This is a genomic window from Friedmanniella luteola, from assembly GCF_900105065.1.
Classification (GTDB): Bacteria; Actinomycetota; Actinomycetes; order Propionibacteriales; family Propionibacteriaceae; genus Microlunatus; species Microlunatus luteolus.
This window is the reverse complement of the sequence record NZ_LT629749.1, coordinates 4,419,785-4,477,455: the sequence shown is the minus strand read 5'-3', so window position 1 is coordinate 4,477,455 and position 57,671 is coordinate 4,419,785. Positions and strand designations below refer to the sequence as shown.

The window sequence follows — 57,671 nt, the reverse complement described above, 5'->3', positions numbered from 1 at the left end:
TCGCGGCGCGCGCCTGGGGCGAGGGTGCGGCCTGGGTGCTGGACCAGCTGCCGCGGCTGGTCGGCGAGGAGGACGACGTCGACGGCTTCGTCCCGGTGCACCCCGTCCTCGTCGAGGCGGTGCGGCGGTACGGGCACTACCGCGTCGGCCGCACGGACGCGGTCTACGAGGCCATGGCGCCTGCCTGCCTGGAGCAGGTCGTCACCGGCAAGGAGGCCTTCCGGGCCTGGCACCTGCTGGTCACCGAGTTCGGCGAGCCCGGCCCGGGGCCGGCCACCGACCCGGCGTCGGCGGCGTACGGGATGCGGATCCCGCCGACGCCGGCGGTGTGGGCCCGGGTGCCCAGCTGGACCTTCCTGGCCGCCGGGGTGGAGGAGCGGCGCAGCCGGACCCTGGTGCGGACCGCCGGTCGGGCCGCCGCCCTGGAGCGGACGCTGGCGCTGGGCGGGGCGGAGGCCGACCGGGCGCTCCGCAGCCTGCCCGGGGTGGGGCCGTGGACCTCGGCCGAGGTGCGGCAGCGGGCCCACGGCGACGCCGACGCGTGGAGCATCGGGGACTACCACGTGGGCAAGAACATCACCTACGCCCTGACCGGGGAGGCGCTCGACGACGCCGCGGCCACCGAGCTGCTGGAGCCCTACCGCGGCCACCGCTTCCGCGTCCAGGCGCTGCTGGGCCTGATGGGGGGCGTCGCCCGCCGGCCGCGCCGCGCCCCGCGGATGACGCTGCCGACCCACACCCCGTACGCGACCCGCGGCCGCTCCTGAGGTGCCTCCCTCGACTAGTCAAACCCCGTTGACCCCGGGGTCAACTCAGGTCTGACCACTGGGTGCGGGGTGACCACGGACCCCACCTCAGGCCAGGACGAGCAGGACCACCAGCAGGGCGTTGAGGGCGACGATGGCCGCGACGACGGCCCAGGTGAGGACGATCGTCGCGCCCCGGGTGGGGACCAGGGCCATCAGCCGGCGGTCACGGGCGATCCGGACCAGCGGGACCAGGGCGAAGGGGATGCCGAAGGACAGCACCACCTGGGACAGGATCAGCAGCTGGGTGGGGTCGGCGCCGAGGGCGAGCAGCACCAGGGCCGGGATGGCGGTGGCGAGGCGGCGCCAGAGCAGCGGGATCCGGCGGTGCAGCAGGCCGTCCATGATCACCGCACCGGCGTAGCCGCCGACTGAGGTGGAGGCCAGTCCGGACGCCAGCAGCGCGAGGGCGAACAGGACCGCCACCAGCGGGCCGAGCCCGGCCCCGATCGCCGCGTGCACCTCGCTCAGCCCGTCCAGCTGCAGGCCGAACAGCGCGCTGCCGGACAGCAGCAGCATCCCGATGTTCACGCTGCCGGCGACGACCATGGCCAGCACCACGTCGGCCTTGACCGCGCCGAGCACCGGGCGGGCGTTGGTCGCGTCGGCCCGGCCGTGCCGGTCACGGACCAGCGCCGAGTGCAGGTAGACCGCGTGCGGCATCACGGTGGCGCCCAGCATGCCGACGGCCAGCAGGGCGCTGTCGACGCCGGCGAGGCGGGGCACGAGCCCGCGGGCGGCCTCGCCCGCCGCCGGCGGGTCGACGACCAGCCCGGCGAGGAAGCCGACGGTGACCACGGCCAGCAGGGCGGTGATGACCTTCTCGAAGGTGGGCTGGCCGTGCCGCTGGACGTAGAGCAGGGCGGTGGAGACGGTCGTGGTGACCAGAGCGCCGGCCACCAGCGGCAGGTCGAAGAGCAGCTGCAGGGCCAGGGCGCCGCCGACGATCTCGGCGATGTCGGTGGCGACGGCGACCAGCTCGGCCTGCACCCAGTAGGCGAGCCGCACCGGACGGCGGGTGCGGGCGCCGACGAGGGCGGGCAGCGACTCCCCGGTCAGCCAGCCGACCTTGGCCGACAGGTACTGGATGAGCCCGGCCATCAAGGTGGCGCCGACCAGGACCCAGAGCAGCAGGTACTGGTAGGTGGCCCCGGCGGTGGTGTTGGTCGCGACGTTGCCCGGGTCGACGTAGGCGACGGCCGCCACGAAGGCCGGGCCGAGCAGGCGGGTGCGGCCCAGCAGAGCCGTTCGGGAAGTCGGCGCAGTCAGTGTCTGCAGCACCATCGTCGGCCCTCCTCGGGGTCGGTCTCATCGTGCCACCCCCGTCGAGCGGGGCGGCGGGGAACAGGACGACCGGCGCCCACCTCGCGGGAGGGGGGCGCCGGCCGTCGGTCAGTCCGTCCGTCAGGCGTTGTCCGCGCTGACCTTGACCTCGCCGTTCAGACCGGCCGGGAAGAACCCGCCGCGGTCGACCGACTTCGGGTTGAGGTAGACGATGTTCAGCACCTGGCCCGGGCTGCGGGAGTAGGCGATGCTGTTGCCGTTGGTCGGCACCAGGTTGCCGCGCTTCTTGCCGCCGATGCCCTGGTCGAGGTTCGACTTGCCGTCCAGGCTGTCCCGGGCGTCGGAGATCTTCTGCACCGCCGCCTGGAGGCCCTTCGCGTAGAGCGAGGTGCGGACGATGCCCGCGTGGTAGGCCTCGACGGCGAGGATGCCGGCCGCCGCCTCGAGGTAGGTCTTGTTGTCGATGAGCGGGGCGGCGCCCTTGTAGGCGGTGACGCCGACGTCTTCGAAGATGAAGGCGCCGAGCAGGAAGTTGTTCTCGTTGGCGAACGGGTCGAAGGTCTGCTTGGAGGTGATCAGGCCCGCGGCCCGGGCGGCCGCGGTGAAGCTGGCCTTCAGGTCGATCTTCGGACGCGCGACCGCGCTGGAGCCGAGGGCGCCGCGCAGGAACGTGACGTGGTTGAGCTCGTCCTCGGCGATCTCGCGGGCGTACTCCGCGATGGCCTTGCTCTTGAACGGGACCTTGTGGCCGCCGGTCACGCTGCCGCGGGTGCCCTTGCCGCCCGTCAGGGAGGAGCTGACGCCCCAGCCGTAGTACGCGTGCAGGTAGAACTCCGCCTCGAGGTACTCCAGGTTGAGGGCGAAGTTGAGCACGGCGCTGTCGCTGGGCGCGCCGGCGGCCTTGGTGGTGGGGGCGGCGGAGGCGGTGAGCCCGCCCGCGCCGGAGAGGGCGGCCGCGCCGACGACGCCCAGGCCGGTCAGGCCGGCGGTGCGGAGGAAGTTGCGGCGGTCCGCCTCGTTCTCGGCACTGCGGTTGATCATGTCGACGACGACATCTTTTCCGAACATGCTGGCTCCTCGATGAGGGGTGGTGCTCCGCAGGAGCGTGGCCGCGGCGCCCTCGGTGCGCGGAGCACACAAGGAGGGCAGGAGAGCGAGCCGGACGACCTCGAGACGGCGCCGGCCCGAACCGCGGGGCACGTGGAGCTGCTGCGGGGTGTGGAACTGCCGGCCGGCTTCCCCGGAGCACTTGTCGCTCTGCTGCCTGTTCGGCGCGGTCGTGGGATCGGATGGGTCGCGTCCCGGCGACCTCCCGGCCGGGGCTCAGGGCCGGCGGGCCGGCGACGCTCCGGACCCGCTGGGGCGCACCTCGGACAGCGCCTCGAACGTCGTCGCGCCGGGCAGCTGCACGGTGAACTCGGCCCCGCCCTGCGCCGAGCGGCTGGCCCGCACCCACCCGCCGTGCCGGTCGACGGCCTGGGCGACGATCGACAGGCCGAGGCCGGTGCCCGGGGTGTTGCGGGCCGCCTCGGCGCGGAAGAACCGGTCGAACACGAAGGGCAGGTCGGCCTCGTCGATGCCGGGGCCCTGGTCGGCGACGCGGAACCGGCCACCCTCCAGCTGCACCCGGACGGTGCCACCGGCCGGGCTCCACTTCACCGCGTTGTCGAGCAGGTTCGTGAACGCCCGCTCCAGGGTCTCGGCCTCGCCGATGACGTAGTAGGGGTTGAGCTCGACGTCGAAGTCCACCCCGTGGGCCCGCCGGCGGACCCGCTCCAGGGCCGAGCGGATGACGTCGCGCAGGTCGATCGGCTCCGGCGAGGCCGCCACCCCGTCCTCGCGGGCCAGCTGGACGAGGTCGCCGATCAGGCTGGTGAACTCCGCGAGCTGGGCGTTGACGTCGGCCAGGATCGCCGTCCGGTCGGCCGGCTTGAGCATGCCGGTGCTGGCGTCGGCGGTCAGCAGCTCGATGTTCGTGCGCAGGCTGGTCAGCGGGGTCCGCAGCTCGTGGCCCGCGTCGGCGATCAGCTGGCGCTGCCGCTCCCGGGAGGAGGCCAGCGAGGTGAGCATCCGGTTGAAGGTGTCGGCCAGCAGGGCCAGGTCACCGCTCGCGGCGATGCTGATCGGCTCGAGGTCGTCGGTCGCGGTGACGTGCTCGACGGCGACCGACAGCTGGCGGACCGGTCGCAGCCCGGACCGGGCGACGGTGGCGCCGACCACCGCGGCCAGCCCCACCCCGAGCGCCCCGAAGACGACGAGGACGACCGACACCGAGCGGAGCGTGTTGTTGGTGGGCTCCAGCGGCCGGCCGAGGACCAGCGCGTAGTTGCCGAGCTGGGTGATGGGGACGGCGACGATCCGGTACTGCTCGCCGTCGGTCGCGACGCCGGTGCGGGCCGAGGCCCCGCGCTGCAGCCGGGCGACCGCCAGCTCGTCGTGGGTGAGCACCAGGTGCTCCCGCTCGTCGGGGACGAAGAACGGCGTGCCGTCGGCGCGGTAGGCGGCGACGCTGACGTCACCGGCCCGCAGCGCGCTCTCGGTCAGCCCGCCCAGCCGGGTGATGTCCTGCGCCACCGGGACGGCCAGCGTGCTGGCCACCTCGATCAGCTCGTCGTCGAGGGCGTTGTAGAGCGAGACGCGGAGGGTGACGAAGGCGGCCAGGCCGGTGGCGGCCACCGCGACCGCCACCGCGAGGGTGGTCAGCAGGAAGACGCGGCGCTCCAGCGGGAAACCGCGCAGCCACGACCTCAGCCGGCGGGGCAACCCCGGACCCCTCCGACGGCGGGACGTCCGTCCACCGCGGCGGGGCGGGTGGGGCTCACGGCGGGGTCTCGCGCAGCACGTAGCCGACGCCGCGCACGGTGTGGATCAGCCGCGGCTCCTCGCCCACCTCGGTCTTGCGGCGCAGGTAGCCGATGTAGACCTCGAGGGAGTTGGCGGTGGTCGGGAAGTCGAAGCCCCACACCTCGTTGAGCAGCCAGCTGCGCTCCAGCACCCGCCGGGGGTGCCGCAGGAACGCCTCGAGGAGGGCGAACTCGGTCCGGGTCAGGCTGATCGAGCGGGAGCCCCGCAGCACCTCGCGGGTCTGGGTGTTCAGCACCAGGTCGGCGAAGGCCAGGCTGGAGGTCGAGGGGTCGGTGGAGTCGGCGACGGTGCCGGCGCGCCGGACCAGCGCACGCAGCCGGGCCAGCAGCTCGTCGAGGGCGAAGGGCTTGGCCATGTAGTCGTCGGCGCCGGCGTCGAGGCCGTCCACCCGGTCGCCGACGGCGTCCCGGGCCGTCAGCACGAGGATCGGCACGTCGTTGCCCGCCGCCCGCAGCATCCGGGTGGTCTCCAGCCCGTCGAGCCGGGGCATCATCACGTCCATCACGACGGCGTCGGGCCGGACCGCCGCCAGCCGGGCCAACGCCTGCACCCCGTCCTCCGCGGCGCTCACCTCGTAGCCGTTGTACTCCAGCGACCGCTTCAGGGAGTCCCGGACGGCTTGGTCGTCGTCGACGACAAGGATGTGCATGGGTCCAGCCTAGGGTCAGCGCCCGGCGCGGCCCGGCGGTGCGGTCAGGCCGAGCGGGTCGCGGGTCCGCCGCCCATCCCTGCGCCAGCCCGGCCGTCCGGGCGGGGTCGGGTGATGGCCAGCACGACGGCCTGCATGGCCGTGGTGTCGACGCCCTCGTCGAACAGCGCCTGGTTCTGCACCCGGGCGTGAGTGGCCAGCAGCATCTCCACGGCGAGGTCGACGGGCAGGGTGAACTCCAGGCCGACCCGCTCCAGCGCGTCCGCGAGGAGGGTCCGCAGCTGCGCGCTGCTGGTGGCGAGGAAGTCGCGGTAGGGGCCGTGCAGCGCCGGCACCCGGGCCGCGTGCAGCAGCAGCTCGCGCTGGGCGAGCACGCCCTCGCGGGTGGTCGCGCCGAAGGCGTCGAACCGCTCGAGGGTGGAGGCGACGACGGTGGCGACGGTGCTGGTGCCCAGGGCGCACTCGGCCTCCTCCAGCGCCGACGCGGCGGCCGCATACTGGGCGGCGACGTCGGCCTGGATGAGGGCCAGCACCAGCTCGTCCTTGTCGGCGAAGTTGGAGTAGAACGCGCCGCGGGTGAAGCCGGCGGTCTCGCAGACCTCCTCGACGCTGGCGCCGTTGACGCCGCGCTCGGCGAAGACGGTGGTGGCGGCGGCCATCAGGCGCTCGCGGGTCTGGGCGCGGCGCGCGCTGACGGGGGCGGCCGTCCGCGACGGGGTGGCGGTGCTGCTCACGCGCGGCCTCCTCGGGGTCGGGGTGCGGTGGCGGAGCCTACGGTAACGGATGGGATGCAGACCCGTATCGAATACAGGGATGGATCGGATACAGTTCTGCATCGAACTGCCTCCGGTACGGCGCTGCACCGGAACCACCACCGACGACCCGTCGCACCACCTGGGGGAGACCCGTGTCCTCGTTCCTGTACGGCCTCGGCCGGACGGCGTTCCGACGCCGGATGCGGGTGCTGCTGGCCTGGCTGGCCGCCCTCCTCGTGGTCGGCGGTCTCGCCCTGGCCATCAGCGACGAGTTCGACGAGTCGTTCACCCTGCCGGGCACCGAGTCGCAGGTCGCCCTGGACGCGCTGGACCGGACCTTCCCGCAGGCCGGCGGCACCACCGCCGACCTGGTCGTCGTCCCCCGGGACGGTCAGAGCGTCCGCTCGGCGGCGGCTGAGGACGCGATCGAGGCCGCGGTCGACCGGCTGGAGGACCTCCCGCAGGTCGACGGCGTCACCTCGCCGTTCGACCAGTACGCCGAGGGCGTCATCGCCGAGGACGACAGCGCTGCGATCATCTCCGTCCGGTTCGACGTCGCCGCCACCGCCATCACCCCCGCCACCCTGCAGGGCCTGCAGGACGAGGCCGCCGCGCTGCAGGCGTCGCTGCCCGGCTCCGAGGCGTCGGTGGGCGGCCAGGCCTTCGGCGGCTCGACGCCCGGGGTCAGCCTGTCGGAGGGGATCGGCGTGCTGGTGGCGCTGGTCGTGCTGTTCTTCACCCTCGGCTCGCTGCGGGCGGCCGGGATGCCGCTGCTCACCGCCCTGCTCGGCGTCGCGCTCACCATGGCGTTGATCTTCGGGGCCACCGGCGTCGCCACCATCTCCTCCACCACCCCGCTGCTGGCCCTGATGCTGGGCCTCGCCGTGGGCATCGACTACGCCCTCTTCATCACCTCGCGGCACCGCGACCAGCTGCGCGACGGCATGGACCCCGAGGAGTCCGTCGCCCGCGCCGTCGCCACCTCCGGCTCGGCCGTCGTCTTCGCCGGCATGACGGTGATGATCGCCCTGTGCGGCCTGGCCGTCGCCGGCATCCCCTTCCTCACCACCATGGGCGTGGCCGCCGCGGTCGGCGTGGCCATCGCCGTCCTCATCGCCCTCACCCTGCTGCCCGCCCTGCTCGGGTTCGCCGGGGAGCGGCTGCGGCCGAAGGTCCGGGGGGCGGGGGCGCGGGCGGCCCGGGCCTCGACCGCCGAGCCGGCGACGACCCCGCCGGCCCGCCCGACGGCGCCGCGGGCGAGGACCGGCCTCGGCCGGGGCTGGGTCCGGCTGGTCACCCGGGTGCCGGTGCTCACCGTGCTGGTGGTCGTCGCCGGGCTGGGCGTGGTCAGCTACCCGGCCCTCGACCTGCGGCTGGCGCTGCCCAGCAACGGCACCGCCGCCCCCGGAACCCCGGCGCGCACCACCTACGACCTGATCGCCGAGCACTACGGGCCGGGCTACAACGGCCCGCTCGTCGTCTCGGCCACCATCGTCGGCTCCGACGACCCGCTGGGCCTGATGGACGACCTCGCCGACGACCTGCGCGCCATCCCCGGCGTCGCGAGCGTGCCGCTGGCCACCCCCAACGCCGACGCCTCGGCGGGCATCGTCCAGGTGATCCCCGAGGGCGCCCCGGACAGCACCGAGACCAAGGACCTGGTCCGGGCGATCCGGGACGCTGCCCCCGCGCTGGAGGCCAAGTACGACGTCCCCCTCGCCGTCACCGGCTTCACCGCCGTCGGCATCGACGTCTCCGACCGGCTCGGCGGTGCGCTGCTGCCGTTCGGCGTCCTCGTCGTCGGCCTGTCGCTGGTCCTGCTGGCCATGGTGTTCCGCTCGGTCGCGGTGCCGCTCAAGGCGACCATCGGCTTCCTGCTCAGCGTCGGCGCCGCGTTCGGCGCCACCGCCGCCGTCTTCGAGTGGGGGTGGTTCGGGTCGCTGCTCAACGTCGACCAGACCGCGCCCGTGATCAGCTTCCTGCCCATCTTGTTGATGGGCATCCTCTTCGGGCTGGCGATGGACTACGAGGTGTTCCTCGTCTCCCGGATCCGGGAGGAGTTCGTGCACCGGAGCCGCCGCTCCGGCACCGCCACCCGCGCCGACGCCTCCGCGGCCATCGAGGAGGGCTTCGTCTCCTCCTCCCGCGTGGTCGTCGCGGCCGCGGTCATCATGTTCGCCGTCTTCGCGGCCTTCGTGCCCGAGGGTGAGGGGCCGATCAAGACGATCGCCTTCGGCCTGGCCGTCGGCGTCTTCGTCGACGCGTTCCTCGTCCGGATGACCCTGGTGCCGGCGGTGCTGGCGCTGCTGGGCCGCTCGGCGTGGTGGCTGCCGCGCTGGCTGGACCGGCTGCTGCCCTCCTTCGACGTCGAGGGCGAGGGCCTGGAGCACCAGACCTCGCTCGCCGACTGGCCGGGCCCCGACGACCCCCACGTCGTCTACGCCGGGCTGGAGGTCGCCGGCCAGGCGGTGGCGCTGTCGGCGATGCCCCGGGAGGTCGTCGTCGTCGACGGCCCGCCGCACAGCGGCAAGACGGCCCTGCTGCTCACCCTGGGCGGCCGCATGCGGCTGACCGCGGGGCAGGTCAAGGTGGCCGGCCGGGTGCTGCCCGAGCAGGCCGGCGCCGTCCGCGCGGTCGTCGGCTACGTCGACTGCGACCAGACGCCGGACCTCCGCCGCGAGCTGGCGGCGGTGCTCGCCCGCCGACCCGCCCTGGTGCTGGTCGACCACGCCGACCTGCTCACCGCCCACGACGACCGGGCGGCGCTGGCCAGCCTGCTGGACGACCTCGCCGTCGGCAGCCGCGAGGTCGCCGTCCTGCTGGCCGTCCGGGACCGCGACGCCGTCGCGGACCTGCTGCCCGCGCACGCCTCCGCCCTCACCCTGGGCCGGCCCACCGAGCTCGTCCCCGCCCCGAACGCCTGAACCCGGAACGCCCGACCCGCCTTGGAGATCCCACCGATGTACCCGCTCGAACGTGCCACCAGCAGCCGCCGCGTCGGACTCTGGTCCCTGGTCGGCCTGGTCCTCGTCCCCCTCGTGGTGGCGGCCGGCTTCCTCTGGGCCACCTGGGACTCCACCGACCGGCTGGACCGGGTGCAGGCCGCCGTGGTCAACCTCGACGAGCCGGTCGAGCTGGACGGCCAGACCGTCCCGCTGGGCCGTCAGCTCGCGGGCGGGCTGGTCACCGGGGGCTCCGGTGAGGAGAAGGTCGACACCAACTTCGACTGGGTGCTGACCGACCAGGCCGACGCGACGGCCGGGCTGGCGTCCGGGGACTACGCCGCCGTGGTGACGATCCCGAAGACGTTCTCCGCCCGCGCCACCTCGTTCTCGAAGACCGACCCCGACAAGATCCGGCCGGCGACGATCGACGTCCGCACCTCGGAGTCCAGCGGCATCGCCGACCCGGTCGTCGGCCAGGCCATCACCGCGGCCGCGACGTCGGCGCTCAACACGACGCTCACGCAGCAGTACCTCGACGGCATCTACGTCGGCTTCAACGACCTCGGGAAGCAGTTCAAGACCGTGGCCGACGCCTCGGACAAGCTCGCCGACGGCACCGACGAGCTCGCCACCGGCATCGACGGGGTCTCGACCGGCACCAGCGGTCTGGCCGAGGGCCTGCAGCAGCTCGACGACGGCGCCCAGCAGCTGGCCACGGGCAGTGCCGGGCTGACCACCGGCACCGCGGGCCTGGCCGCCGGCCTGCAGAAGCTCAGCGACGGCGCCTCGGCGCTGCCGGCCGGCGCGCGGACCCTGGCCACGGGCACCGCCGCCTCCGCGGACGGGGCCGGTGAGCTGGCCGACGGCGCGAAGCAGCTCTCGGGCGGGGCGTCCCAGCTGTCCACCGGGGCCACGCAGCTCGCCACCGGCACCAAGGGCATCTCCCAGGGACTGTCGACCTACCAGCAGGAGCTCCGCAGGCAGGCCGCCCAGACGGCCGCTTCGGTCAAGGCGCCGAGCCCGCCGTCCGGCGGCCAGCCTCAGCTGCCCTGCCCGACCACCGAGCCCGCGCTCACGGAGGCTCAGTGCGCGGTGGTCCAGGCGACGCTCGACGCCACCGTCGAGCAGGTGGCTGAGCAAGCGACCGCCCAGGTCAGGACGGCAGCGGCTTACGCCGGTGCTCAGGGCGCGGCGCAGGCTCTTCGAGGCGCCGCGGACGGCATCAGCACGAAGGACCCGAAGACGGGCCAGAGCCTGCTCAGCGGCGCGACCCAGGTGGCCAACGGGGCCGGCGGCGTGGCCACCGGGGCCAAGAGCCTGTCGACCGGCACCTCCGGCCTGGCCGGCGGGGCGTCGGAGCTGGCCGACGGGCTCGACCAGCTCGCCGACGGCACCGACCAGTTCGCGCAGGGCCTGGTACCGCTGACCCAGGGCATCGCGTCCAGCGCGGACGGCGCCGACCAGCTGGCCACCGGCGTCCGCGAGTTCGGCACCGGCGTCACCGGGCTGGCGTCCGGCACCGCGCAGTCGGCCACCGGCGCCGACGAGCTGGCCAAGGGCACGGTCAAGCTGGCCGACGCCGGCGAGCAGCTCGCCGACGGCAGCCGCGAGCTCTCCGACGGTCTCGCCAAGGGCGCGGACGCCGTGCCGACCTACGACGCGCAGACGCGGGAGAAGCTGTCCGACGTCGCGTCGCGGCCGGTGCAGACCGAGGCGCCGACCTCGGCCTTCTCCGACGTCACGACCACCACCTTCCTCGCGGTGCTCGCCCTCTGGGTGGGCGCGCTGGCCAGCTTCTTGGTGCTGCGGCCCTTCACCGCACGGGTGCTCGCGTCGATGAAGCCGTCCTGGCGGCTGGCGCTCGAGGGCCTGCTGCCGGCGCTGGTGGTCGGCCTCGTGCAGGCCGTCGCGCTCGGTGTCGTGCTCGAGCTGCTGCTGGACCTGCCGGTCGGCCGGACGCTGCAGATGGGTGCCTTCCTCGGCTTGACCGCGGCCGCCTTCGTCGCCCTCAACCACGCCCTGGTCGCCTGGTTCGGCGGGGTGGGCCGCTTCGTCTCCGTGGTCGTGCTCGTGGCCGGCGCCGCCGGCGCGGTGACCGCGGCGGTGCCGGCCAGCTTCGACGTGCTCCGGCCGTTCCTGCCGCTGACCCCGGCCCTCGACGGGCTGCGGGCCCTCGTGACCGACGGCTCCGGGGCGGGTGCGGGCGGCAGCCTCCTGCTGGCCTGGCTGCTGGTCGGCCTGGTCGCCGGGGTGCTGGCCGTCGCCCGGCGCCGGGTGGTCGCCCCGCTGGTGGTCGCCCCGGCGGTCTGACCGGCGCCGGCTGTCACAGATCCGGTGGCTCCGTTGTCTTCTGGGTGACGGACGTCATCGGAGGGGGACCAGGTGCGCAGGGTTGTGGTGGTCGGCGGGGGCTACGCGGGGTTCTACACGGCCTGGCACCTGGGGAGGCGGCTGCGGCCGGGTGAGGCGGAGGTCGTCGTCGTCGACCCGCGGCCCTACATGACCTACCAGCCGTTCCTGCCCGAGGTGGCGGCCGGCTCGGTCGAGGCCCGGCACGCCGCCGTCTCGCTGCGCCGGCACCTCCGCCACGCGACGCTCGTCGCCGGCACGGTCACCCGCATCGACCACGCGGACCGGCAGGTCACCGTCGCCCTGCCCGACGGGACCACGCAGGCGCTGGGCTACGACGTCCTCGTGGTGACGGCCGGGGCCGTGACCCGACGGATGCCGGTCCCGGGGATCGCCGAGCAGGCTATCGGGCTGAAGCACGTGGAGGAGGCGGTCGCCGTCCGCGACCGGCTGCTCGTGGCCTTCGACCAGGCCTCGGTGCTCCCGCCGGGACCCGCGCGGGCACGGCTGCTGACGGTCGTGTTCGTCGGCGGCGGGTTCACCGGCGTCGAGGGCTTCGGCGAGCTGCTGTCGCTGGCCACGGCGCTGCTGCCCTCCTACCCCGAGCTGAGCGCCGCCGACCTGCACTTCCACCTCGTCGAGGCGAGCGACCGGATCCTGCCCGAGGTGTCGGACCGCCCCGGCGCCTGGGTGGTCCGCTCCCTGGAGCGGCGCGGTGCGCACGTGCACCTCCGCACCCTCGTCGAGTCGGCCGAGGACGGTCACGTCGTGCTGTCCGACGGCGAGGACGTCGAGGCCGGGCTGATCGTCTGGACCGCCGGCAACGGGGCCAACCCGGTGGTGGCGAAGCACACCGACCTGCCGGTGGACGAGCGCGGTCGCGTGCTGGTCCGGGCGGACCTGCGGGTGGGCACGGCCGCGGACCCGGTGCCCGACGCGTGGGCCGCCGGCGACGACGCCGCCGTCCCCGACCTCGCGGCCCGCACCCCCGGAGCGCTGACCGTCCCCAACGCGCAGCACGCCGTCCGCCAGGGCCGGCTGCTGGCCCGCAACATCGTGGCCACGCTGCGCGGCCGGGAGCCCGCGGACTACGTGCACCACAACCTCGGCGTTGTCGCCACCCTCGGCCTGGGCCGGGGGATCTTCGAGTCGGGGCCGGTGGTGGTCCGGGGGTTCCCGGCGTGGCTGATGCACCGCGGCTACCACGTGCTGGCCGTCCCCACCTGGGAGCGCAAGGTCCGGGTCCTCGCGGTCTGGCTGCCCGCCCTGCTCTTCGGTCGGGACATCGTCTCGTTGCTGTCGGTGCAGCACCCCCGGGACGCCTTCGTCGACGGTGGGGTCCCGCGTGCCCACCGCTAGCGGCAGCCGCGCCCGCGGGGCGTCCGACGAGGAGCCGCTCCGGCCGGCGTTCGACGGACCCCTGGCCCGCCGGCCGGCCGCGCTGGTCGCGCGGCTGCGGCAGCGGGCCGTGCCGAGCCACTGGTCGTCGTGGTCCGGGGTGGTCTCCTTCGGCTGCCTGCTGGTGCTGGTCGTCACGGGCCTGCTGCTGGCGCTCCTCTACGACCCGTCGGGCGCGCTGGTCCGCTACGGCGGCAGCTACTCCCTGCTGCGCGGCGTCGAGATGTCCCGGGCCTTCGCGTCGACCCTGCACCTCTCCTTCGACGTCAGCGGGGGGCTGCTGCTCCGCCAGGCGCACCACTGGGCGGCGCTCGTGCTGCCCGCCTCCCTGATCCTGCAGCTGGCGACCACCTTCTTCACCGGCGCCTTCCGCCGACCGCGGCAGTGGAGCTGGGTGCTGCTCGTCGGGGTGCTCGGGCTGGCCCTGGTCAGCGGCTGGAGCGGCTACGCGCTGCCCGACGACACCCTCTCGGGCACCGGGCTGCGGATCGTGCAGGGCGTCACCCTCGGCCTCCCGCTGGTCGGCACCGGGCTGAGCTGGCTGCTCTTCGGCGGCGAGCTCCCGGGCACGGTCATCCCCCGGCTCTACGTCCTGCACCTGGCGGCGCCCGTCCTCCTCGTGCTGCTGGTGGTGGCCCGGGCCCGGTCGGCGCTCCGGCACGGCCCGGTCCAGTTCCCCGGACCCGGGCGCACCGAGGACGACGTGGTGGGGTTCCCGGCGTGGCCGACGGCGGCGGTGCGGGCCGCCGGGCTGCTCGTCAGCACCGTCGGGCTGCTGGTGCTGATGGGGGCGACGCTCGTGGTCAGCCCCGTCTGGCGGTACGGACCCTCGTCGCCGGGCCACGCCTTCGCCGGCAGCCAACCCGACTGGTACACCGCCTTCCTCGACGGTGCGCTCCGGCTGGTGCCGCCCGGTTGGGAGGTCGTCTGGCTCGGCCGGACCTGGACCCTGGCCGTGCTCGTCCCGCTGGCGGTCATCGGGACCTCATCCCTCGTGCTGGCGAGCTACCCCTTCCTGGAGAGCCGGGTCACGGGGGACCGGCGCGACCACCGGCTGCTGGACCGTCCCCGCGACGTGCCGACCCGCACCGCCCTCGGCGTCGCCGGCGTCACCGTCTACGTCGTCCTGTGGGCCGCCGGCAGCGCTGACCTGGTCGCGACGCAGTTCCGGGTCTCCTTCGAGGGGGTGATCTGGACCCTGCGGGCCGCCCTGCTGGTCGGGCCGCTGGTCGCCGGCCTGGTCACCCGCCAGGTCTGCGCCACGCTCCGGGCGGCGGACCGCGACCGGGTGGACCACGGGGTGGAGTCGGGCAGGATCCTGCGGTCGCCCGACGGTGGCTACGAGGAGCCGCGCGACGCGCTCGGGGCCGCGCAGCGCTGGACCCTGACCCGGGCGGCCGCCCCCGCGGCACGACCGTCCCCACCCGGGAGCGGCGCCGACGCCCGCCGGGGGTGACGGCCGCGAGGACGACGCCGACCCCCTGGGGCGGAGAGGTGGATGGCCCCCACCCCCTGGACGCCTGGCTGGCCGGGCAGCGGGTCCGCCGGGCCGCCTAGCGGGAGGCCTGCAGCTCGCGCACCCGGTCGAGCACGCCCGGGATGGCGGCCTCGACCGTGCCGAGGGTGCCGTAGAAGCCCTCGGCCGAGCCGTACCAGGGGTCCGGCACGCCGCTGCCCGGGGTGGCGGCCGGGTCGAAGTCGCTGAGCAGGCTGAGCTCGGCGTCCGGGGCGATCCTGCGCATCCGGTCGACGTGCAGGTCCTCCATCGCGATGACCAGGTCGGCGCCGGTGATCTCGGCGGCGTCGACCTGGTGGGCGACGTGGCCGTCGGCGTCGTAGCCGCGGTCGCGCAGCACGGCCGCGGCCCGGGGGTCCATCGGCGACCCGAGCTCCTCGGTGCTGGTGGCCGCGCTGGTGAACTCGACGCCGGTCAGGCCGGCCTCGTCGGCCTGGCGCCGGGCGACCCGCTCGGCGATGGGGGAGCGGCAGATGTTGCCCCAGCAGACGAAGACGACCTTGACCGGGTCCGCGGCCCCGCGGTCAGCCACGACGGCGGTCCGAGCGGCGGTCGGGGACGAAGGCGTTGAGGAAGAAGCTGACCACCGACACGATGAGCGCGCCCAGCACGGCCGTGCCGAAGCCCTCGACCGACCAGCCGAGGTCGACGCGGGTCGACACCCAGGACGTGAGCAGCAGCATGAGCGCGTTGATGACCACCAGGAACAGACCCAGGGTGAGCAGCAGCAGCGGCACCGTGACGAGGGTGAAGATCGGCTTCACCACCGCGTTGAGCACCCCGAAGATCAGGGCGACGACCAGCAGCGTCACCACCTGGCCCTGGGTCGTGGGCGCGGTCAGGGTGATGCCGCTGAGCAGGAACGTGGCCACGGCCAGCGCCGCGGCGTTGGCCAGCAGCCGGAGGACAAGTCGCATGCGGCCAGCCTCCCAGACCTCCGGGAGCAGACCTAGCGCGGCGTCGGCCGGTCGGCCGGGTGCGCCGCACCCGGCCGCGCGCCGACCCGCTCAGCCGACGTGCGGCTGTCCGGTGGAGGCGGAGGTGCCGCCGTCGACCGCGAGCGTCGCCCCGGTGACGTAGCCGGCGTCCGGGCTGGCCAGGAACAGCACGGCGGGCGCGATGTCGTCCGGCTCGCCGGGCCGGCCGAGGGCGATCCGGTTGACGAAGGGCGCGAGGGTCTCCGGGTCGTCGCCCATCCCGGCGGTCACCTCCGTCCGGGTGAAGGCGGGCGCGACGCTGTTGACCCGCACACCGCGGGCCCCGTAGTCGAGGGCGAGGGACTGCACGAAGTTCATCACCGCCGCCTTGGTGGCGTTGTAGCCGGACTGCCCCCAGTCCCCCCGCTGCCCGGACACCGAGCCGACGGCGACCAGGTTCCCGCCGGTCTTCTCCAGCTCGGGCAGGGCGGCCTGGGCCAGCTGGACGAAGGCGTCGACGTTGGTGCGGCGCAGCTGCTCCCACTCCGCGCCGGTCATCTCCGCGAAGGGCTTGTTGAGGTAGGCCGCGGCGTTGTTGACGAAGACGTCCAGGCCGCCGAAGTGCGCGACGACGGCCGGCACGACGTCGGCCGCCTGGGCCGGGTCGGCGATGTCGGCGGCCACGGCCAGGACGCGGTCGGCCGGGTGCCCCGCGAGCGTCTCGTCCAGCCGGTCGCGCCGGCGACCGACGACCGCCACCCGGGCGCCGTTCTCGAGGAAGGCGCGTGCGATGGCCTGGCCGATGCCGCTCCCCCCGCCGGTGACCAGCACGACCTTGCCCTCGAACGCGTAGCGGTTGTGGGTGCTCATGCCGGGGACAACCGACGCCGGGGCCCGTCGATTCCGCCGGCCCGGGGTGGTCCTAGACCTGCAGCAGGGTGAGCCGGCGCCGCCCGCCGCGCGGCCCCGACCAGTGGTCGGGGCGGGTGAGCCGGGGCGGCAGCTCGGTGTCCTCGTCGCCGTCGGCGGAGTTCACCTGGAACTGGGTGAGGAACAGGGCGTCGGCCAGGTGGGCGCCGGAGAGGTCGGCGTCCCGGAGGTCGGCGGAGCGCAGGTCGGCCCCGCCGAGGTCGACCGCGCGCAGGTCGGCCCTGATCAGCAGCGCGCCGGACAGGTCGACGCCGCGCAGGTCCTGCTCGGCCAGGTCGGCCCCGAGCAGGCTGGCGTCCGGGATGGCCCGGCGGGCGGCACGCGAGGGGCGGCGGCGCCCGCGCGCCTGCGCCCGCACCAGCTCGCTCGCCCGGGCGATGACGTCGGCGGCCCGGCGGCGCTGGGCCTGCACGTCGGTGCCCAGCACGCCGTCGGCGTCCCGCAGGGTCATCGCCTCGGTCTCGGCGAAGAGGGCCTCCAGCTCGGCGTGCAGCGACCGGGTCTCGGGGCGGCCGAGGGCCTCGTCGAGCACCCAGAGCAGGTCGTGCAGGGGCCGCATCACCTGGAAGGTGATGAACATGAGCTCCCGGCCGGCGGGATCCATCTGCTGCCAGGACCGGCCGCCGAACGTCACCTGGGTGACCTTCTGACCGGTGCCCTGGCAGTCGAAGACGGTGCAGCCGGAGAACCCGCGCGGCCGCAGCTCGGCGTGGATGCCGCACCGGTGGTCGGGCTGCAGGTTGACGCAGGGGTCGCCGGCCTCCTTGTCGTAGCCGAAGCCGGACTCCGTGCCGAAGGCGAGCGCGACGCAGCACAGCCCCGCGCAGCTCGCGCAGTCCGCCCGCACCGACCGGGACCGGTCGCTCTCGTCCGTCGTCGCGTCCACCATCGGGGCTGTCCTCTCCTGCCCCGGCCGGCGGCGCGGGTGCGCGCCGCAGCAGTCGGAGACCTTCGAGCATGCCACCCCGGCGGGGGGTCCGCCGACCACCCCCGGCCGGAGCCCTACGAGCGGCGCACCCGCGGCTCCGGCAGCTCCGGCGGCACCTGCGCGGGCGTGCCGACGAGCCGCTGCAGGGCCTCGTCGACCGCCCGGTCCAGCTGCGGGTCGCCGCCCCCCGGGCGGTCCACCGCGTCCTGGTCGGCGGGGGTGTGCACCACCTCGACGTCGGGGTCGACGCCGTGGTTCTCCAGCCCCCAGCCGTAGCCGTGCATCCAGGTCGCGTAGCGCGGCTGGGTGACCGCGGTGCCGTCGACGAGGGAGAAGCGCCCGTCGATGCCGACCACCCCGCCCCAGGTGCGGACGCCGACCACGGGTCCGAGGCCCATGGCCTGGGCGCCGGCGTTGACGATGTCACCGTCGGAGCCCGAGAACTCGTTGGCCACGAAGACCACCGGCCCGCGCAGCGCGTTCGCCGGGTACGGCCGCGGCACCTCGGCGTGCCGGCTGGTCCCCCAGCCGACGACGCGGCGCGCGAGCTGCTCGAGGACGAGCTGGCTGGTGTGCCCGCCGCGGTTGTAGCGGACGTCCACCACCAGGCCCTCGGCCTCGGCGGCGACGTGCAGGTCGCGGTGCAGCTGCGCCCAGCCGGGGCTCATCATGTCGGGCACGTGCACGTAGCCCAGCCGGCCTCCCGAGCGCTCGGCCACGGCCCGGGCGCGGCCGCGCACCCAGTCCTGGTAGCGCAGCGGCTCCTCGCTGCCCACGGGGACCACGACGACCCGGCGGTCCCGGCCCTCGCGCCGCAGCGTCAGCTCGACGGGCTTGTCGGTGGTGCCGACCAGGGCGGCCGCCGGTCCGGCCGCCGGGTCGACGGGCCGGCCGTCCACCGCGACCACCACGTCACCCTCCTGGGCGCCGACGCCGGCGCCCCGCAGCGGCGAGCGCGCCTCCGGGTCGCTGCTCTCACCGGGCAGGATGCGGTCGACGCGCCAGCCGTCCGCGGTCGGGCTCAGGTCGGCGCCGAGCAGGCCCAGCCGGCGGTCCTGGTCCCCGGGCGGGGAGGCCGGGTTCACGTAGGCGTGCGAGGTGTTCAGCTCGCCCACGGTCTCCCACAGCAGGTCGACGAGGTCGTCGTGCCCCGCCAGCCGCGCGACCAGGGGCCGGTACCGGGCCAGCACGGCGTCCCAGTCGACGCCGTCGAGGTCCTCGCGCCAGTAGTGGCCGCGCATCAGCCGGCCGTTCTCGTCGAACATCTGCCGCCACTCCGCGACCGGGTCCAGCTCGAAGCGGAGCCGCTCCAGGTCGACGGTCACCAGGTCGGGGCTGTCCGGCTCGACCGCCTTGGCCACCGGCCGGACGGTGACGGCCTCGCCGGCCCGGACGACCACCCGCTCGCCGTCCCCGCTCACCCGGACGGCGTCTGCGCGGTCCACCAGCTCGACGACCTCGCGACCGGCGAAGGAGTAGAACTCGACGGCGTCGCCCGGGCGCTCGCCCTCGACCCCGGCCCGGTGCGCGCCCAGCGGGGTGTCCTCGCCCGACTCCCGGACCCACACGACGCCGTCGTGGGCGGCCTGCAGGTCGCGGTAGCTGCCCGAGGGGACCGGGAACGCGACCAGCCGCTCCTCGAAGCCGTCGACGTCGAGCTCGACCGCGGGCGGGTCGGTGGCGGGGGTGTCCTGGGGCGTCGAGGGCTTGCTGATCCGCCAGCCGTCGGCGCTGGGGCCGAAGGGGGCGGGCTCGGTGGCCCGCAGCGGCACCAGGTAGGGCCGGACGGCCGCCGAGAAGGCGAGGTCGAAGGCCTGGCTGTCGTAACGGGGGTCGAAGGTCCGGGCGGACAGGAAGGCCAGGTGCCGCCCGTCGCCGGTGAAGGCGGGGGAGGTGTCGTCGAACCGCCCGCTGGTCAGGGCCACGGGGTCGCGGCCGGGCGCGTCGAGGTCGGCGAGCACGAGGTGGTTCTGCTCCTCGTTGCGCCACGGTTCCGACCAGACGAGCCAGCGGCCGTCGGGGGAGAAGGTCGGGGAGGTCGCCTCGCCGTTCCGGGCGACGCCGACCGTGCGCACCGCGCCGTCGGCGATCTCCACGACGCGGACGGTGCCGTCGTGCGCGACCGCGACCACCCGGGCGCCGGTCGGGTCGCTCTCCAGGTGCAGGACGTGCCCGAGCGCGCCGGCGGCCAGCCGCCGGACCTCGCCGGCACCCCCGAGCGGGTGCACCTCGAGCGCGTCCTCACCGCCGGCGTCGCTGACCAGCACAGCCGCGCCGGTCCGGCCCAGCGGGCGGACGAGGCGGGCCCGGACGCCGGACGCCGCGGTGAGCGCCCGGGCCGGACCCTGGCGGTGGCTGAGCAGGAAGCCCTTGCCGCGCCACTCGACCAGGCTGGCGTCGCCGCCGTGGTCCGGGCGGAGCTCGACGAGCTGCTCCGTCGGCACCAGCCGCCGCGGCTGGCGGGCGGCCAGCCCGCCGGGCAGCCCCACGTCCAGCGGCCGGGGGTCGTCGCCGGGGCGCTCGAGCAGGTGCAGGGCGCCGTGCGCGTGGTAGACCACGCGCCGGCCGTCGGAGGTGGCGTCGCGGACGTAGCCGTCGGCGGCGGTGTGGCGGGTGAGCTGCTGCGGGGTGGCGTCGCGGTCGTCGACGTCGAGGGAGAAGAGGTTGGCCACCTCGTCGGCGTGGTCGGGGAAGGTGGCCAGCCGGTCGCTGACGAACAGCAGGCGCCCGTCCACCCACAGCGGGTCGACCAGCGACGCCGTCTCGGCCGGCAGCAGCCGCTCCCAGTGCCGGGCGTCCCCCGACCGGTCCAGCCAGAGCTGGGGCGCGGTGCCGCCGCGGTAGCGCTTCCACGCCGCCGGCGGGCGGCTGCCCACGGTGGCCAGCGCGGTGGCGCCGTCGTCGCGGACGGCGAGGCCCCAGGCGGGCCCGACGGACAGCCGCTCGACCGCCAGGTCGAGCCCGACGGCGTGCACGACCTGGCGGCGCAGGTTGGCCTCGCGGGCCGACGAGGCGACGAGCACCCGCCCGTCGGCGGTCCAGCCCAGGACGGCCGTGGTCGCGCTGCCCCACCAGGTGAGCCGGCGCGCGTCACCGCCCTCGACCGGGACGACGTAGACCTCGCTGTGCCCGTCGCGGGTGGAGGCCCAGGCCACGTGCGTGCCGTCGGGGGAGAAGCGGGGGTTGCGGACCGGTGACCGGTCGTCGGTCAGCCGCCAGGCGCGGCCCCCGGTGACGGGGGCGAGCCAGACGTCGTCGGCGGCCACGAAGGTGACCAGGTCGCCGTGCAGGTGCGGGAAACGGAGATAGTGCGGCACGCCACGGACCCTAGACCGCGGCGCCGACATCCGCGCCCCGCAACCCGGTCAGCCGCGCAGGATGCCGTCCCGCTCGTCGGCCAGCGTCGTGTCGTCGCCGTGCCCGGTCTTGACGATCGTGCGGGCGGGCAGCGCCAGCAGCCGCTCGGTGATGCTGCGCAGCAGCAGGTGGCGGTCGCTGAAGCTGCGACCGGTGGCGCCCGGCCCACCCTGGAACAGCGTGTCGCCGGTGAACACGACCCCCAGCTCGGGGGCGGAGAAGCAGACCGCGCCCGGAGCGTGCCCGGGGGTGTGCAGCACCTCCAGCGTGGTGCCGGCCACGGTGATCTCCTGGCCGTCGGCCAGGTCGCCGTCCGGCGGCACGGCGCCGTGCGTCAGCCGCCAGAGCGGGAGGTCCGCCGGGTGCAGCAGCACGGGGGCGCCGACGGCGCGGCCCAGCTCCGGCGCCACCCGCACGTGGTCGTCGTGCGCGTGGGTGCAGAGCACGGCGAGCACCGTCCGGCCCGCGACGAGCTCCAGGATGGGGGCGACGTCGTGGGGGGCGTCGATGACCACGCACTCGGTGTCGTCCCCGACCACCCAGACGTTGTTGTCGACGTCGAAGGTCTCACCGTCCAGGCTGAAGGTGCCGGAGACGACGGCGTGGTCGATCCGGGCGGTCATGCGCCCACCGCGGCCGGGGCGTCGGGGAAGACGACGACCGAGCGGAGCACGCCGCCGGCGCCCATCTTCTCGAACGCCGCCTCGATGTCACCGATCCCGATCTCCTCGCTGACGAACGCGTCCAGCGGCAGCCGGCCCTGCAGGTAGAGGTCGATCAGCATCGGGAAGTCGCGCTCGGGCAGGCAGTCGCCGTACCAGCTGGACTTCAGGGCGCCGCCGCGGCCGAACACGTCGAGCAGCGGCAGCTCCAGCGTCATCTCCGGCGTCGGGACGCCGACGAGCACCACCGTGCCGGCGAGGTCGCGGCCGTAGAAGGCCTGCGCGTAGGTCTCGGGCCGGCCGACGGCGTCGATGACCACGTCGGCGCCGAACCCGTTCGTCAGCCCCTGGATCCCCTCGACCGCGTCGGTGCTGCGGGAGTTGATCGTGTGGGTGGCGCCGAGCTCGCGGGCGGTGGCGAGCTTCCGGTCGTCGACGTCGACGGCGATGATCTTCGCCGCGCCGGCCAGCCGCGCCCCGGCGACGGCCGCCGCGCCCACCCCGCCGCAGCCGATCACCGCCACCGCGTCACCCCGGCCCACGTTCCCGGTGTTGATCGCCGCGCCGAGCCCGGCCATCACGCCGCAGCCCAGCAGGCCGGCCGCGGCGGGTCGGGCCGCCGGGTCGACCTTGGTGCACTGCCCGGCGGCGACCAGCGTCTTGTCGGCGAAGGAGCCGATGCCCAGCGCGGCCGACAGCTCGGTGCCGTCCTCCAGGGTCATCTTCTGGGTGGCGTTGTGGGTGTTGAAGCAGTACCAGGGCCGGCCCCGCCGGCAGGCGCGGCACGCGCCGCAGACCGCGCGCCAGTTGAGGATCACGTAGTCGCCGGGGGCGACGTCGGTCACGCCCTCGCCGACCGCCTCGACCACGCCGGCCGCCTCGTGGCCCAGCAGGTAGGGGTAGTCGTCGCCGATGCCGCCCTCGCGGTAGTGCAGGTCGGTGTGGCAGACGCCGCACGCCTGCACGGCGACGACGGCCTCGCCCGGGCCCGGGTCGGGCACCACCACGGTGACCAGCTCGACCGGGGCGCCCTTGCTGCGCGCGATGATCCCTTGCACCTGCTGCGGCATCCGCTGCTCCTCGTCGTCGACGTCGGGCCGATCCTAGGGGCAGCCCCGGAGGGCCCGACCGGGCGGACCGGCGGGCCTGCGGGAAAACGTTGTCCGAAGGGGCCGAATGCGGTTGACCCGGCCCCCGGGTGGGCATGCATAGTAGGACTAGGATCTAGAACGGTTCAGCCCGTGACCGCGGCGCCGCCCCTCCGGGCCCGCTGGCCCGGGCCGGACCCAGGTCCTGGCCGACGTCCCGGTGCCCTCGGCGACGCCACCCCACCCCGCCGTCCACCACGAGGATGTCCTCACCATGCCAGCCGATGTGACGGCGCACGCGTCCGCCCAGGTGTCCAGCGCTCCCACCCCGGCCACCGGCCGGGAGGCGACGTCGGGTCCGCTCACCGCCGAGGACCGGCCCGCCGCGATGGCGCCGCCCGCTCCGCCGCGGCGCGGGCGCGACGGCCAGCCGCGCAAGCGGCGGTCCAGCGCCAACCTGTGGCGGCTGCGCCAGTACATGGTGCCCTTCCGCACCCGCTTCGTCCTCACCGTCCTCTTCGCGGCCGTCGGCACCGGCGCGACGATCGTCGTCCCCCTGGTCACCAAGGCTGTCATCGACGGCCCCATCGCCGGCTCCGACCGGACGGGGCTCTACGCGCTCGGCCTGCTGGCGATGACCCTGGGCGTCGTCGAGGCGTCCCTGATGTTCCTCCGCCGGTGGGTGGTCTCCCGCGCCACCAACGGCGTCGAGTTCGCCGTCCGCACCGACCTGTACGCCAAGCTGCAGCGGCTGCCGATGGCCTTCCACGACCGCTGGCAGTCGGGCCAGCTGCTGTCGCGGATCATGAGCGACCTGGCGACCATCCGCCGCTTCCTCGGCTTCGGGCTGCTGTTCATCCTCACCAACATCGCGCAGATCCTCGTGACCACCGCGATCCTGCTCCACCTCTACTGGCCGCTGGGGCTGGTCGTGCTGGCCTCGACCGTGCCGATCACCGTGCTGTGCCTGAAGAACGAGCGCGCCTTCACCCGGCTCTCGCGCAAGGTGCAGGACCAGAACGGCGACGTCGCGTCGACGATCGAGGAGGGCGCCTACGGCCTCCGCGTCATCAAGTCGTTCGGGCGGGGGCGGCACGCGTTCGCCAAGTTCGACGCCCGCAGCGTGCAGCTGTACGACACCTCCGTCGAGCGCGTCCAGCTCAGCGCCCGGTTCTGGACGATGCTCGCGGTGATCCCCAACCTCACCCTCATCGTCGTGCTGGGGCTGGGCGCGGTCGCGGCCGGCCAGCAGCAGATCACCCTGGGCACCCTGGTCGCCTTCATCACCTTGATGCTGTCGCTGGTCTGGCCGGTCACCGCGCTCGGCTTCCTGCTGGCGCAGGCGCAGGAGTCGATGACCGCCGCCGACCGGATCGCGGAGATCTTCGACTCCGAGAACGAGATCGCCGACGGGCCCCGGACCCTGGAGCAGGTGCAGGGCCGGCTGCGCTTCGAGGGCGTCGGGTTCCGGTTCGCCGGCTCCGCGACCGACGTGCTGCACGACGTCGACCTCGAGGTGGCGCCGGGCGAGACCGTCGCCCTGGTCGGCGCGACCGGCTCGGGCAAGAGCACCCTCACCATGCTGGTGCCCCGGCTGTACGACGTCACCGCCGGCCGGATCACCATCGACGGCGTCGACCTCCGCGAGCTCCGGCTGGCCGAGCTGCGCCGGGTGGTGGCCATCGCCTTCGAGGACCCGACGCTGTTCTCGATGTCCGCGCGGGAGAACCTGACGCTGGGCCGCCCCGACGCCAGCGAGGCCGACGTCGAGGAGGCCATCGACGTCGCGCAGGCGCACTTCGTCCACGACCTGCCCTGGGGACTGGCGACCCGGATCGGCGAGCAGGGCATGAGCCTGTCCGGCGGGCAGCGGCAGCGGCTCGCGCTGGCCCGCGCGGTGCTGGCCAAGCCGTCCGTGCTGGTGCTGGACGACACCCTGTCCGCGCTGGACATCCACACCGAGGCCCTGGTCGAGGAGGCGCTCAAGCGGGTGCTGACCGGCGTCACCGGCATCGTCGTCGCCCACCGGGCCTCGACGGTGCTGCTGGCCGACCGGGTGGCGATGCTGTCCGGCGGCACCATCACCGCGGTGGGCACCCACACCGACCTGCTGGCCGAGGTCCCGGAGTACCGGGCGCTGCTGTCGGCCGAGTACGAGGACGAGCTCGACGAGCTGCTCCTGGAGGAGGCGCGATGACCGCGACCACGACCACCGCGACCACCCCCGAGGACCGCGAGCCCCGTCCCGTCGGCTCCGCACCCGAGATCGAGCAGTGGCGCGGGGTCTCAGCGGAGGGCAACGACGACCTCAGCACCCGCGGGACCGTGCTGCTGCGGCGCCGGAGCCGCGCGCTCCTCGGGGACCTGCTGCGGCCGTACCACCGCTGGATCTGGGTGCTCGTCGTCGCCGTCGTGCTGGAGAACGCAGCGCGGCTGAGCGTCCCCTGGATGGTCCGTCGCGGCATCGACCTCGGTGTCCCGCCGCTGCTGGAGGGGGGCAGCGCCCGGCTGCTCTACGAGACCGTCGGCCTGATGGCCGGCGCCGTGCTCGTCCAGGGACTGAGCCGGATGTTCTTCCTGCGCAACTCCGGCACCGTCGGGCAGAAGGTGCTGCTGGAGCTGCGCCGCCGGGTGTTCAAGCACTTCCAGGACCTCGACGTCCGCTTCCACGACCGCTACACGACCGGCCGGGTCGTGTCCCGGCTCACCAGCGACATCGACGCGATCATGGAGCTGCTGGCCAACGGCTTCGACAGCCTGGTCACCGCCGCCCTCACCATGGTGGGCGTCGGCGTGCTGCTGCTGGTGCTGGACTTCCGGCTGGGTGCGGTCTGCCTGCTCTGCTTCCCGGTGCTGATGCTGCTGGTGCGGTGGTTCTCGCGGGCCTCGTCGCGGACCTACCGCACGGTGCGGGAGACCTCGGCGCTGACCATCGTGCAGTTCATCGAGACGATGACCGGCATCAAGGCCGTCCAGGCCTACCGCCGCGAGCGTCGCAACTCCGAGATCTTCACCGACGTCGCGGGCCGCTACCGCGAGGCCAACATCGACTCGTTCAAGCTGGTCGCGATCTTCATGCCGAGCATCAAGCTGGTCGGCAACCTGACGATCGGCGTCGTGCTGCTCTACGGCGGCCACCGGGTGATCGAGGGCGACATGACGGTCGGGGTGCTGGCGGCGTTCCTGCTCTACCTGCGGATGTTCTTCGAGCCGATGCAGGACATCAGCCAGTTCTACAACACCTTCCAGTCGGCCTCGTCGGCGCTGGAGAAGCTGTCCGGGGTGCTCGAGGAGCAGCCCAGCGTCGTCCAGCCGGCGAGGCCGACGCCGCTGCCGAACCCGGCCGGCGACCTGCACCTCGACCACGTGCAGTTCGCGTACGCGCAGGACCGGCCGGTGCTGCCGGACCTGGAGCTCCACATCCCGGCCGGGCAGACGGTCGCCCTCGTCGGCACCACCGGTGCGGGCAAGACCACCATCGCCAAGCTGATGGCCCGGTTCTACGACCCCGACGGCGGCCGCGTCACCCTGGACGGCGTCGACCTGCACGACCTCGCCGACGCCGACCTGCGCCGGGCGGTGGTGATGGTGACCCAGGAGAACTTCATGTTCGACGGGACCATCGCCGACAACATCGCCTTCGGCAAGCCGACCGCGACGCGGCAGGAGATCGAGGACGCCGCGAAGGCTGTCGGCGTGCACGGCTTCATCGCCGGGCTCCCGCAGGGCTACGACACCGACGTCGCCAAGCGCGGCTCCCGGCTGTCGGCCGGCCAGCGGCAGCTGATCACCTTCGCCCGCGCCTTCCTGGCCGACCCGGCGGTGCTGATCCTCGACGAGGCGACGTCCAGCCTGGACGTGCCCAGCGAGCGGCTGGTGCAGCGCGCCCTGCAGACCATCCTGGCCGACCGGACGGCCGTGATCATCGCCCACCGGCTCAGCACGGTGGAGATCGCCGACCGGGTGCTCGTCCTCGAGCACGGCCGGATCATCGAGGACGGCTCCCCGCACGAGCTGATGGCCGACGCCGAGGGCCGCTACGCCGCCCTGCACCAGGCCTGGGAGTCCTCGCTCGCCTAAGGGCCGACGGCTCAGAGGCGAGGTCGGTCCCGGTCGATCTCCCGTCGGACCGCTCGGCGGGCCTCGGCCACCGTGGTGACGAGCGGGACCCCCGGCGGGGGAGCCGGCCGTTCCAGGACCACGACGGGGACGCCCAGCGCGCCCGCCGCGTCGAGCTTGGCCGCCGTCAGGGCGCCGCCGGAGTCCTTGGTCAGCAGGTGGTCGACGCGGTGCGCCGCCATCAGGGCCTGCTCGGCGTCGCGCTCGTAGGGTCCGCGGGCCAGCAGCAACGTCCAGGCGGGCGGCAGGGCGATCTCCGGCGGGTCGACGACGCGGGCCAGCACGGCCCGGTCGGACCAGGCCAGGAAGTCCGGCAGCGACTGGCGTCCCGTGGTCAGGAACGGCCGGCGGGCGCCGGCGGCCGCCTCCCGCGCCGCCGCGGCGTCGGCCACCCACGTCCACCGGTCGGCGTCGGGGTGCTCCCGCCAGCCCGGCCGCTGCAGCCGGACCAGCGGCACGACGGTCGCGGCGCAGGCCACGGCGGCGTTCGCCGAGATGCGGGCGGCGAAGGGGTGGGTGGCGTCGACCACGACGGCGACCCCGCGCTGCCGCAGGTAGCGCGCCAGGCCCTCGGGCCCCCCGAAGCCGCCCACCCGGACCTCGCCGTCCGGCAGCGCCGGCCGCGACACCCGGCCGGCCAGGGAGCTGACGACCGGCACCCCGTCGGCGTGCAGGCCGGCGGCCAGCCGCCGGGCCTCGCCCGTGCCGCCCAGGACCAGGACGGTGCTCACCGCTCCCGCCCGGCGACGGCCCGCAGCCCGGTGGCCAGCAGGGCCGACGCGACGCCGACCAGCAGGCTCAGCCGGGCGGCGGGTGCGATGTCGGCGACGGCCACGGTCCGGCCGCGACCGAGCACCCCGCGGTCCTCGACCACGCCGCCGTAGACGTTGCGGCCGCCCAGCCGGACGCCCAGCGCTCCCGCCGCCGTCGCCTCGACCACGCCGGCGTTGGGACTGGGGTGCTGGCCGGCGTCGCGGCGCCACGCGCGCCACGCGTCCCCGGGCCGGCCGCCGACCAGCGGCGCGAGGGCGACGGTCAGCAGGCCGCAGACCCGGGCCGGCACCCAGTTGGCGACGTCGTCCAGCCGGGCGGCCGCCCAGCCGAACCGGCGGTAGCGGGGGGAGCGGTGCCCGACCATGGCGTCCAGGGTGTTGACGGCGCGGTAGCCGAGCAGCCCCGGCAGGCCCAGCAGGGCGCCCCAGACCAGCGGGGCCACGACGGCGTCGGCGGTGTTCTCGGCGACGGACTCGACGCAGGCCCGGGCCAGCTGCTCGGCGTCGAGCTCGGACGGGTCCCGCCCCACGAGGTTGCGGATCTGCCGCCGGGCGGCGGGCAGGTCGTCGGCGCTCAGCTGGCGGGCCAGCGTCCGGGCCTCGCGCTGCAGCGACCGGCCGCCCAGCACCGTCCAGGTGGCGGCGGCGGTCAGCAGCAGGCGCGCGACCGGACGTCCCCGGACCGCGCGCTCCGCCAGCGCCCCCAGGCCGGCCGTGCCGGCCACGAGGACCCCGACGTGCAGCACCCCGGGCGCCCGCCGGTCGGCCCAGGTGCGGCGTTCCAGCCGGGCCGCGACGGCGCCGAAGCCGGCCACCGGGTGGCCGCGGCGGGGGTCGCCCAGCAGCTGGTCGAGCCCGAAGCCCGCGGCGAGGCCCAGGGCAGCGGCGCGCCGGTCGGCGGTGGAGCCATGGCCTAGGGTCATGGCCGATGTCCTCCCCGCAGAAGGTCCTGGTCACCGGCGGCGTGCGCTCGGGCAAGTCCCGGCACGCCGAGGCCCTGCTGGCCGGCTCCGCGGACGTCACCTACGTGGCGCCCGGAGCGGTGCCCGACCCCGTCGCCGACCCGGAGTGGGCGGCCCGCGTCGCGGCCCACCGGGCGAGCCGGCCCGCGTCCTGGCGGACGGTCGAGACGACCGACGTCGCCGCCGCCCTCCGGGGCGCCGACGGTCCGGTGCTGGTCGACTGCCTGGGCACCTGGGTGACGGCCGTCGTCGACGACCTCGGCACCTGGGACCAGCCCCTGGCCGGCTGGCGCGACCGGTTCGACGTCCACCTCGACGGCCTGCTCGACGCCTGGCGGGCGCACCCGGCCCTGGTCGTCGCGGTCACCAACGAGGTCGGCTGGGGTCTGGTGTCGGAGCACCGCTCCGGTCGCGTCTTCACCGACCTGCTGGGCCGGGCCAACCAGGCCGTCGCCCGCCACTGCGACGACATCGTGCTCGTGGTCGCCGGACGGGCCCTGCACCTCTGAGCCCCGCACCGCCGGGCCCTGCACCCGTGCGAGGAGGCCGACCGGGTGGTCGCGGGCGGGCTCCCCACCGGTCGGCTGGTGGGGGCTCATGACGCCCACCCCCCCGTCGCGGCCGCCCCCAGCAGCAGCACGGTCAGCGTCACCTCGACGGCGGCGCCCATCACGTCCCCGGTCACCCCGCCCAACCGGCGCCGGCACCAGCCCACCAGCAGCCCGGCGGCCGTCAGCGCCAGCAGGGCGCTGACCAGCCCTCCGACGACGGACCCGCCGAGCAGCGCCCAGGTCAGCGCGAGCAGCGCCCCGACCCCGAGCCAGACCACGGCCGCCGCGGCGACCGGCACCGTGCCCGCCACCGCCGCCCCCAGTCCCGACGCCCGCGCCGCGGGCACCCCCGTCCGGCAGACGACGGCCAGGGCGGCGCGGGAGCAGCAGACCAGCACGGCCAGCCCGAGGGCCGTCGTCCAGCCGGTCACCACGCTGCCGGCCGCGACCGCCTGCAGACCCAGCACCAGCACCAGCGCCACCACGCCCATCGGGCCGACGTCGCCCCTCCGCATCACCTCCAGCGCCCTCTCCCGGTCCCAGCCGGCGCCCAGCCCGTCGACGGTGTCGGCGAGCCCGTCCAGGTGCAGGGCCCGGGTGCCCAGCGCCAGCGCGGCGACCACGAGCAGCCCGACGGCGGACCCCGGCAGGGCCAGGGCTGCCCCGGCGCCGCCCACCAGCGCCGCGACGAGGGCGAGCGGGACGACGGCGACCGGGCCCAGCAGCATCGCCCCGCGGGCGGTGGCGCGGTCGACCTCCACGGCGCCGGTGGGGAGCACGGTCAGGGTGCCGACGGCGAGCCGGAGGGCGGCCGCGCGCGGACCGGGTCGACGGGCCACGCGCTCAGGGCGCCAGGTCGGCGAGCAGGGCCATGTCGCGGAGCAGCAGGGCGGCCGAGCGCAGCACCGGCAGCGCCGTCAGTGCGCCCGTGCCCTCGCCGAGCCGCAGCCCGAGGTCCAGGACCGGTTCCAGCCCCAGCTTCTCCAGCGCGAGCCGCTGGGCGGGCTCGGTGGAGCGGTGGCCGGCGGCGCACCAGGCGACCACCCCGGGCTGCAGGTCCTCGGCGACCAGCAGCTCGGCGACCGGCACGATGCCGTCGAGCAGCACGGGCACCCGGGCCCGCGCCGCGGCGACGAGGAGGCCGACGCCGGCGGCCAGGTCGGCCGAGCCGAGCGCCGCCAGCCGCTGCACGGGGTCGGCCACCCGGTCGCGAGCCCGCTCCAGGGCGCGCTCGACGACCGCGGTCTTGTGCGCCAGCCGGGCGTCGTCGATGCCCGTGCCGCGGCCGACGACCTGCTCGGCGGCGGCCCCGAGGCTCGCGGCGACGAGGGCCGTCGCGGGGGTGGTGTTCCCGATCCCCAGGTCGCCGACGACCAGCAGGTCGGCCCCGGCCGCGATCTCCTCGGTGGCGACGCGGGCACCCACCGCCAGGGCGGTGGCGGTCTCGGCCGCGGTCAGCGCGTCCTCCCGGTCGAGGGCGCCCGAGGAGCGGCGCACCTTGTGGTCGGTGACCCCCGGCAGATCGGACAGGTCGGCGTCGACGGCCAGGTCGAGGACCCGCAGGGCGACGCCGTGCTGGCGGGCCAGCACGCTCGCCCCGGCCTCGCCGCCGACGAGGGCGCGGACCATCGCCGCGGTGACCTCGCGGGGGTAGGCCGAGACGCCGTCGGAGGAGACGCCGTGGTCGCCGGCCAGGATGACGGCCCGCACGGCGGCGGGCGGGTCGGCGGGGCAGCGTCCGGCGCACGCCGACCACCAGGCCGCGAGCTCCTCCAGCCGGCCGAGGGCGCCGAGGGGCTTGGCCAGCGCGTCCAGCCGTCGGGCGGCCTCGGCCCGGACCTCGGGGGCGGGCGGGGGCAGGGCGGTGGGCATGGGCGTGTCCTCTCAGGTTGCGGCGACCCGACGTGGTGCTCGGCCGCAGGCAGGGTCTGGCTCGAGCTCCCCCGACCGGCGGACCGGAGGTGGCGGGCTCTCACAGTGGCGCGACCGCGTCGGGTTCTCACCGAGCTTCCTGGTCTCCTGCGGTGGCCAGGAGCCTAACGGGCCGCCTGCCAGGCGGGCGGGGGTGACCACCTGGGCGACCCGGCCGCGGTGGGACCGCGAGCGGCCCGGACCCGGCGGGACGGGCCTCCGGGGCGCCGGGAGAACGGGTGGGGGGAAAAGCGGCGGAAAGGGCCTGGAGATCTCGGTCCGGTCACGCTCCGGTCGCTTTTCGGAATGACATTCCGAACCGGTGGGAAAAGGGGCAGGAATGGGCCGGGAAACCGGGACCAAGGTCCCGCCGGACCGAGGACCTTCAGGCCTGCCGACCACCTCGCGGGAACGGTTGACTAGGACCATGAGCCAGGACGTGGTGCTCGACACCCAGGGAGACCGACCCGACGAGACCGCCGGGAAGGTCCGCACGGCCCCGTCGGCCCCGTCGTCGGTCGACCCCGTCCGCGCGCTCACCGAGTCGATCCAGCGGCCCGGCGGGCTGATGTACCGCGTGCCCGGCACCCGCACCAAGCGCCCGTTCGACGCCCAGTACTGGGCCTGCTGGGTCGTCGCCCTGGTCTACCCGGTGCTCATGGCCTACCTCTGGATCACCCGCTGAGCCTGGGCCCCGTGCCCGCGCCGGTGACCCGCCATGGCCATCAACGATGCTGCTGCTGCCGCTGTGCCGCCCGCAGGCTCCCGACCGCGAGGGCGCCGGGGCGGCGCCGTCGCGCCGACCGGCCCCGCCCGCCGCGCCGCGCTCCACAGCGGTCCCCCGGACCCGACCGCCCCGGACACGACAGCCCGGGGCACGAGCGCTCCGTCCACGCTGGTCCCCGCGGAGTCCGGCGGGGGACCTGAGGGCACCGCAGCCCCCACGGCGACGAGCGCGACCTGCTCGGACGGCGCGGCCGGGGTGGCACCGGTGTGCGACTGCGGTCCGTCGTCCGCCCGGCCCGTCGAGCGCCGGGGGGAGGCCGACCCGGGTCCACGGCCGGTCGTGCTCGCCGGCGACGGCGGCGACCTGGGGGAGGATGGGCGCCGCAACGGACCGCCCGGCCCCTCCGGACCGGTGCTCCGCCCCGGGGACGGCGGGACGACCGGGCACCAGGACGAGGGGGACGTGCGCATGCGCTGGTCGGGGCCACTGAGGTGAACGCCACCACCACCCGTGTCTTCATCGTCGATGGGCACGAGCTGGTGCGGCGGGGGCTGGTCGACCTGGTGGCAGCGGAGCCCGACCTGGACGTCGTCGGTTCGGCCGGCAGCGCCGAGGCGGCGCTACCGCTGATCGCCGCGAGCAGCCCGGACGTCGTGCTGCTCGACGCCCGGCTGACCGAGGGCGCGGGGCTCGGCGTCGGCCGCCGGATCCGTTCCGACCACCCGGACGTGCCCTGCGTCCTGCTGGCCAGCTTCGACGACGACGAGGCCCTGTTCACCGCCGTGATGGCGGGCGCCGCCGGTTACCTGGTGAAGCAGGTCGGCGGGAGCAGCCTGCTCGACGGCGTGCGCACCGTCGCCGGGGGTCGTCCGCTGCTCGACGGCGCCGTCGTCGAGCGGCTGCTCGACCGGCTGCGGCGCTCCGGCCAGGGCGACCACCGCGGCGGCAGCCTCGACGACCACGAGCAGCAGGTGCTCGAGCTGGTCAGCCGGGGCAGCACCGACCGGCAGATCGCCGAGAAGCTCGACACCTCACCGGCGGAGGTGCAGGTCTGGGTGACGAGCCTCCACGCCAAGCTGGCGCTCCGCAGCCGGGGACCGTCCGTCCCGCCCGGTCACCGGATGTCCCCCGCCGACCCGGCCTGACCCGGACGGACCCGTCCTGACCGCGCGCTCGCCGTCGTCGCCGACGACCGGCGGACCCCGGCCCCGGGGCGTCGGTAGGGTCGCGGCATGAGCTCAGCCGTGCGCGACCTGCTGCGGCCGGTCGCGCGGCACCCGTCCGCGGTCCTGCTGGTGGTGCAGCTGGTCGGCGTGCTGCTGTACCCCTTCGCCGAGTCGCTGGCCTGGGGGCGTGGGCTGTTCGAGCTGTTCGGGGCCCTGGTCCTGGGCCTGGCCGTGTGGTCGGTGCGCGACTCACCGGGGCCGACCTCGGTCGCCCTGGTCCTCGGCATCTCGGCGTCGGCGCTGTCGGTGGCCGACGCCCTGAGCCCCAACCCCACCATCGCCCTCGTGTCGTCGGTGCTGCACGCGCTGTTCTACTTCTGGGCGGCCGGGAACCTGATGACGTACATGCTCGCGGACGCGACGGTCACCCGCGACGAGCTGTACGCCGTCGGCGCCACCTTCACCCTGGTGGCGTGGGCGTTCGCCTACGTGTTCCAGCTGCTGCAGGCCCTGCAGCCGGGCTGCTTCATCGCCGCGGTGGACCCGGCGGAGCAGCGGACGTGGATGGAGCTGCTGTTCCTCAGCTTCACCAACCTGTCCAGCACCGGGCTGTCGGACGTCGTGCCGGTCACCTCGCACGCCCGGTCGGTGGTGATGATCCAGCAGCTGGCGGGGCTCGGCTACGTCGCGCTGTTCGTCAGCCGGCTGGTCGGGCTGACCATCAACCGGCAGCAGCTGGGTCCCGCGCCCACGGCCAGCCCCGACGGGGACCGGTCCGAGGGCGTCCAGCACGTCGACGGCTGAGCCCGCCCCGCGCCCTGAGCCCGGCGCAGGGTCAGGGCCGGAAGCCGGCGACGGCGCCGATCACCGTGATGGCCGGGGGCCGGATGCCGGCCTCCAGGGTCAGCGCCGCGATGTCGTCGACGCGGCCCCGGACGTCGCGCTGGCTGGGCAGGCCGGCGTCGGCGACGGTCGCGGCCGGGGTGCCGGGAGCCATCCCCTGCGCCACGAGCTCGGCGGTGATGGCGGGCAGCGTGGCCACCCCCATCAGGACCACCAGCGTGGTGCCGGCGCGGGCCAGCGCCGCCCAGTCCAGTGTCGAGCCCGGGTCGCCCGGCGGCAGGTGGCCGGAGACGACGGTGAACCCCTGGGTGAGCTGGCGGTGCGTCAGCGGGATGCCGGCCAGGGCCGGCGCGGCGATCGCGGAGGAGACGCCGGGCACCACCCGGACGGGGATCCCGGCGGCCGCGCAGGCCTGCCACTCCTCGCCGCCGCGGCCGAAGACGAAGTTGTCGCCCCCCTTGAGCCGGACCACCCGGCGGCCGGCGCGGCCGTGCTCGACCAGCAGCTCGTTGATCCGCTCCTGCGAGGTGAAGGTGCCGCGGGGGATCTTGGCCACGTCGATGACCTCGGCCCCGGGGCGGACCTGCTGCAGGACCGACAGCGGCGCCAGCCGGTCGACGACCAGCACGTCCGCCGTCCGCACCGCCTCCAGCCCGGCCACGGTCAGCAGCCCGGGGTCGCCTGGCCCGCCGCCGACCAGCACCACCTCGCCGCGGCCGTCACCGCCCGGCAGCAGGGGGACCGCGGGACGGACCGCGAGCACGCCCCGGGCGGCGGCCCGGCGGGCGGCGTCGGCGTCGAGGTCGGGGTCGCCGGTGGCGGGCACCAGCAGGGCGGCGCCGTCCAGCACGCCGTCGTCGCCCTCGGACCGCACGGTCAGCAGCCCGCGGTCGGCGAGGTCGGCGATGGTCGTGCCGGGCACGTCGCTGACCACGGTCACGTCCGCACCCGCCTCCAGCAGGGCGGTGACCGGGGCGAGGGCCTCGGCCCGCCCGCCCCGGACGACGACCCGGCGGCCCGCCAGGTCGAGGTCGGCGACGAAGCCGCGGGTCATCGGGTCCCTCCGAGGAGCGTGGCGAGCGCCGTCAGCAGGCGCTCGGTGGTGGCCGGGTCGCGCACGGCGACCCGGACCCAGTCGGGGCCGAGGCCGGGGAACGTGTCCCCGCGCCGCACGGCGAAGCCCCGCTCGCGCAGCGCCTCGCGGACCCAGCCTGGCTGATGCGTGCCCCGCACCCCCGCCGTGTCCACGCAGACGAACGGGGCGGCGGGGACGCCGGCGACGGGCAGGCCCAGCTCGGCGAGCCCGTCCACCAGCAGGGTGCGGCGTGCGGCGATCTGCTCCGCCTGCGCCCGCGCCTCGGTCAGGGCGGCGTCGGACAGGCAGCCGACGGTCGCGGCGAGGGCGGGCGTGGACACCGACCACGGGGGCTGCTGGGTCGCCAGGGCGGCGACCAGCGCCGGGTCGCCGACGACGTAGCCGGCCCGCAGCCCGGCCAGCCCCCACGTCTTGGTCAGCGAGCGCAGCACCAGCACGCCGCTCATCGTGGCGCTGACCAGGGACTGGTCGGGACCGGTGACGGCGTCGAGGAAGGCCTCGTCGACCACCAGCACCCGGCCGGGGGCGCGCAGCCGCTGGAGCACCTCGACGGGGTGCAGCACCGACGTCGGGTTGGTGGGGTTGCCGACGACGACGAGGTCGGCGTGCGCCGGGACCCGGTCGGGGTCGAGGACGAAGCCGTCGGCGGCGTCGAGCACGAGCCGGTCGGGCCGGTGGCCCGCGGCCCGCAGCGCGGCCTCCGGCTCCGTGAACTGCGGGTGGACGACCAGCGGGTGCCGCGTCACCAGGGCCCGGGCGATCAGGGTGAAGGCCTCCGCGGCGCCGGACGTGGGCAGCACGTGGTCCTCGCCGACGGCGTGCACGTGCGCGATCGCCGCCGTCGCCGCGGCGGTGGAGGGGTAGGCCCCCAGCGTCGGGACGGTGGCGGTGATGACGTCGGCCAGCCACGCCGGCGGCTCGCGGTGCTGCACGTTGACGGCCAGGTCGACGAGCCCGTCGCCGACTTCGGAGTCGCCGTGGTGGTGGAGGTCCACCTCAGCCGTGACCTGGGCCTGTCGAAGGGCGGGAGTGCCAGTCCACGCGGACCCTTCGACAGGCTCCGGGAGCGGCGGGCCCGCGGCCCCCGGGTCCGCGGCCCAGGCGTGCACGGCGTCGACGAACCGCTGGGCCAGCTGCGGGTGGCCGGCCCAGTGCAGGTGCAGGTAGCTGGCGTGCAGGCTCGCCCGGCCGCGCCCGGCCGGGTCGGCGGAGAAGCCGACGCGGTGGCCGTCGACCAGCCAGGCCTCGTCGTCTCCGGCCGGCGGGTCGACGTGGGTGCGGTGGAACTCGTGGCCGGTGACGCGGGCGCCGCGGGCGGCGAGCAGGGAGTCCCCCGCCGCCAGCAGGGTCTGGTAGCGCAGCGTCAGCTTCGGCGTCATCGCGGCCTCGGCGTCCAGGGCGCCGACCATCGGGGAGCCGTCGACGCTGCGGCACAGGTACAACAGCCCCGCGCACTCGGCGACGGTGGGCACCCCGGCCTCGACGGCCGTCCGCAGCGCGGTCCGCAGGGCCGCGTTCGCGCTCAGCTCGGCGGCGTGCACCTCCGGGAAGCCGCCGCCGAGGTAGACCCCCGCGGTGCCGGCGGGCAGCGCGGCGTCGGTCAGCGGGTCGAAGGGGACGGGCTCGCAGCCGGCCGCGCGCAGCAGCTCGTCGGTCTCGGCGTAGCGGAACGTGAAGGCGCGGCCGGCGGCGACGGCGACGACGGGCCGTTGCCGGCTGGGCGGGTGCACGGCGTCCGCCGGTGACCACGGCTCGCCGGCCAGCGGCGGCGCGGCGTGGGCCAGGGCCAGCACGCGGGTGAGGTCGAGGTGCTCGGCGACCTGGGCCGAGAGCCGCGCGATGGCCGCGGCGGCGTCACCGCGCTCGGCGGCGGGGACCAGGCCGAGGTGCCGGGACGGGGCCTCGATGCCGGCGTTGCGGGGGAGCACGCCCAGCACCTCGACGCCGGTGGCCTCCAGCGCCCGGACCACCTCGTCGCTGTGCCGGACCGAGCCGGCCTTGTTGAGCACGACGCCGCTGAGCCGGACGGCGGGGTCGAAGGTGGTGAGCCCGTGCACCAGCGCGGCGGCGGTCCGGGAGACGGAGCTGATGTCGAGCACCAGGACGACCGGCGCCTGCAGCAGGCCGGCGACGTGCGCGGTGGAGGCGTAGCCGTCGCCGCCGATCTGGCCGTCGAACAGCCCCATCACGCCCTCGACGACGGCGACGTCGGCCGGGGTCGGGGCCGTCATCCCGTGCAGGAACAGCGGCCTGATCTGCTCCTCGTGGCACAGGTGCGGGTCCAGGTTGCGGCCCGGCCGGCCGGTGGCCAGCGCGTGGTAGCCCGGGTCGATGTAGTCGGGCCCGACCTTGAACGACGCGACCTCGAGGCCCTCGGCGCGCAGCGCGCCCATCAGCCCGGTGGCGACCGTCGTCTTGCCGTGGGAGGAGCCCGGAGCGGCGACCACCAGCCGTGGGGCGGCGGTGGTGGAACCGTGCCCTGAGCCTGTCGACGGGCTCACCACTCGATGCCCCGCTGGCCCTTCTGGCCCTCGGCGAAGGGGTGCTTCACCGCCCGCATCTCCGTGACGAGGTTGGCGATCTCCAGCAGCTTCGGGTCGGCCCGGCGGCCGGTGATGACGACGTGCTGCTGGCCGGGCCGGTTGACCAGGGTCTCGACCACGTCGTCGACGTCCACCCAGCCCCAGGCGATCGGGTAGGTGAACTCGTCGAGGACGTAGAGCCGGTGGGTCTCGGCGGCCAGCCGGCGCTTGATCTCCTGCCAGCCCTCGGCGGCGTCCGCGGCGTGGTCCTCCTCGCTGCCGGCCTTCCGCGACCACGACCAGCCGGAGCCCATCTTGTGCCACTCGACGGGTCCGCCCTGGCCGGTCGTCCGGTGCACCTCGTCCAGTGTCTCCAGCACGGTCTGCTCGCCGATCCGCCACTTGGCGGACTTCACGAACTGGAACACCCCGATCGGCCAGCCCTGGTTCCAGCCGCGGACGGCCAGCCCGAAGGCGGCCGTCGACTTCCCCTTGCCGTCGCCGGTGTGCACGATCACGAGCGGCCGGTTCCGCCGCTGCCTGGTGGTCAGCCCGTCCTGGGGCTCCACCTCGACGCGTCCCTCGGGCATCAGGCGGCGTCCTGAGCCGGTCGAAGGGCGGACGCGCGCTTCTCGGGCGTGTGCCGCTGCACCACGGACAGCAGCTGGTCGGCCGCGACCTCGCCGACGGGGACGTGCTCCGCGCCGAGGTGGACGCTGAGCGTGCGCGCCAGCCCGAGGCCGAAGCCGGTCTCGCAGTCGATCACCACGCTCGCCACGCCGGCGTCGCGCAGCAGGCCGGCGGCGCGCCGGGAGCGGGCGACGGCGTCGGGTCCCGACGTGGCCCGGCCGTCGGTGACCAGCACCAGCAGCGGGCGACGACGCGGGTCGCGGATCCGCTCCTGCCGCAGGGTCTCGGCGGCCAGCAGCAGGCCCTCGGCCAGCGGGGTCCGACCGCCGTTGGGCACCTCGTCCAGCCGGCGGGCGGCGACCTCGACCGACGACGTCGGGGGCAGGGCCAGCGTCGCCGCAGCCCCGCGGAACGTGATCAACCCGACCTTGTCGCGCCGCTGGTAGGCGTCGAGGAGCAGCGACAGGGCGGCCGTCTTGACCGCCTCCATCCGGCGGCGGGCGGCCATCGACCCGGAGGCGTCGACGACGAGCAGCACGAGGTTGGACTCGCGGCCCTCGATGGTCGCGGTCCGCAGGTCCTCGCGGCGCAGCCGTAGCACCTCGGCTCCCGCCCGGCCGCGCGCGTGCTGCTGGGGAGCGGCGGCCCGGATGGTGGCGGGCAGGTGCAGCCGGCCGCCGGGCTCGGGGCGGGACGCGGCGCCGACGCTGCGGCCGGTCCGGGTCACCGCGCGGCTGCGGCGGCCGGCCTCGCCCGCACCGATCCCGGTGGCGGTGAACAGCCGGGTCCGGTAGGCGGTGCCGGCGCTGGCCAGCGTGGTGGGGACGACGGCGGCCGTCGGGGCGTCCTCCTCCCCGGTCGGTCCGGGTTCCGGGGCCTCGGACCGCTGGTCCTGCGACGGCGGACGTCGGTCGGCCTCGGGGCCGGCCGGCGGTGGGTCCCCGGCGCCCGGGCCCTCGGGCGAGGCGCCCGGGGCGTCCGGGGGCTCGCCGCCCTCGTCGTCGGGACCGGGCTGCGGCGGCTCCGGTTCGGGTTCCGGCTCCGGCTCGTCCTCGCCGAGCAGCTGGTCCAGCAGCTCCTCGTCCAGCCCGGGGGCGTCGAAGGGGTTGCGGCGCCGGCGGTGGGGCAGGGCCAACCGGGCGGCGGCGCGGATGTCGGCCTTGGTGACGCGGATCCGGCCGTGCCAGGCGGCGTGCGCGACGGCGGCGCGGGCGGTGACGAGGTCCGCGCGCAGCCCGTCCACCTCGAAGGCGGCGCAGATCTCGGCGATCAGCAGCAGCTGGTCGTCCCGCAGCTCCACCTCCTCGAGCAGCGCACGGGCGGTCCGCAGCCGCGCGGACAGCGCCTGCTCGGCGTCGGCGTAGCGGGCGGTGAAGGCGGCCGGGTCGCGGTCGAAGGCCATCCGGCGGCGCACCACCTCGGCGCGCAGGGCCGGGTCGCGCGGGGCGGCCACCTCCGCCGTCAGCCCGAAGCGGTCCAGCAGCTGGGGGCGGAGCTCGCCCTCCTCGGGGTTCATCGTCCCGACCAGCACCATCCGGGAGGCGTGGGCGACGGAGACGCCCTCCCGCTCCACGGTGGAGCGGCCGGTGGCGGCGGCGTCCAGCAGCAGGTCGACGAGGTGGTCGTGCAGCAGGTTGACCTCGTCGACGTAGAGCAGGCCGCGGTGCGCGGCCGCGAGCAGGCCGGGCTCGTAGCGGACCCGCCCGGCGCCGAGCGCCTGCTGCAGGTCCAGCGAGCCGATCACCCGGTCCTCGGTGGCGCCGACGGGCAGCTCGACCAGCCGGGCCGGCCGGGTCGTCGCGTGCGGACGTCCGGAGGGGGCGTCGGCGAGGTGCGGGCCGTCGGGGCAGCCCGGGTCGGGGTCGGCGGGGTCGCAGGAGAACCGGCAGCCCTCGACGACGGCGAGCGGGGGCAGCACCCGGGCCAGCGCCCGGACGGTGGTGGTCTTGGCCGTCCCCTTCTCGCCGCGGACGAGGACGCCGCCCACCTCGGGGGAGACGGTGGTCAGCACCAGCGCGAGGGCCATGTCGTCGGAGCCGACGACGGCGGAGAACGGGAAGGTGCGCGGCTCGGCGGCGCGAGCAGCCGGCGCGGGAGGAGCGGGAGCACGAGACACGGGAGGGGAGCCCTTCTGCATGGAGGTCCACGTCCACGCCTGCGGTGAGCCCCGTGCGACTGCGACGCGGCTGGCGCGGCAGACGGCCTGACTTCCCAGGCGGACCTGGGTCACAGTGGCGGGACCGTCCCGGAATCGCACCGGGTTCCTCTGCTGCGCCGCTGTCGATGATGGCACAGGGGCTCGGCGCCGCCCGCGCTCGTCGCCGCCTGAGACGCCCGGCCGGCGGCGCTAGGGTCGTCGGGTGATCGAGGTGGTCGGGATCGGCGCGGCGGGCTGGGACGCGCTGGGTGCGCGCGAGCGTGCGCTGGTGCTCGCCGCCCACCGGGTGCTGGGCGGCCCCCGGCACCTCGACCTGCTGCCCGCCGTCCCCGGTCAGGAGCGCGCCGCCTGGCCCCGGGACCTCCGGGACGCGCTGCCCGGGCTGGTCGCCGGGCACGAGGACCGCCCGGTCGTCGTCCTGGCCAGCGGGGACCCGCTGCTCGCCGGGGTGGGGTCGACGCTGGTCGACCTGCTGGGCGCCGACGCCGTCCGCGTGCACCCCGCCGTCTCGTCGGTGGCCCTCGCCGCCGCCCGGCTGGGCTGGGCGGCCGACACCTACGCGCTCGTCCGGCTGCGGGGCGGCGACGTCGACCTGGTCCGCCGCGAGCTCTACCCCGGCCGTCGGGTGCTGGTGCTCGCCCGCGACGCGGGGACGGCGGCCGAGGTGGCCGCGCTCCTGGTCGAGGACGGCTACGGGACCAGCACCCTGACCGTCCTCGGCGACCTCGGCGCGGCGGAGGAGAGCCGGCTCGACGTCGTGGCGGCCGCCTGGAGCGGGCCGGCCCCCGCGCTCAACGTGGTCGCCGTCCAGTGCGTGGGCGACGCGGGCGTCGCCGGACCCGCCTCGCTGGCGCCCGGGCTGCCCGACGCGGTGTTCGACCACGACGGCCAGCTGACCAAGCGCGACCTGCGCGCCTCCGCCCTGGCCCACCTGCAGCCCCGGCCCGGGGCCCTGCTGTGGGACGTCGGCGCCGGTGCGGGGTCGGTCGCCGTCGAGTGGATGCGCAGCCACCCCAGCTGCCGGGCGGTCGCCGTCGAGCAGCACGAGGCCCGGGCGAAGCGGATCCGGCTCAACGCCGCGCGGCTCGGCGTGCCCGGGCTGCGGACGGTCCTCGGGGTCGCACCGGAGGCCCTCGTCGACCTGCCGACGCCGGACGCCGTCTTCGTGGGCGGCGGGGCGAGCGGGGCCGTGCTGGACGCGGTCTGGTCCGCGCTCCCGGTGGGCGGCCGCCTGGTGGTGCACGCCGTGACGCAGGAGACGGAGATGCTCGTCGCGGCCCGCTGGCGCGAGCACGGCGGCACGCTGACCCGGATCGCCGTCGAGCACCTCGAGGCCATCGGCAGCTACCACGGCTGGAAGCCGGCGCGGGCGGTCGTGCAGTGGGGCGCCACGCGGTGACGGTGCACTTCATCGGCGCCGGCCCGGGGGCGGCCGACCTGCTCACCCTGCGCGCCGTGCGGCTGCTGGCCGCCAGCCCCGTGTGCGTCTACGCCGGTACCTACCTCGACGCGGAGGTGCTCGGCCACTGCGCGCCCGGCACCCGGCTGGTCGACAGCCAGTCGCTGGACCTCGACGCCATCGTCGCCGTGCTCGCGGAGGCCCACGAGGCCGGCCAGGACGTCGCGCGGCTGTGCTCGGGCGACCCGTCGCTCTACTCCGCGCTGGCCGAGCAGACCCGGCGGCTGGACCGGCTGGGCGTCCCCTGGGACGTGACGCCCGGGGTCCCGGCCTACGCGGCCGCGGCCGCCGTCGTCGGACGGGAGCTGACGGTGCCCGAGGTGGCGCAGTCGGTGGTGCTGACCCGCACCCAGGCGTCCTCGACGGCGATGCCGGCGACGGAGTCGCTGGCCGCCTTCGCCGCCACCCGCGCCACCCTGGCCCTGCACCTGGCCATCCGCCGGACCCGCGAGCTCTGCGCCGAGCTGGCGCCCGCGTACGGGGCGGACTGCCCTGTCGTCGTGGTCAGCCGGGCGACGCAGCCGGAGCAGGTGGTGCTGCGCGGGACCCTCGCCGACATGGCGGACCAGGTGGAGGTCGCCGGGCTGCGGCAGGCCGCCGTCATCCTGGTCGGCGAGGCGCTGCGGGCCGACGACTTCGTCGAGTCGCACCTGTACGGACCGCGTCCGCGCGGGTGAGTGCTGAGAAGCCGCAGGTCAGCGGGCCGGATCGCTGCGGGTTCCCAGCACTCGCTCCGGGGGTGCCGCCAGGACGACGCTCAGTCGCCCCGCCGCGAGGTCCAGACCCCGCCTGATCCGGCGGTGGTCCGGCTCGAGCCGATGATCAGCAGGCAGGTCATGTCGATCGTCTCCGGGTCGAGCTCGGCCAGCGTCGTGACGTCCAGCCGCTCGCCGGGCCGGCCGACGTCGCGGCCCACCACCACGGGGGTCGCCGGCGCCCGGTGCTCCAGCATGACCGCGCGCAGCCGAGCCACCTGCTCGCGCCGGCTCCGGGAGGCGGGGTTGTAGACGGCGAGCACCAGGTCGGCGGCGCCGACGGCGTGCAGCCGCCGCTCCACCAGCTCCCACGGCTTCAAGCGGTCCGACAGCGAGACGACGGCGTGGTCCCCGCCCAGCGGGGCGCCCGCCCGGGCGGCGACGGCCTGGGCGGCGGTCATCCCGGGCAGCACCTCGACGGCGACGTCGGCGAAGCGCTCGTCCGCGCCGACGGCCTCGAACACCGCCGACGCCATCCCGAACACCCCGGCGTCGCCCCCGGAGACGACGGCGACCCGCTCGCCGCGGCGCGCGAGCTCCAGGGCGAAGGACGCGCGGTCCACCTCGACGGTGTTGCCGCTGGCGTGCCGCTGCAGGCCGGGCCGCTGCGGCACCCGGTCGACGTAGGGGCCGTAGCCGACGACGTGGTCCACCTCGGCGAGCGCGGCGCTCACCTCCGGGGTCACCCAGCGGTCGGGTCCCGGGCCCAGCCCGACGACGAGCACCCGTCCGGTGCCGGGCTCCGCCGGGGGGTCGAGCCGGGTCGCGGCGCCGCTGCGGGCCCGCTGCGCGGCGTCGGCGCGCAGGTCGGGACCGGGCACCAGCACCATGGAGAAGTACGGGACCTCGTCCGGGTCGACCTCGCTGACCCGCAGCCGGCGCTCCCGGCCGGTGCTGGCCCGCTCGACGTACCAGGCGTCGTCCAGCCGGCCGGCCTGCCGCAGCGCCTCGCGCACGCCGGCGAAGGTCCGGCCCAGCTTCATGATCGCCGCGCCCCCGCCGTCGGCCAGCCGGCGGGCCAGCTCGGGGACGGCCATCGTGCCGGGCAGCACGGTGAAGGTGTCCTCGTGCCGGCTGATCGGCACGGCGACGGCGGCCGAGGAGGCGCTGACCGACGTGACGCCGGGCACGATCTCCGCCGGGTACAGCGGGCCCAGCCGGTCGTGCAGGTAGGAGTAGGAGCTGTAGAACAGCGGGTCGCCCTCGGCCAGCACGACGACGGTCCGGCCGGCGTCCAGGTGCTTGCCGAGCCGCTCGGCGGACTCGTCGTAGAAGTCCTCGATCGCCCCGTAGTAGCCCAGCGGGTGGTCGGTCGCCCCGGTGGTCACCGGGTAGATCAGCAGCTCCTCGGTCGCGTCGGGGCTGATCAGGTCGGCGACGATGGTCCGGGCGATCGAGCGCCCGGCGGTCCCCGAGTGGTAGGCGACGACGTCGGCGTCGCGGATCAGCCGCGCCGCCTTGAGCGTGACGAGCTCGGGGTCACCCGGGCCGACGCCCACCCCGTACAGCCGGCCGGTCATGCGATCTCCGCTTCCTGCGCGAGGGCGTTCAGCGCCGACGCGCACAGCGCCGACCCGCCGCGCCGCCCGTGCACCACGAGGTAGGGCAGGTCCCACGGGTTCTCCACCAGCGCGACCTTGGACTCCGCCGAGCCGACGAACCCCACCGGGATGCCCAGCACGGCGGCCGGTCGGGGGCCGCCGGCGGCGACCTGCTCGAGCAGGTGGAACAGCGCCGTCGGGGCGTTGCCGATGGCGACCACGGCGCCCTCCAGCTCCTCCCCCCAGAACGAGACGGCGGCCGCGGACCGGGTGGTCGACCAGGCCCGGGCCCGCTCGGGCACCCGGGGGTCGTCGAGCAGGCAGCGGACGGCGTTGGCGGCGGGCAGCCGCCGTCGGGTGACGCCCGAGGCGATCATGTAGGCGTCGGTGAAGATCGTCGCCCCGGCCTCCAGCGCGCCGCGCGCGGCGCCGACCAGCCGCGGGTGCAGCGCCAGCGAGCGCGGCAGGTCCAGGTCGCCGCTGGCGTGGATCATCCGGACGGCGACGGTCCTCGCGTCCGCCGGCAGCCCCGACAGGTCCGCCTCCGCGCGCACCTGGGCGAAGGAGCGGCGGTAGATCTCGGCCGGGTCGGTGACGTAGTCGTACAACCGGGCCGGCGGCGCCCCCGGCACCGGACCCCCCGAGACCAGACCGTCCGACACCAGCCCCTCAGACATGGACCACGAGGCGCGGCTCGGCGGCGGCGAGGAGCTCGTCCCGGGTGGGCGCGACCAGGTCGCGGTGCGGCCCGGCCGGCGCGCCGCAGCGCCGCTCGCAGCCGCTGACGTGGGTGCGCGGCCAGCGCCGGTCCTCGGCCGCGACCGAGCGCACGAGGGCCTGGGTGTCGACGCGCCCCGAGGCGCACCACGGTGCCCCGACGCAGGCGCTGACGGCGGTCCAGGGTGACGTCGGGTCGGCCACCAGCCCGACGGCGGTCAGCTCGGCCAGCCGGTCGGCGCCGTGGCCGACCACGAGGCTGCGCCACGGCGTGACCACGACGGCACCGGTCCCGGCCACCGCGGTGACGGCGGCCAGCTGGACCGGGCTGAGGAACCCGAGCGGCACCCCGACGACGGCGTGCGCGCCCACCGCGCCGAGCGGCGGCTCCGGGGCCGGGGGCACGGGGACGGGGGCGAACCCGACGAGGCCGTCGACCCAGCCCGGCAGCTCGCGCACCCGCCACACCCCGCTGGCCGCGCGCGCCGCGTCGAACCCGCGGGCCAGGGCCAGCAGGGCGGGGACGGCGTCCTCCAGCGCGACGGCCCGGCCGCGGTCCGCGCCGACGACCAGCAGGCCGTGGTCCGGTCCGAGGGCGCGGTAGGTGAGGTCGGGCTCCAGCGCCGCGACGTCGCCGCGGCCGTCGTCGAGGCCGAAGAGGAAGCGGCCGGACAGCCCGGCCAGGGCGTCGTCGGCCTGGAGCGCGTCGTCCAGGGCGCGGACCAGGGGTCGCAGGTCGGCGAGCCCGCCGTGCAGCCCGGTCAGCGGGGAGGCGACGACGTTGCGCACCCGCTCGTGGCTGGCCGACGGCAGGAAGCCGGCGGCGGCGACCGCGGCCTCAAAGGCGTCGGGCAGGTCGCTCGGCAGCCCGCGCACCTGCAGGCCGGCGCGCGACGTCAGCTGCAGCAGCCCCCGGCCGTGCCGCTCGGCCGCCCGGCCCAGCGCGGCGAGGGCCGTGCCGCTGGTCTGCCCGCCCGGCACGCGGACGCGGACCATCGCGCCGTCGGCCGCCTGGTGCGGCCGGAGCACGCCGGGGCAGCGGTCCTGGTTCACGCCCGCCATCGTAAGTCGACCGGCCGGGACCACCCACCCGTCGTCCGTCGGCCCTCGGGGTGGAAAGCGCTTCCCTCGGGTCGTAGGGTGAGGCGAGATCCGTCGACGACGAAAGAGGTCCGCATGGTCACGCTGTCCGCCTCCACCCTCGGAGCCCCCGGCGAGGACCTCGCCCAGGTGCTCGGCACCCTGCAGCGGACCGGCGTCACCGGCCTCGAGCTGCGCCTCAGCGCGGGCGAGCTGGCCGACCCGGCGATGACCCGGGCCCAGCGCCGGGACCTCCGCTCGGCCGTCGAGGACGCGGGCGTGACGGTCACCGGCGTCGCCAGCTACGTCCGGGTCGGCTCCGACGTCCCCGACGACGTCGTGCTCGGGGCCCTGGTCGCCGCCCTGGACCTGGCGGCCGACCTCGGCGCCCCGTTCGTCCGCGTCTTCCCCGGCGCCCCGGCCGAGCCGAGCGACTACGACACCGTCCCCACCCTCACCGAGCCCCGCGAGGAGGTCGCCGACCGGGCGGCCCGGCGGCTGGACGCCGTCGCGGGCTACGCGCAGGAGTGCGGCGTCCGGCCCGCGCTGGAGACCCACGACTCCCACCCCACCGGCGCGCTGGTCGCCGACGTGCTGGGCCGGGTGTCCTCCCCGGTGGTCGGCGCCGTCTGGGACCTCATGCACCCGTGGCGGGTGGGCGAGCCGCTCGCGGACACCTGGGCGGCCCTCGCGCCGTGGGTCGCGGACGGCCGCGGCTGGGTGCAGGTCAAGGACGCCGCCCTGCCGGGGCGCCCGCTGCCGCTGCCGCTGGGCGAGGGCACGCTGCCCCTCGACCCCTTCGCCGCGCTGCTGGCCGACGTCGGCTACGACGGCGTGGTCAGCCTGGAGTGGGAGCGGCAGTGGTACCCCGACGCCGCCCCGCTGGAGGTGGCCAGCGCCTCGTTCCGGCGCTGGGCCGACGCGGTCGGCCTGACGGCGTGAGCCGTCCCGTCGTCGTGCTGGCCATGCGCGGAGCCGGCCTGCGGGACGCGCTGTTCCCGCCCGACCTGCGGGAGCGGCTCACCACGCTGGCGGAGTGGGACCCGGAGCTCGTCGTCGCCGACTTCGCGGCCGCCCCGGCGCCTGCCCTCGCCGCGGCCGACGTGCTGCTCACCGGCTGGGGCTGTCCGCGCGTCGACGCGGCCGTCCTCGACCGGATGCCCCGGCTGCGGCTCGTGGCGCACGCGGCCGGCACCGTGAAGGGCCACGTCGACCCCGTCTGCTGGGAGCTCGGCGTCGCGGTCACCACCGCGGCGGCCGCCAACGCGCTGCCGGTGGTCGAGTTCGCGCTGGCCCAGATCCTGCTGGCCGGCAAGGACCTGCTGGGCGCCACCGCCCGCTACGCCACCGGGACGCCGCGCGCGCCGCACGAGGACGGGCCGCTGGTGGGCAACTACGGCCGGGTGGTGGGCGTCATCGGCGCCTCGACGATCGGCCGCGGCGTGCTGGAGCGGCTGCGGGCCTTCGACCTCCGGCTGCTGCTGGCCGACCCGACGATCACCGCCGACGAGGCCGAGCGGCTGGGCGCCGAGCTGGTGGACCTCGACACCCTGATGGCCCGCTCCGACGTCGTCTCCCTGCACGCCCCGCTGCTACCCGGCACCGTCGGGATGGTGGGGGCGGCCCAGCTGGCCGCGATGCGCGACGGGACCACGTTCATCAACACCGCGCGCGGCCGGATCGTCGACCACGAGGCGCTCCGCCGCGAGCTCCGGACGGGGCGGATCAGCGCCATGCTGGACGTCACCGAGCCGGAGCCGCTGGAGCCGGGCGACGAGCTGTTCGCCCTGCCGAACGTGCTGCTCACCCCGCACATCGCGGGCTCGATGGGCAACGAGCTGCACCGGATGGCCGCGCTCGCCCTCGACGAGGTCGAGCACCTGGCCGCCGGCGCCCCATTCCGGCACCCCGTCCACCTCGAGGACCTCGCCCGGATGGCCTGAGCCCCAGCTGGTCGTCGGGACCACGGGAACTTCTGGCGGCTCAGCCACCGCAGGGGTGGTCAGTCCGCCAGAAGTTCCGAGGGTCCGCTGGTCACCGACCAGCGCAGGCTCTCACCCGGCTCGGCGAGGTCCAGCCGGACGAGGCCGCACAGCCCGCGCCGGCTCTCGTAGCCCGCCGGCAGGACGCTGCTCCGCTCCAGGGGGCCGTCGACGCGCACCTCCACCCACTCCGCGCCGCGGGTGAGGCGGACGCCGTCCGCCAGCCGGGTGACCTCGGTGAGGACGCCGTCGCCGAGGTCCCGCAGGTACGGCACCAGCAGGGTGCGGCGCCCGGACCAGCCCGGCACCGTCTCGGTGACGTCGACGCCGACCGCGGTGAGGGCCGCCGACCAGCGGTGCCGGTGGCCCGCGAGCGCCGACCCCTCCTCCGCCGCGTCGAGGCCCGCCGTGAAGGTCAGGCCGGCGTCACCCTCGGGGCGCAGCGGCTCGAGCAGACGGCGGGGGAGCGGGGCCAGCGGCGTGACCGGGGCGGCGCCGGCCTCCGTGCGCAGGGCCAGGCCGGGCACCAGCCACGGGCCGCCGCTGACGTGCCGGGCGGCGCTGACGAAGACCAGCGAGCGCCCCGTGCCGAAGGTGAGGTCGACGAGCCCGCTGGCGTCGTAGACCCCGTCGGCCGCGGCCTGGACCGCCAGCGAGACCCGACCGCGGGAGACCGCGCCCCGGTGGGTGGGCGCCCCCTCCACCCGGACGGCGAGGGGCCGGGCGTCGAGCTCCGCCGGCGTCGGCGGCTCGTCGGTGCCGAAGCCCGTCCGGACCGCGTCGGCGAGGAAGGCCAGCGCGAGCGGGCTGTAGTGGCCGTCGGCGGTGTAGGTCTCGTACCCCACCCGGAGCTCGGGCGGCAGCACGTTCTGCACGGGCGAGAAGACCCCGACCGGCCGGACGCCCAGGGCCAGCGCCCGGAACGCGCGCCAGGCCGCCAGCCGGGCCTCCTCCTGCTCGGCGGCCGTGCCGAGCCCCAGCACCCGGGAGGCGGTGAACAGGGCCAGCTGGGCGCCCAGCACCCAGGTCTGGCCGGCGCTGCGGTACCCGGACGCCAGCGAGCCGTCCGACAGCTGCAGGGCCAGGCTGCGGCGCAGGCCGGTGGTGAGGAAGGCGGTCAGCCGCTCCCGGTTGCGGCCGGCCCAGCCCTGCAGCAGCAGGTCGGTCAGGTGCAGGCGGGTGAAGAGGTCGTAGGCGTTCGGCAGCCCGCGCTCGACGTAGAGGCCCAGCTCCAGGTCGAGGCCCACCTCCCCGCCGGCGAAGAAGACGTCCAGCCAGGGGTCGAGCCGGGCGGCCGACGTCGGCGCCAGGCCCGCCTGGACGCGCAGCCACTCCCCGCTCATCCAGACCGCGGCCCAGTTGGAGGGCGGCCGGGCGCGGAAGGTGGCCTCGACGTCCACGCCGGCGATCTGCGCGTCGACGGCCGGGTCCAGGGCGACGCCCGCGGCGGCCAGCTCCCGGCGCGCCTTGAGGATCGGCGGCCAGGTGAAGTCGCGGTGGTTGAGCCGGCCGGACACGCTCAGCGTCCGGCGGTCGAAGCCGGACGCGTGCGGCTCCCGGCCGGGGTCGGCGGTGTGGGCCAGCGCCGCCCCCAGCAGCCGGACGGCCCGGTCCGCGTGGACCGGGCCTTCGACGGCGGCCGGCTGCGCGCCCAGCACGGCGCAGCACCACGCGAGGTAGGCCGTGCCGTACTGGGTCGGGGCGTCGAACACCGGGTCGTGCAGGGTCCCGTCGGGCTGGAGGTGGGGCGCCCACGAGGACACCCCGGCCTCCAGCAGCCCGAGCGGGGAGAGCAGGTCGGTCACCCGGGGGTGGCCCCGACCGTCTGCAGCTGCTCCTGGTACTCCGTGCGCATCGCGTCGCCCACCGAGCTCTTCCACGTGGAGATCAGGTTCTTCAGCTCGGTGGGCTGGCGGCGACCCTGCACGATGTCGTTCACGCCGTCGGTGAAGGCCTTGTCCGCCGTCGCGTTCTTGCTCGACGCGGTGTTGGAGTAGAGGCCGATGGTCGGGTTGTCGATGCCGGTCGGGATCTCCAGCGACTGGTACGCGTGCTGGGTGTCCGCGTCCTGCGGCCGGCCGGGCACGTAGATCGTGTAGGGGCTGTCGGCCAGGTAGCGGATGGGCAGCACGGTGTTCGCGGTGCCGGTCTTGGTGAGCACCGGGTTGCCGCCGCTGTCCATCGTGTGGTCGACGCCCTCCTCGCCGTAGAGCCGGTACTTGTACTCCTCGGTGCCGAAGGGCGCCGCGAGCCAGTTGAGCACCCGCAGGATCTCCTTGATCTTCTCGGGGTCGTCCTGCTTCTTGAGCAGGGTGATCGAGAAGAACCCGCTGCCGTTGGCCCAGTGGGCCAGCTCGCTGCCGTCGCGCTTGTAGACCGGCATCAGGCCCAGCTCGAAGTCCGGGTTCGAGGCGTTGTCGAGGATGTACTGGATCCAGCCCGGGTACCCGTCGGCCGCGTTGATGGCCACCGAGCCGGCGTTGAACAGCTGCTTGAACGGCTGCGCCGGGTTGAAGGAGTCCGGGTGCATGACGCCCGACTTCCACATGGTGGTGAGGTCGTCGACGGTCTTGGCGTAGTTCTCGGTCTCGTAGACGTGGGTGAGCTTGCCGCCCTCCTCGCGCCAGATGTTGGGCTCGTCGTTCATCCGGCCGAGCAGCTGGCGGGGCTGGTTGAACAGGCCGAAGGCCCAGCGCCGCTTCTTGGGGTCGGTGAGCGCCTTGGTGGTCTCGACGAGCTCCTCGTAGGTCTTCGGCTCGGTCGAGACGCCGGCGGCGTCGAAGAGGTCCTTGCGGATGAAGTGGTAGTTGCCGATGGCGCCGCGGGCGATGGGGATGCCGTAGATGCCGCCGTTGTAGACCGTCGCCTTCCAGGTCCGGGTGGGGATGTTGGCGAGGTTCGGGTAGTCCTTGATCGCGTCGCCGGAGAGGTGCTCGGTGAGGTTGGTGAACCGCTTGTCCAGCAGCTGCGGCATGTTCGGCACGGGCGGCGGCGCGCCGTTGGGCACCTGCAGCATGTCGGGCAGGTCGTTGCCGGCGATCGTCGTCGGGAACTTCTGCAGGTAGTCGGCGTTGCTGACCATCTGCAGGTCCAGCTTGACGCCGAGGCGCTCGTTGAGGCCCTGCCAGTAGCTGTTGCGGTCCGGGCCCGGCGGCACGGCGAAGTAGATGTTCGCCATCCCGGTGAGCGTCCCGCCCTTGCCGGGCACCTCGGCGACCGACTTCGGGTTGTCCTTGGGGAAGTTGCGGAACGCCGGGTCCACCCCCTGCTCGGTCCCCGGCAGGTCGGGCTTGAGCCCGGTGTAGGGGATGTAGGTGGGCAGGCCGACGGCGGCGTTGACGCTGGCCGCGTTGCCGCCGGCGCCGCCCGAGCCGCTGCCCGAGCAGGCGCTCAGCCCACCCGTGCCGATCAGGGCTGCGGCGCCTCCGGCACCGGCGAGCAGCTTCCGCCGGCTGAATGCACTGGTGGTCATGGATCCTCCTTGATCCGACTGAGGTCGGGTCCTCGTTCTCTCGGGGTGGGTGGTGGTGCGGCTCCGGCGGCGGCTGGCGGCACCGGAGGGTCGGGGAGGTGCGGGTCGACGTCAGCCCTTGACGGCGCCGATCATCACGCCCTTGGCGAAGTGGCGCTGCAGGAAGGGGTAGAGCAGCAGGATCGGCACGATGGCGATCACGAGGATGGCCATCTGCAGCGGCAGCTGGGGCGGCAGCGCCTCGGTGGCGACCTGGTCGCCGCCGATCGTGGTCTGGTTGACCACGTAGGTGCGCAGCACCAGCGCCATCGGCCACTTGTCGCTGGACTGGATGTACAGCAGGGCGTTGAAGAAGGCGTTCCAGTAGGCCACGGCGTAGAAGAGGCCGATCACGGCGAACACCGCCTTGGACAGCGGCAGCACGATCTTGAAGAGCACGGTGGCCGAGCTGGCCCCGTCGATGGCGGCGGACTCGAACAGCTCCTGCGGCAGCTCCTGGAAGAACGCCCGCATGACGATCACGTTGAACGCGTTGACCAGGACCGGGAGGATCAGCGACCACAGCGAGTCCAGCAGGTTGAACTCCTTGACCACCAGGTAGCTGGGGATCAGGCCCGGGGAGAACAGCACGGCGCCGAGCACCAGCATCAGCACGGGCTTGGCGCCGGGAGCGCCCGGCCGGGACAGCCAGTACGCGAGCCCGGCCGTCGCGGCCAGCGACAGCAGGGTGCCGATGACGGTGATGCCGACGGAGATGACCACCGCGCGGGTGACGACGCCACCGGACAGCACGGCCGCGTAGGAGGCGAAGCTGACGCCCCCCGGCCACATGACCATGCCGCCGCCCGACTCGTTGATCGTCTGCTGGTCGGCCAGCGAGGTGGCGATCACCGACCAGAACGGGATGATCACGAGCAGCACCGAGATGCCCAGGACGACGAACTTGAGCGCCTGGGTGAGCGGGGAGGGCTTCTCCATCCACGGGGGGCGCTTGCCGTCCCGCCGGGTGGCCGCGTTCTGCGTGTCGTCGCCGATGGTGGCGTTCTCGATGGTGGTCACTTCTCGTACACCCCTCGCTCGCCGAACGCGTGGGCCAGCTTGTTGGCCCCGATCACCAGTGCCACGCCGACCAGCCCCTTGACCAGGCCGGCGGCCGCGGAGACACCCCAGTTCCCGCCGAGGATGCCGTAGTTGTAGACCCAGGTGTCCAGCACCTCGCTGGCCTGCAGGCCCACCGGACCCTGCTGCAGCACGATCTGCTCGAAGCCGACCGAGAGGCTGCTGCCGAGGCGCAGGATGAGCAGCAGGATGAACAGGCCCTTGAGCGCCGGCAGCGTGATGCTGAACATCCGCTGGCGGGCGTTCGCGCCGTCCACCGCCGCGGCCTCGTACTGCTCCTGGTCGATCCGGGAGATGGCCGCCAGGAAGAGGATCGTGCCCCAGCCGGCGTCCTTCCAGATGGCCTGGGAGGTCAGCAGCGCCTTGAACAGCTCCGGCACCCCGATGATCTGCACGATCGGCAGGTCGTTCTGCACCAGGAAGGTGTTGAGCATGCCCGCGTTGCCGAGCATCTGCTGGAACAGCGCCACCACGATCACCCAGGACAGGAAGTGCGGCAGGTAGAGGATCGACTGCAGCGTGCGCTTCAGCCGCTCCCCGGCCAGGCTGTTGAGCACCAGGGCCAGCACGAGCGGGATCGGGAAGACGAGCACCGTCTGGATGACCGTCAAGACGATGGTGTTCCAGAGCGCGTTGCGGAAGTCGGGGTTCCCGTCCCAGAGGAACGAGAAGTTCGAGAGCCCGACGAACGGCGCCTCGCTGATCTCCAGGTAGGGCTGGTAGTCCTGGAACGCGATGACGTTGCCGAGCAGCGGGACGTAGTGGAACAGCACCAGCGCGATGCCGCCGGGCAGGCCGAGCAGCAGGATCAACATCTTGTCCCGCGTCAGCTTCGGCCGTGACCGTCGCCGGGTCGCGCCACCGCCGGTGGTCGTCCCGCCGGAGGCGTCGGAGGACGCCGGTTCCGCCCTCGGAGGGCGCTTGCCGACCGCGTTGAAGTTCACCTTTGAGCTCACACCACGTCACCTGCTTCAGGGGTGGACCCGCGGGTCCACGGAGTCGGATGGTCGGACGGCGTTGTGCCGCCCCCGGGGCGGGCGCTACAGTTTGGTAAACGCTTACCCGGCCGATCGACGCTCAAGTTAGCACGCGCTGCGTGGCAGGTGGAAGAGCCGGGATCACTGCTTTCACACCCCATCCCGCCCCAGGACATCGAGGTTCGATGAGCGACGCCGGCCCCTCCCCCTTCGACCAGCACCCCTTCGACTACTCGCCCTGGTGGTTCTGGCGCCGGGCGACCCCCGAGCAGCAGGAGCAGCAGCTGGAGCTCCAGCGCGAGCTGGCGGCCCGCACCGACGCCGCGCTGGGGGAGCGGGTCTTCCTCAGCACCCTGGCGGCGGTGCAGACCGAGCACCTCGAGCTGGGCGACGAGAGCTACGTCGCCGCGCACGCCTACCTCACCGGGAGCGTGCGGGCCGGGCGGAACTGCACCGTCAACGCCTTCACGGTGGTCCGGGGCGACGTCCGGCTGGGCGACGCCGTCCGGATCGGGGCGCACACCTCGATCCTCGCGTTCAACCACACGATGACCGACCCCGAGACCGAGGTCTTCCGGCAGCCGATCTCCACCCGCGGCATCACCATCGGGGACGACGTGTGGGTCGGCTCCCACGTCGTCGTCCTCGACGGGGTGACGGTGGGGGACAAGGCGGTGCTGGCCGCCGGGGCCGTGGTGACCAAGGACGTCCCGGCCGGCGCCGTCGTCGGGGGCAACCCGGCGCGGGTGCTGCGCTGGCGGGTCCCCCCGGCGGGCGCCGCCGCGACCGCCCGCTCCGGCGACCTCGGCGAGCAGGTCAGCGCCTTCGTCGGCCGCGCCCGCGAGCAGGCCCAGGACGTCCTCGCCCGCTCGTGGCGGCCCGATCTCCAGGACGGGCTGTTCGTCGACCGCCCGGGCCACCCCGTCACCGTCCGCGCGCAGTGCGACGCCGTGGAGATCGCGGACCTGCTCCTGGGCCGGGCCCCGGACCAGCGGCCGGCCGCCGAGCAGGCCCGCCGGTTGCGGGCGCTGCAGGACCCGAAGACGGGCCTCGTCCCGACCTTCGACCCCGACGGCGTCCCGCTGGCCGCTGCCGCCGACCTGTCCGACGGTGACGTCGCCTACCACGTGCTCTGCGTCGGCTACGCGCTCGACGTGCTGGGCAGCGGCTTCGACCACCCCGTGCACCGGGTCGCCGAGCTGGACGCCGGCGAGCTGGTCGAGGGGCTCCAGAGCCAGCCCTGGGAGGGTCGGGCCTGGGGGTCCGGCGCCTGGGTCGACATGCTGGGCACGGCGCTGCGCTGGAACCTGCCTCGTGGGGTCCGCGGACCGGCGGGCGCCGTGGAGGCCCTCGTCGGATGGCTCACCACGCACGTCGACCCACGGACCGGCATGTGGGGCACGGCCGAGGGCAACGGCGGCCTGCTGCAGGTGGTCAACGGCTTCTACCGCGCCTCGCGGGGGACGTTCGCCCAGTTCGGGCTGCCGCTGCCCCACCCGGAGCGGGTGGTCGACACCGTGCTCGAGCACACGCGGAACGCCGAGCTCTTCGCCCCGGAGCGCCAGAACGCCTGCAACGTCTTGGACGTCGCCCACCCGCTCTGGCTCGCCGCCCGGCAGACCGACCACCGGGCCCCCGAGGTGCGGGTGCTGGCCACCCGGCTGCTGGGCGACCTGCTCGGGCACTGGACCGACGGCCAGGGCTTCGGCTTCCAGGCCCCGCACCCCTCCACCGCGGCGCTGCCGAAGACGGTGCCCGGCCTGCAGGGCACGGAGATGTGGCTGGCGATCCTCTGGCTGCTCACGGACCTCGTCGGGGTCTCGGAGCTGCTCGGCTACCGGCCGCGCGGCATCCACCGGCCCGAGCCGGCCCTGCGGCTGACCTGACGCCCGTCGGGGGCCCGCGCGGGAATGTCCGCAGGGCCCCGGACGCTGGCGGGAGGGTGAACATCTTCCTCACCGGTGGCTCCGGCTACCTCGGCTCGGCCCTGCTCCCCCGCCTCCTCGACCAGGGGCACCGGGTCACCGCGGCCGCCCGCAGCGTGGAGTCCGCCGAGAAGCTGCGGGATGCGGGGGCCACCCCGGTGACGGGCGACCTCACCGACACCGCCTGGGTCGCCGGCCAGCTCGACCGCGCGGACGGTGCCGTGCACCTGGCGTCGCCCGGTGACGCGTCCAACGCGGCCCTCGACGCCGCCGTGGCGGCCGCCGCCGTGCAGGCCTTCAGCGGCACCACCAAGCCGTACGTGCACACCAGCGGCCTGTGGATCTGGGGTGCCGGCGTCGGCCTCAGCGAGGGGTCGCCGCTCGCCCCGCCGGCCCTGACCGCCTGGCGACCCGCCGTCGAGGACGTCGTCCTCGGCGCCGGCCTGCGGGGCGGGATCGTGGCCCCGGGCATCGTGCACGGCCACGGCGGTGGGCTGCCGAACGTCCTGCTGCAGGGCCCGCGCACCGCGGACGGCGCGCTCACCCTGATCGGCGACGGCCGGCAGCACTGGGCCACGGTGCACGTCGACGACGTCGCCGACCTCTACGTCCTGGTGCTCGAGCGCGGCGAGGTGCTGGGCCGGGTGCTGGGCGTGACGGCCGGCGCGCCGACCGTCCGGGCCATCGCCGAGGCCACCGGCGACCCCGTCGTCGCGGAGCCGGTGGAGGCCAGCCGGGCGCGGCTGGGCGCCGAGTTCGCCGACGCCCTGCTGCTGGACCAGCAGTTCGACAACGGCTACGCCCTCTCCCTGGGCTGGGCGCCGAGCCGGCCGTCCCTGGTCGACGACGTGCGCGGCGGCGGCTACGCGGGCTGAACTCCTCACAGGAACCGTGCGACCGGCTCGGTGCGTCCCGCGAGCCGCGCGCGGGAGAAGGACGGGGTATGACCTCCGACCCCACCCCCGTCCAGAAGATCGCCGAGCTGGCGAAGGGCATCGACTTCGCCATGCTCACCACCGTCGACGAGACCGGCGCCTTCGTCAGCCGTCCGATGGCCCAGCAGGACACCGACTTCGACGGCAACCTCTGGTTCCTCTCCTCCCGCGACTCCCGCAAGGTCGCGCACATCGCCGCTCACCCGCGGGTCGGGGTCGCCCTGACCTCCCGCGACGTCTGGGTCTCGGTGAACGGGACCGCCGAGGTGGTCGAGGACGCCGGCAAGGCCGCGGAGCTGTGGTCGCCGCAGATGGAGGGCTGGTTCCCCGGAGGGCCGGAGGACCCCTCGGTGGTCGTGGTCAAGGTGACCGGCGAGACCGCCGAGTACTGGGACACGCCGGGCGGGCTGGTCGCCTCGGTGCTGAGCCTGGTCAAGGTCAAGACCACCGGCGAGCGCTACCACGGCAACGACAACGAGGTCGTCGAGCTCTGACGTGCCGGTGTGAGGAGTTCGGGATCGTGGTCGACCCCGGGCTCGTCACACCGTCCTCGCGGGCGGGCACGCTGCCGCCAGCACCTAGGCTCTCCGCCATGACGCGCATCGCCCTGGTCTCCACCTCGGACACCGACCTGCTGTCGGCGCGCGCGTCGGGAGCCGACTACGTCTACGTCAACCCGACGAAGACCGCCCACACCGAGATGGCCGCGGTCTTCGCGGCCGCGGACCTGGTCGTGGCCCGCATCCTGGGCTCGGCGCAGTCGCTGTGCTCCGGCTTCGCCCGCATCCGCGGCGAGGGCCAGCCGATGGTCGTCCTCGGCGGCGAGCAGGCCCCGGACGCGTCGCTGATGGAGCTGTCGACGGTGCCGATCGGCATCGCCGCCGACGCCCACGTCTACCTCGCCCAGGGCGGCCCCGAGAACCTGGCGCAGCTGCACGCCTTCCTCTCCGACACCGTGCTGCTGACCGGCGAGGGCTTCGAGCCGCCCGTCGCGCAGCCGGTCTGGGGCGAGCTGCCGCGCCCTGAGCCTGTCGAAGGGCCCTCGACGAGCCCAGGCCGCGGTTCCTCGCGCGTACGCCCGCGGGTCGGCATCCTCTTCTACCGGGCCCAGCAGACGGCCGGGAACACCGACTACGTGCACGCCCTGGCCGACGCGGTCGACACCGCGGGCGGGGTCGGCGTGCCGATCTTCGCCGCGTCCCTCCGCGACGCCCCGGCCGACCTGCTGACCCACCTCGGCACGCTCGACGCCCTCGTCACCACGGTGCTCGCGGCCGGCGGCACCCGCCCGGCGACCGCGTCGGCCGGTGAGGACGACGGCGCCTGGGACGTGCAGGCGCTGGCGGCGCTGGACATCCCGATCCTGCAGGGGCTCTGCCTGACCACGCCACGTGCGGTGTGGGCGGAGTCGGACGAGGGGATGAGCCCGCTCGACGTGGCCACCCAGGTCGCCGTCCCCGAGTTCGACGGCCGGGTCATCACCGTCCCGTTCTCCTTCAAGGAGACCGACGCGGACGGACTGCCCAGCTACGTCCCCGACCTCGAGCGCTGCCGCCGGGTCGCCGAGATCGCCGTCAACCACGGCCGGCTCCGGCACCTCGCGCCCGGCGAGCGGCGGATCGCGCTCGTGCTGTCGGCCTACCCCACCAAGCACTCCCGGATCGGCAACGCCGTCGGCCTCGACACCCCCGTCTCGGTGATCCGGCTGCTGCGCGCGCTCCGGGCGGCGGGCTACGACGTCGGCGCCCCCGGCGACATCCCGGGCACCGGTCCGCTGGAGCCGGTCGAGGGGGAGTCGGCCG

At 75.3% G+C, this 57,671-nt stretch carries 46 protein-coding genes, 1 pseudogene and 1 riboswitch (2 of these 48 running past the window's edge); of the genes and pseudogenes, 19 read left to right on the top strand and 28 right to left on the bottom strand.

The genetic code is table 11. The features are described from left to right. Positions 1–767 carry the 3' portion of a DNA-3-methyladenine glycosylase family protein gene (locus BLT72_RS20890; protein WP_231930213.1) on the top strand. It extends 190 nt beyond the left edge of the window, so 767 of the gene's 957 nt are visible here — the last part of the coding sequence; its start codon lies off the left edge, out of view; its stop codon occupies positions 765–767. A gap of 87 nt (positions 768–854) precedes the next feature. On the opposite strand, the gene BLT72_RS20885 is transcribed toward BLT72_RS20890, so the two are convergent. From BLT72_RS20885 to BLT72_RS20865, 5 genes are all read right to left on the bottom strand, one after another. Further along, positions 855–2,090 (bottom strand): Nramp family divalent metal transporter, encoded by a 1,236-nt coding sequence (locus BLT72_RS20885; protein ID WP_091411775.1) that lies wholly within the window; start codon positions 2,088–2,090, stop codon positions 855–857. Between the two features lie 120 nt (positions 2,091–2,210). Then, entirely contained in the window at positions 2,211–3,158 is a 948-nt protein-coding gene (locus BLT72_RS20880) for a ferritin-like domain-containing protein (RefSeq protein ID WP_091415775.1), read from the bottom strand. A 255-nt stretch (positions 3,159–3,413) separates the two neighbouring features. Next, on the bottom strand, positions 3,414–4,853 hold the full coding sequence (locus BLT72_RS20875) for a HAMP domain-containing sensor histidine kinase (protein ID WP_231930212.1): 1,440 nt from the start codon (positions 4,851–4,853) through the stop codon (positions 3,414–3,416). Positions 4,854–4,908: 55 nt separating this feature from the next. Continuing rightward, the gene (locus BLT72_RS20870; protein WP_091415772.1) at positions 4,909–5,604 is read right to left on the bottom strand and encodes a response regulator transcription factor; all 696 of its coding nucleotides are present in this window, start codon (positions 5,602–5,604) and stop codon (positions 4,909–4,911) included. 44 nt (positions 5,605–5,648) lie between these two features. Continuing rightward, entirely contained in the window at positions 5,649–6,338 is a 690-nt protein-coding gene (locus tag BLT72_RS20865) for a TetR/AcrR family transcriptional regulator (RefSeq protein WP_231930211.1), read from the bottom strand. 221 nt (positions 6,339–6,559) lie between these two features. Here BLT72_RS20865 and BLT72_RS20860 point away from each other — a divergent pair, with 221 nt between their 5' ends. From BLT72_RS20860 to qcrB, 4 genes are all read left to right on the top strand, one after another. Beyond that, entirely contained in the window at positions 6,560–9,283 is a 2,724-nt protein-coding gene (locus tag BLT72_RS20860; RefSeq protein ID WP_197677443.1) for an MMPL family transporter, read from the top strand. A 36-nt stretch (positions 9,284–9,319) separates the two neighbouring features. Beyond that, positions 9,320–11,614 carry a YhgE/Pip domain-containing protein gene (locus tag BLT72_RS20855; protein ID WP_091415767.1) on the top strand — a complete coding sequence of 765 codons (2,295 nt, stop codon included), beginning with the start codon at positions 9,320–9,322 and terminating at the stop codon, positions 11,612–11,614. Positions 11,615–11,686: 72 nt separating this feature from the next. Beyond that, on the top strand, positions 11,687–13,012 hold the full coding sequence (locus BLT72_RS20850) for an NAD(P)/FAD-dependent oxidoreductase (protein WP_091415761.1): 1,326 nt from the start codon (positions 11,687–11,689) through the stop codon (positions 13,010–13,012). Continuing rightward, positions 12,999–14,507: a cytochrome bc1 complex cytochrome b subunit gene (gene qcrB / locus BLT72_RS20845; protein WP_197677124.1), complete on the top strand. Its 1,509-nt coding sequence runs from the start codon at positions 12,999–13,001 to the stop codon at positions 14,505–14,507. Before BLT72_RS20850 ends, qcrB begins: the two co-directional genes overlap by 14 nt. Before the next feature lie 97 nt (positions 14,508–14,604). Here qcrB and BLT72_RS20840 read toward each other — a convergent pair whose 3' ends face one another. The 7 genes from BLT72_RS20840 to BLT72_RS20810 form a co-directional block, all read right to left on the bottom strand. Beyond that, entirely contained in the window at positions 14,605–15,099 is a 495-nt protein-coding gene (locus BLT72_RS20840; RefSeq protein WP_091415758.1) for a low molecular weight protein-tyrosine-phosphatase, read from the bottom strand. Next, complete coding sequence (locus BLT72_RS20835; RefSeq protein ID WP_091415752.1) at positions 15,092–15,484, bottom strand: phage holin family protein; 393 nt, start codon at positions 15,482–15,484, stop codon at positions 15,092–15,094. The genes BLT72_RS20840 and BLT72_RS20835 overlap by 8 nt, the downstream gene beginning before the upstream one ends. A 90-nt stretch (positions 15,485–15,574) precedes the next feature. Further along, entirely contained in the window at positions 15,575–16,354 is a 780-nt protein-coding gene (gene budC, locus BLT72_RS20830) for a meso-2,3-butanediol dehydrogenase (RefSeq protein WP_091415749.1), read from the bottom strand. A 52-nt stretch (positions 16,355–16,406) separates the two neighbouring features. Continuing rightward, positions 16,407–17,303 carry a pentapeptide repeat-containing protein gene (locus tag BLT72_RS20825; RefSeq protein ID WP_091415745.1) on the bottom strand — a complete coding sequence of 299 codons (897 nt, stop codon included), beginning with the start codon at positions 17,301–17,303 and terminating at the stop codon, positions 16,407–16,409. Between the two features lie 113 nt (positions 17,304–17,416). Then, positions 17,417–20,659, bottom strand: a complete 3,243-nt coding sequence (locus tag BLT72_RS20820; protein ID WP_231930210.1) for a S41 family peptidase — start codon at positions 20,657–20,659, stop codon at positions 17,417–17,419. 48 nt (positions 20,660–20,707) lie between these two features. Next, a complete protein-coding gene (locus BLT72_RS20815; RefSeq protein WP_091415738.1) occupies positions 20,708–21,322 on the bottom strand; it encodes an MBL fold metallo-hydrolase in 615 nt (204 codons plus the stop codon). Then, positions 21,319–22,431 carry an S-(hydroxymethyl)mycothiol dehydrogenase gene (locus BLT72_RS20810; protein ID WP_091415734.1) on the bottom strand — a complete coding sequence of 371 codons (1,113 nt, stop codon included), beginning with the start codon at positions 22,429–22,431 and terminating at the stop codon, positions 21,319–21,321. The genes BLT72_RS20815 and BLT72_RS20810 overlap by 4 nt, the downstream gene beginning before the upstream one ends. Positions 22,432–22,723: 292 nt before the next feature. Here BLT72_RS20810 and BLT72_RS20805 point away from each other — a divergent pair, with 292 nt between their 5' ends. Further along, positions 22,724–24,646, top strand: a complete 1,923-nt coding sequence (locus tag BLT72_RS20805) for an ABC transporter ATP-binding protein (protein ID WP_342587382.1) — start codon at positions 22,724–22,726, stop codon at positions 24,644–24,646. Continuing rightward, positions 24,643–26,529: an ABC transporter ATP-binding protein gene (locus BLT72_RS20800; protein ID WP_091415731.1), complete on the top strand. Its 1,887-nt coding sequence runs from the start codon at positions 24,643–24,645 to the stop codon at positions 26,527–26,529. The genes BLT72_RS20805 and BLT72_RS20800 overlap by 4 nt, the downstream gene beginning before the upstream one ends. An 11-nt stretch (positions 26,530–26,540) precedes the next feature. On the opposite strand, the gene BLT72_RS20795 is transcribed toward BLT72_RS20800, so the two are convergent. Both BLT72_RS20795 and BLT72_RS20790 read right to left on the bottom strand, forming a co-directional pair. After that, positions 26,541–27,299: a cobalt-precorrin-6A reductase gene (locus BLT72_RS20795; protein WP_091415727.1), complete on the bottom strand. Its 759-nt coding sequence runs from the start codon at positions 27,297–27,299 to the stop codon at positions 26,541–26,543. Then, positions 27,296–28,264 (bottom strand): cobalamin biosynthesis protein, encoded by a 969-nt coding sequence (locus BLT72_RS20790; RefSeq protein ID WP_091415723.1) that lies wholly within the window; start codon positions 28,262–28,264, stop codon positions 27,296–27,298. The genes BLT72_RS20795 and BLT72_RS20790 overlap by 4 nt, the downstream gene beginning before the upstream one ends. Before the next feature lie 5 nt (positions 28,265–28,269). Between BLT72_RS20790 and BLT72_RS20785 the strand changes: the two genes are divergently transcribed. After that, a complete protein-coding gene (locus BLT72_RS20785; RefSeq protein ID WP_091415720.1) occupies positions 28,270–28,812 on the top strand; it encodes a bifunctional adenosylcobinamide kinase/adenosylcobinamide-phosphate guanylyltransferase in 543 nt (180 codons plus the stop codon). Positions 28,813–28,898: 86 nt separating this feature from the next. On the opposite strand, the gene BLT72_RS20780 is transcribed toward BLT72_RS20785, so the two are convergent. Together BLT72_RS20780 and cobT are read right to left on the bottom strand one after the other, a co-directional pair. Then, positions 28,899–29,693 (bottom strand): adenosylcobinamide-GDP ribazoletransferase, encoded by a 795-nt coding sequence (locus tag BLT72_RS20780; protein ID WP_091415717.1) that lies wholly within the window; start codon positions 29,691–29,693, stop codon positions 28,899–28,901. 4 nt (positions 29,694–29,697) lie between these two features. Then, on the bottom strand, positions 29,698–30,726 hold the full coding sequence (gene cobT / locus BLT72_RS20775; protein ID WP_091415714.1) for a nicotinate-nucleotide--dimethylbenzimidazole phosphoribosyltransferase: 1,029 nt from the start codon (positions 30,724–30,726) through the stop codon (positions 29,698–29,700). 466 nt (positions 30,727–31,192) lie between these two features. Between cobT and BLT72_RS20770 the strand changes: the two genes are divergently transcribed. The 3 genes from BLT72_RS20770 to BLT72_RS20755 all read left to right on the top strand — a co-directional run bounded on the left by BLT72_RS20770 (position 31,193) and on the right by BLT72_RS20755 (position 33,462). After that, entirely contained in the window at positions 31,193–31,450 is a 258-nt protein-coding gene (locus BLT72_RS20770) for a hypothetical protein (protein WP_091415712.1), read from the top strand. A gap of 533 nt (positions 31,451–31,983) precedes the next feature. Next, positions 31,984–32,637 carry a response regulator gene (locus BLT72_RS20760; RefSeq protein ID WP_091415707.1) on the top strand — a complete coding sequence of 218 codons (654 nt, stop codon included), beginning with the start codon at positions 31,984–31,986 and terminating at the stop codon, positions 32,635–32,637. Positions 32,638–32,724: 87 nt separating this feature from the next. Beyond that, entirely contained in the window at positions 32,725–33,462 is a 738-nt protein-coding gene (locus tag BLT72_RS20755) for a potassium channel family protein (protein WP_091415704.1), read from the top strand. 31 nt (positions 33,463–33,493) lie between these two features. Here the strand turns inward: BLT72_RS20755 and cobA are convergent, their stop codons facing one another. The 5 genes and pseudogenes from cobA to BLT72_RS20735 form a co-directional block, all read right to left on the bottom strand. Then, on the bottom strand, positions 33,494–34,237 hold the full coding sequence (gene cobA / locus BLT72_RS20750; RefSeq protein WP_231930699.1) for a uroporphyrinogen-III C-methyltransferase: 744 nt from the start codon (positions 34,235–34,237) through the stop codon (positions 33,494–33,496). Positions 34,238–34,267: 30 nt separating this feature from the next. Then, positions 34,268–34,555 (bottom strand): annotated as a pseudogene (locus tag BLT72_RS23210) (NAD(P)-dependent oxidoreductase); the annotation flags it as partial. Further along, positions 34,552–37,098, bottom strand: a complete 2,547-nt coding sequence (cobBC, locus tag BLT72_RS20745; RefSeq protein ID WP_231930209.1) for a bifunctional hydrogenobyrinic acid a,c-diamide synthase/histidinol phosphate aminotransferase CobBC — start codon at positions 37,096–37,098, stop codon at positions 34,552–34,554. The pseudogene BLT72_RS23210 and the gene cobBC, both read right to left, overlap by 4 nt. Further along, positions 37,095–37,709, bottom strand: a complete 615-nt coding sequence (gene cobO, locus BLT72_RS20740; RefSeq protein WP_091415698.1) for a cob(I)yrinic acid a,c-diamide adenosyltransferase — start codon at positions 37,707–37,709, stop codon at positions 37,095–37,097. The genes cobBC and cobO overlap by 4 nt, the downstream gene beginning before the upstream one ends. Further along, positions 37,709–39,865, bottom strand: coding sequence for a VWA domain-containing protein (locus BLT72_RS20735; protein WP_231930207.1), 2,157 nt, complete (start codon positions 39,863–39,865; stop codon positions 37,709–37,711). Before BLT72_RS20735 ends, cobO begins: the two co-directional genes overlap by 1 nt. 72 nt (positions 39,866–39,937) lie before the next feature. After that, positions 39,938–40,025: riboswitch (adenosylcobalamin (AdoCbl) riboswitch) on the bottom strand. 84 nt (positions 40,026–40,109) lie between these two features. On the opposite strand from BLT72_RS20735, the gene cbiE reads away from it, so the two are divergent. Next, positions 40,110–41,306, top strand: coding sequence for a precorrin-6y C5,15-methyltransferase (decarboxylating) subunit CbiE (gene cbiE, locus BLT72_RS20730; RefSeq protein WP_091415693.1), 1,197 nt, complete (start codon positions 40,110–40,112; stop codon positions 41,304–41,306). Next, entirely contained in the window at positions 41,303–42,043 is a 741-nt protein-coding gene (gene cobM / locus BLT72_RS20725) for a precorrin-4 C(11)-methyltransferase (RefSeq protein WP_091418036.1), read from the top strand. The genes cbiE and cobM overlap by 4 nt, the downstream gene beginning before the upstream one ends. Before the next feature lie 80 nt (positions 42,044–42,123). Here the strand turns inward: cobM and BLT72_RS20720 are convergent, their stop codons facing one another. The 3 genes from BLT72_RS20720 to BLT72_RS20710 are packed head-to-tail and all read right to left on the bottom strand — an operon-like array spanning position 42,124 to position 45,432. Further along, on the bottom strand, positions 42,124–43,641 hold the full coding sequence (locus tag BLT72_RS20720; RefSeq protein WP_091415690.1) for a precorrin-2 C(20)-methyltransferase: 1,518 nt from the start codon (positions 43,639–43,641) through the stop codon (positions 42,124–42,126). Next, a complete protein-coding gene (locus BLT72_RS20715; protein ID WP_197677123.1) occupies positions 43,638–44,339 on the bottom strand; it encodes a precorrin-8X methylmutase in 702 nt (233 codons plus the stop codon). The genes BLT72_RS20720 and BLT72_RS20715 overlap by 4 nt, the downstream gene beginning before the upstream one ends. Next, entirely contained in the window at positions 44,332–45,432 is a 1,101-nt protein-coding gene (locus BLT72_RS20710) for a precorrin-3B synthase (protein ID WP_197677122.1), read from the bottom strand. The genes BLT72_RS20715 and BLT72_RS20710 overlap by 8 nt, the downstream gene beginning before the upstream one ends. Positions 45,433–45,555: 123 nt before the next feature. Between BLT72_RS20710 and BLT72_RS20705 the strand changes: the two genes are divergently transcribed. After that, positions 45,556–46,401, top strand: a complete 846-nt coding sequence (locus BLT72_RS20705) for a sugar phosphate isomerase/epimerase family protein (protein ID WP_091415684.1) — start codon at positions 45,556–45,558, stop codon at positions 46,399–46,401. Continuing rightward, positions 46,398–47,402, top strand: coding sequence for a hydroxyacid dehydrogenase (locus BLT72_RS20700; RefSeq protein WP_231930206.1), 1,005 nt, complete (start codon positions 46,398–46,400; stop codon positions 47,400–47,402). Before BLT72_RS20705 ends, BLT72_RS20700 begins: the two co-directional genes overlap by 4 nt. Positions 47,403–47,461: 59 nt before the next feature. Here the strand turns inward: BLT72_RS20700 and BLT72_RS20695 are convergent, their stop codons facing one another. From BLT72_RS20695 to BLT72_RS20680, 4 genes are all read right to left on the bottom strand, one after another. After that, positions 47,462–49,246, bottom strand: coding sequence for a hypothetical protein (locus BLT72_RS20695; RefSeq protein WP_091415682.1), 1,785 nt, complete (start codon positions 49,244–49,246; stop codon positions 47,462–47,464). Continuing rightward, the gene (locus BLT72_RS20690) at positions 49,243–50,913 is read right to left on the bottom strand and encodes a type 2 periplasmic-binding domain-containing protein (RefSeq protein WP_091415680.1); all 1,671 of its coding nucleotides are present in this window, start codon (positions 50,911–50,913) and stop codon (positions 49,243–49,245) included. The genes BLT72_RS20695 and BLT72_RS20690 overlap by 4 nt, the downstream gene beginning before the upstream one ends. Before the next feature lie 111 nt (positions 50,914–51,024). Further along, positions 51,025–51,972, bottom strand: coding sequence for a carbohydrate ABC transporter permease (locus BLT72_RS20685; protein ID WP_231930205.1), 948 nt, complete (start codon positions 51,970–51,972; stop codon positions 51,025–51,027). Then, positions 51,969–52,988 carry an ABC transporter permease gene (locus tag BLT72_RS20680; protein ID WP_231930204.1) on the bottom strand — a complete coding sequence of 340 codons (1,020 nt, stop codon included), beginning with the start codon at positions 52,986–52,988 and terminating at the stop codon, positions 51,969–51,971. Before BLT72_RS20680 ends, BLT72_RS20685 begins: the two co-directional genes overlap by 4 nt. A gap of 206 nt (positions 52,989–53,194) precedes the next feature. On the opposite strand from BLT72_RS20680, the gene BLT72_RS20675 reads away from it, so the two are divergent. From BLT72_RS20675 to cobN, 4 genes are all read left to right on the top strand, one after another. Further along, the gene (locus BLT72_RS20675) at positions 53,195–54,895 is read left to right on the top strand and encodes an acyltransferase (RefSeq protein ID WP_091415677.1); all 1,701 of its coding nucleotides are present in this window, start codon (positions 53,195–53,197) and stop codon (positions 54,893–54,895) included. Between the two features lie 56 nt (positions 54,896–54,951). Continuing rightward, positions 54,952–55,809 (top strand): NAD-dependent epimerase/dehydratase family protein, encoded by an 858-nt coding sequence (locus BLT72_RS20670; protein WP_091415674.1) that lies wholly within the window; start codon positions 54,952–54,954, stop codon positions 55,807–55,809. Positions 55,810–55,877: 68 nt separating this feature from the next. After that, positions 55,878–56,363, top strand: a complete 486-nt coding sequence (locus BLT72_RS20665; RefSeq protein WP_091415672.1) for a pyridoxamine 5'-phosphate oxidase family protein — start codon at positions 55,878–55,880, stop codon at positions 56,361–56,363. Between the two features lie 98 nt (positions 56,364–56,461). Continuing rightward, positions 56,462–57,671, top strand: partial view of a cobaltochelatase subunit CobN gene (gene cobN / locus BLT72_RS20660; protein WP_091415669.1) — the start only. It continues 2,468 nt past the right edge of the window; 1,210 of the gene's 3,678 nt are visible here — the first part of the coding sequence; it begins with the start codon at positions 56,462–56,464; its stop codon lies off the right edge, out of view.

What these genes read in the sequence shown, in the direction of transcription:
- BLT72_RS20770 (WP_091415712.1), top strand. Translation starts at nt 31,193, where the DNA reads ATGAGCCAGGACGTGGTGCTCGACACCCAGGGAGACCGACCCGACGAG.
- BLT72_RS20690 (WP_091415680.1), bottom strand. Translation starts at nt 50,913, where the DNA reads ATGACCACCAGTGCATTCAGCCGGCGGAAGCTGCTCGCCGGTGCCGGA.
- BLT72_RS20715 (WP_197677123.1), bottom strand. Translation starts at nt 44,339, where the DNA reads ATGTCTGAGGGGCTGGTGTCGGACGGTCTGGTCTCGGGGGGTCCGGTG.
- BLT72_RS20835 (WP_091415752.1), bottom strand. Translation starts at nt 15,484, where the DNA reads ATGCGACTTGTCCTCCGGCTGCTGGCCAACGCCGCGGCGCTGGCCGTG.
- BLT72_RS20810 (WP_091415734.1), bottom strand. Translation starts at nt 22,431, where the DNA reads ATGCCGCAGCAGGTGCAAGGGATCATCGCGCGCAGCAAGGGCGCCCCG.
- BLT72_RS20755 (WP_091415704.1), top strand. Translation starts at nt 32,725, where the DNA reads ATGAGCTCAGCCGTGCGCGACCTGCTGCGGCCGGTCGCGCGGCACCCG.
- budC (WP_091415749.1), bottom strand. Translation starts at nt 16,354, where the DNA reads ATGAGCACCCACAACCGCTACGCGTTCGAGGGCAAGGTCGTGCTGGTC.
- BLT72_RS20825 (WP_091415745.1), bottom strand. Translation starts at nt 17,303, where the DNA reads ATGGTGGACGCGACGACGGACGAGAGCGACCGGTCCCGGTCGGTGCGG.
- BLT72_RS20785 (WP_091415720.1), top strand. Translation starts at nt 28,270, where the DNA reads ATGTCCTCCCCGCAGAAGGTCCTGGTCACCGGCGGCGTGCGCTCGGGC.
- BLT72_RS20855 (WP_091415767.1), top strand. Translation starts at nt 9,320, where the DNA reads ATGTACCCGCTCGAACGTGCCACCAGCAGCCGCCGCGTCGGACTCTGG.
- cobT (WP_091415714.1), bottom strand. Translation starts at nt 30,726, where the DNA reads ATGCCCACCGCCCTGCCCCCGCCCGCCCCCGAGGTCCGGGCCGAGGCC.
- BLT72_RS20705 (WP_091415684.1), top strand. Translation starts at nt 45,556, where the DNA reads ATGGTCACGCTGTCCGCCTCCACCCTCGGAGCCCCCGGCGAGGACCTC.
- BLT72_RS20870 (WP_091415772.1), bottom strand. Translation starts at nt 5,604, where the DNA reads ATGCACATCCTTGTCGTCGACGACGACCAAGCCGTCCGGGACTCCCTG.
- BLT72_RS20805 (WP_342587382.1), top strand. Translation starts at nt 22,724, where the DNA reads ATGCCAGCCGATGTGACGGCGCACGCGTCCGCCCAGGTGTCCAGCGCT.
- BLT72_RS20800 (WP_091415731.1), top strand. Translation starts at nt 24,643, where the DNA reads ATGACCGCGACCACGACCACCGCGACCACCCCCGAGGACCGCGAGCCC.
- cobO (WP_091415698.1), bottom strand. Translation starts at nt 37,709, where the DNA reads ATGCCCGAGGGACGCGTCGAGGTGGAGCCCCAGGACGGGCTGACCACC.
- BLT72_RS20815 (WP_091415738.1), bottom strand. Translation starts at nt 21,322, where the DNA reads ATGACCGCCCGGATCGACCACGCCGTCGTCTCCGGCACCTTCAGCCTG.
- BLT72_RS20880 (WP_091415775.1), bottom strand. Translation starts at nt 3,158, where the DNA reads ATGTTCGGAAAAGATGTCGTCGTCGACATGATCAACCGCAGTGCCGAG.
- BLT72_RS20790 (WP_091415723.1), bottom strand. Translation starts at nt 28,264, where the DNA reads ATGACCCTAGGCCATGGCTCCACCGCCGACCGGCGCGCCGCTGCCCTG.
- BLT72_RS20885 (WP_091411775.1), bottom strand. Translation starts at nt 2,090, where the DNA reads ATGGTGCTGCAGACACTGACTGCGCCGACTTCCCGAACGGCTCTGCTG.
- BLT72_RS20860 (WP_197677443.1), top strand. Translation starts at nt 6,560, where the DNA reads ATGCGGGTGCTGCTGGCCTGGCTGGCCGCCCTCCTCGTGGTCGGCGGT.
- BLT72_RS20665 (WP_091415672.1), top strand. Translation starts at nt 55,878, where the DNA reads ATGACCTCCGACCCCACCCCCGTCCAGAAGATCGCCGAGCTGGCGAAG.
- BLT72_RS20720 (WP_091415690.1), bottom strand. Translation starts at nt 43,641, where the DNA reads ATGACCGGCCGGCTGTACGGGGTGGGCGTCGGCCCGGGTGACCCCGAG.
- BLT72_RS20675 (WP_091415677.1), top strand. Translation starts at nt 53,195, where the DNA reads ATGAGCGACGCCGGCCCCTCCCCCTTCGACCAGCACCCCTTCGACTAC.